Raw genomic sequence first — 56956 nt, forward strand, 5'->3', positions numbered from 1 at the left:
TGCCCTGCGCACCGGCGTTCCGGGCGGCCTGCACGTCGGCACCGATGTCGCCGACGACGACGATCGACTCCGGCGGGATGCCGAGCCGGTCGGCGGCGTCGAGGACCATCCCCGGCCGGGGCTTCCGGCAGGCGCAGTCGTCGCCGGCGTCGTGCGGGCAGACGCACCAGACGTCGAACGGGCCGACGAGCTCGTCGACCCGGGCGTTGGTGGCGTCGACCTGCTCGCGGGTGGCCATGCCCTTGGCGATCACCGACTGGTTCGTGACGACCCCGAGCAGCATCCCGGCGGCACGTGCCCGTTCGACGGCGCGACGGGCGCCGGGGACGGGGACGACCAGGTGCGGGTCGGCGTTGTACGGGACGTCCACCACGAGGGTGTCGTCGCGGTCGAGGAGCAGGCCGCGGATGACGCGGTCCGGTGCGAGGGGCATGCCCCGTGACTACCGGTCGACGGCCGGGCACCGCCCCAGGAAGCGCCACGGAGCGCGGTCCCGGTAGCCCCGTCAGCGTGGCGGGTCTACCGTCGCGGCGGTGACCGCACTCGAACGACTGCCCGACTCCGACGGACGCCCGGAACTGCTCGTCCTCCGTGCCATCAAGCTCGGCGACCTGCTCGTCGCCGTCCCCGCACTGCACGCGCTCCGCCGGGCCTTCCCCGACCACCGCATCACCCTGGCCACCACGGCGTGGCTGGCGCCGGTCGTCGAACTCGTCCCGGCGGTGGACGTGCACCTGGCCCAGCACGGTCTCGACCACCCGATCGGGGTGCCGCACGGAGCCGTCGACGTCGCCGTCAACCTGCACGGCGCCGGCCCGGAGTCCTCGGACCTCGTCGCCGCGCTCGGCCCGCGCCGGGTGATCGGACACGCCGACCGCACCCACGACTACGAGGGCCCGGAGTGGCCCGACGGCGTGCACGAGCGCGACCGCTGGGCGGACCTGCTCACGTGGCACGGCATCCCCGCGGACGCGACCGAGGTGCACATCGACCGCCCCGCCGCGCCCCCGGTGGTCGCCGGCGCGGCCGTCGTGCACGTGGGGGCCTTCCACGGTGCGCGGCACTGGCCGACGGACCGCTTCGCCGACGTGGTGCGCGGGCTCCGGGCGCGCGGTGCCGACGTGGTCCTGACGGGAGGCTCGGACGACGTCGTGCGCGCCCGTGCCGTCGCCGACGCGGCCGGCCTGGCGCCGGAGGCGGTCCTGGCCGGCACGCTGGACCTGCAGGCGTTCGCCGCGGTGATCGCCGCGGCGCGGCTCGTCGTCACGGTCGACACCGGTGCTGCGCACCTGGCGACCGCGTACGGGGTGCCCTCGGTGGTGCTGTTCGGACCGGCACCGCCCGAGGCGTGGGGTCCGCCCGCGACCGGCCCGCACATCGTGCTCACCGACGCATCGGTGCGCCGCGGCGACGTCTTCGCCGAGGACCCGGACCCGGCCATCCTCGCCGTCACCGCGGACGACGTGCTCGGCGCAGTCGACCGGCTCCGGGTGACCGCTCAGGCGACCGAGCGGTAGCGTCGACCGAGAGCCACCCGGACCTGCCGGTTGCTCGGAGGGAGTCCTTCGTGTTCGAAGCCGCGAACATCCGTGACTGGATCGGTCTGCCCGTCGTCGACGAGGCCGACGACAAGGTCGGCACGCTCGAGAGCATCTACTACGACACCGCCACGTCCGAGCCGGCGTTCGGAGCACTCACGACCGGCATGGTCGGGTTCCACAAGCTCGTCTTCGTCCCGCTGTTCGGCGCGACCGTCGCCCCGAAGCACCTGCGCGTGACGTTCCCGAAGAAGCTCGTCAAGGACGCACCGTCGATCCCGACCGACGGGGAGCTCGACGCCGCCACCGAGCCGGTGCTGTTCCAGCACTACGGGCTGGAGTACCGCACCGGCAGCGGTGGCGAACGCCGACTCGGACGCCGCTGACACCGTCCCGCGCCACCGCCCGACCCGACCGACCGATCCGCCGCACCCGCCCGGAGGCCGCAACTGCTCCGCACCGCCCGTACGACGCTGCTCGCCGCCCTGGCAGCGGTGGCCGTCGTCGGGCTGGTGGTGGCGGGGGTCGCGGCTCCGGGCTCGGTGCAGCCCGCCTCGGCTGCCCCGATGTGGCCCGTCCCGCAGCCCTACCCGGTGCCGGACGACCCCGCCGAATCGCTCGCCGACCTGCCGCCCGGCAGCGAGTACGTCGCGCTCGGTGACTCGTACTCCGCCGGGTACGGGCTCGGCGATCGCACCCGGCTGCCCACGAGCGCGTGCGTGCAGTCGGCCCGCGACTACCCGCACCGGCTCGCGGCACGGTTCGGCCTCGACCTGACCGACGTCACGTGCGCCGGCGCCACGAGCGAGGACGTCACGACCGGGCACCAGTTCAACGGCGTCCCACCGCAGATCGAGTCACTGTCGTCGCGAACCCGGCTCGTGACCCTGACGATCGGCGGCAACGACGCGGACCTGTTCGGCACCGCCGCATCGTGCCTGGCGATCTCGGCCGACGGCCCGGTGTTCTCCGGACGTGACGCGCCGTCGTGTGAGAGCACGCTCGTGCAGGACGGTGAGGACCAACTCAGCGCCAAGATCCAGTCCCGGGTCGCGCTCGGGATCGCCGACACCCTGGCAGCAGTGAAACGGGCCGCACCGAACGCCGTCGTGGTGTTCCTCGGGTACCCGGCGATCTTCCCCGACACCGAGCACACCCCGGCGAAGGGCTGCTTCCGCTCGGCGCTCGACCTCGGCACGCTCGCCGGGTCCTTCCCGTCGGACACCTTCCCCTTCACCGACGACGACGTCGCGTACCTGCACGGCGTGCAGGAGGAGCTCGACACCGTTTCCGCTTCCGCCGCGGACGCCGCCGGAGTCCGGTTCGTCGACGTCCTCGACCGCACCGAGGCCCACTCGGCCTGCGCCCCGACGGACGAGCGGTACGTCGCGGGCGTCAGCCTGACCGGCTCGAGCGACCTGCGACGCATCGACCTGCAGGCCGGCGCCCTGCACCCGAACGGCCGCGGTGTCGCCTACCTCACCGACCAGATGGCCGACGCGATCCGGGAACTCGCCGGCTGACCCCTTCCGGCACCGCGCTGTCCGGGTGCGCGGCCGGCGGGACGACGCAGACCGGTGCAGCCGTCTCACGCACCACGTCGTGCAGCAGTGCGCCGGACAGCACCCGCACGTGCCCCCGTCCGAGCACCACGAGCGACGCCCGCCGGGTGCGCGATGCGATGGCGTGCCCCGGGTGTCCCTCGACGAGCAGCGGCCGGATCCGCACCGCCGGGAACCGCGCGGTCAGGTCCTCGGTGACCCGCTGCAGCAGTTCGGCGTTCCGGGCGCGCCACCGCTGGGGGTCCTCGGCGAAGTCGGTGAGCCCGGTCCTGGTCAGCACGGGCATCTCCCACGCCCGCAGCAGCGTCAGTCGGCGGTGCAGCCGGACGGCCTCGCCGACGGCGATCGAGACGGCGCGTTCGTCGATCGGTTCCTCGACCGCCAGCACCGCGTCGCCGTCGATCGGGTGCGGCCCCTCGGGGACGATCACCGTCGGCACGGCGGCCCGGACCGCCACGCGTGCCGGGTCGCCACCGGCGGTCGAACCCCGCCGGCTCCGGAACGTGCCGATGACCAGGAGGTCGCCCCCGTCCGACTCCTCGACCAGGGCGGTGGCGAACGGCCCCGCGTGCCGGTGCACCTCGACGGTGACCCCGGGCAGGGCGGCGCGGGCGGCCTCGGCCAGACGGTCGGCGACCGGTCGGGGTCCCTCGATCGCCGGGTCCGCACCGATGATCCGGATCCGCTCGATGCCGTTGCCCGCACGCGACACGATCCACCGCAGGGCCTCGTCGTGCGGCATCGCGGCGTCCGCGGCCAGCGTCACCGTCGTCCATCGTTCGTCCATCCCGATCGGCCTCCTCCATCGCAGGTCCTCCGGGGGCGTCACACGGCGCTCCGTGCGCCACACGGTACTCCCGGCGCGGGCCGGGGAACCGGCGGTGGGCCCGGCCACGTCGGGTGGTGCGCGGCGCGGCGGCGGTGACCCGGGCCTCCCGGCAGGTCCTTGCGTAGTCTCGGGCCGTGGTCGTGAGCGCCGGACTGTTGCTGCACCGGACCGGTCCGTCCGGGCCCGAGGTCTTCCTCGCCCACATGGGCGGGCCGTTCTGGCGGAACCGGCCGCGTGCCTGGTCGATCCCGAAGGGCCTGGTCGAGGCCGGTGAGCAGCCCGACGTGACCGCGTTGCGCGAGTTCGCCGAGGAGATCGGCGTGCCCGCACCGGTGGGCGCCGCAGACCTGACCGACCTGGGGGAGTTCCGGCAGGCATCCGGCAAGCGCGTGCGCGTCTTCGCGGCCGCGGCGTCGGGGTTCTCGGTCGACACCGTGCGGAGCAACACCGTGCGGCTCGAACTGCCGCGCGGGTCGGGGCGGTTCGTCGAGGTGCCCGAGGTGGATGACGCCCGATGGGTCGGTGTCGACCAGGCGCGGGAGCTCGTGGTGGCCGGGCAGGTGCCGGCGCTCGACGCCCTGGTGGCGCTGGGCTCTTGACGCACCGTTCGTGTTCGTCGAGGGGTCACGAACCGTCGTCCGGCGGGCCTCCAGCCGACACTTCTCGGCCACTCGACGATCGGCGCGCGGCATGTCGTGACCACTCGGCGGGACCTTCTTGCTTGTGTCGTGCCCCGGACACGAGCCGCGCCCGCTGGATAGTCTGAGGGGGTGTCGGGTTCTCCGGCGCCACAGCGGGGGAGCACACATGCGGCGCTGGCGCGCGGTCACGGCAGGGCTGACGGCCCTCGCACTCGGAGCAGGACTCGCGATCGGCGGCGCGACCAGTGCGTCGGCGGAGCCGGTCGGCAACTGGGGGACCTTCACCCTCAGCGGAGCGAGCCGGGCCTACACCGGCACGATGACGCTCGATGGGTTCCCGGAGACGACCTTCACGTCGGACTCCCGGCAGTCGACCGTCGTCAGCGGGGCATCGACCTGGCAGTCGGCGTCGACCCCGTCGGGCGCGGTCTACGGGACGAGCCGCGGCACGACCTACATGAACCAGCGGCCGAACGTCGACTCGCCCACGACCGGGGCATCGACGACCACCTACACGTTCGCCGAGCCGACGCCGGGTGCCCAGAGCTGGTCGTTCGTGCTCGGCGACGTCGACGCCGACCGGGCGACCATCTCGGCCACCGTCTCCGGGGGTGGCGCCGCGACCGCGGAGCAGCTCGGCTACGTGAGCTCCTACAACTCGTGCTCGGCCGCCGTCGCCGGAGGGCCGTCGTGCACCGCCGACCCCGACGACACGACCGGCCAGGACCGGCCCACCTGGGACCCGGCCACCCGGACCCTGAGGGGCAACACCGGCGCGGTCGACACCGCCGGTGCCACGGCCTGGTTCACGCCGACCGTGTCACTCACCAGCCTGACGATCACGTACCAGCAGCGCAGCGGGTTCCCCGTGTACCAGACCTGGTTCGCCAACCGCACCGCCGCGATCACCGGCACGGCGACCCTCGACGGTGCCCCCATCCCCGGGGCGATCGTCCGCGTCACCGCTCCGCGCGGCACCGTCTCCACGACGACCACCGACCCCGACGGCACCTACGCGTTCCCGCAGCTGCCGGTCATCGCGAACTACCGCGTCGAGATCACCCCGCCGGACGGCGCCGAGGGCCCGGACCAGCCGACCAGGGTCTCCCTCGCCCAGGCAGGCTCGCCGGGCGGCGTGGACCAGCGGGCCGACTTCGCGTTCACGTCGCTGGAGGACACCGTGTCGGTCATCGGCACCGTGGTCGACGAGGACGGCCGACCGGTCTCGAACCTCGAGGTCGTCATCACCGACCCGGACTCCGGGGACGTCCTCGTCGACACCACGACGAACAGCGACGGCGTCTACACCGGCTCGGACCTGCCGGCGGACACCGACCTCGACGTGTCCGTCGCCGACGAGCCGCCCGTGACCATCACGACCGGCGACGTCGACGCGGCACCGGCAGTCCCCGACGAGATCGATGTGCCGGCCGCCGTCGTCGCGACGGTAGCGGGTGTGGTCTCGCTCGACGGTGCATCCGTGCCCGCCGGCGCGGTGGTCGAGCTCGTCGACGGCACGGGCGCCGTGGTCGCATCGACGGAGACCGATGCCGACGGTCGCTACGTCTTCGCCACCGCGGCGGGCACGTACACCGTCCGGACCGAACGTCCCGAGCCGGGGGCGACCGGGGCGACCTCGAACACCGGTGTGACGGCCGTCGCCGGCGAGCGTGCTTCGTCCGACCTGCCGTTCGCCTCCGCAGCAACCGCAGCCGAGGTCACGACCGACCAACCCGGCACGGTCGTCGACACGAACGGCGAGCCCGTTCCGGACGTCGAGGTCGTCGCGGCTCCGACGGACACGCAGTCCGGCGATCCCGTGTCGGTCGTCACGGACGACGACGGTGCGTTCGACCTGACCGGCCTGGAGCCCACGACCGAGTACGTCGTCTCGGTCGACGTCGAGGGGGCCGAGGCGGCGACCGTCGTCACCCCGGAGTCCGGGGCCGCGACGCCGCTGGCGTTCGTGGTGCGGGCCGCGGTGGGTCCGGCTCCCGCTCCGTCGCCGTCACCGTCGCCGAGTGGCGCTCCTTCAGCGGCTCCGACCGGCCCCGCTGCAGGCTCGGGCTCGGGCTCCGCGCCGGTGTCGGGCCAGGGCGACGCGGGGGACGGTGGACCGTTGGCGTACACGGGGGCCGACCTCGGTCCGGGACTCATCGCCGCCGGGGTGCTGGTGCTGCTCGGTGCGGCGCTGCTGACCTACCGCGCGGTGCGCAACCGCCGCCGCACGGACCACCTGCAGGACTGACCGCGCGGCGGGCGCAGTGGCGGTGGCGGTGGCGGTGGCCGCACAACACGCCGCCGGCGTCCACCGAGTGGTCGCAAACCGTGGCCCGCCGACCCGCCAGCCGACACTTCTCGACCACTCGACGATCGGCGCGCGGCATGTCGTGACCACTCTGCCACCGACCACCCCGCCGACCCACCGGCCGGACGACCCGCCAGCGCTACCGGGTCCGCGTCCGCTGCCGCTGCACCGACCCGGTGACGACGCCGATCGACCCCGTCACCGTCTGGATCGCCCGCCCGACGACCGGCACCGACGTGGTGACGACCGCGAGCGACGACGTGATGGCCTCGATGGACGAGGTCGACAGGTGCTCCTGCGCGTGCGAGTGCACCGGGAACCCGCGGCGCGCCAGCACGACGACCCCGAGCGCCCCGACCAGGACCGCGGCGCCGGCGAACGGCAGGTACTGCAGCCCGACGATCCCGAGCGCCTGCCCGCCGAACGCCGCACCACCGGCGATGCCGATGTTCGACGCGCCGTTGACCAGTGCGCCGGCGATGTCGGGGGAGACGCCTCCGGCGCGGATCGCCGCGGCCATGAAGAGCGTGCCCGTGGTGCCGTTCGCGGCCATCCAGACGCCCGCGACGACCATCGTCCCGATCAGGGAGCCGTGCACGAACGGCATCGTCGCGAAGGCCACGGCCATCACGGCGACCGAGGCGATCAGGGTCTGCCGGGGCGCACGGTCCACGAACATGCCGGCGAGCCAGAGCCCGACGACACCGGTGCCACCGAGCACGAGCAGCGCCCCGCTCACCATGCCGGCATCGAGCCCGGCGTCGATCGCGTACGGCCCGATGTAGGTGTAGACGACGTAGTGCCCGGCGAAGAGCAGCATGTCGGCGATCACGACGGACAGCAGCCCGGTGCGTGCCCAGGCCTTCGGCGATCCGATGTGCGGCGACGAGGCGCCGCGGACGGCGGGCAGGAACAGCAGGGCGACGATCGCGAGTGCCGCTGCGGCGACCCCGACGGAGAACACGGCCTGGCGCCAGCCGATGTGCTGCGCGACCCAGGTCGCGAGGGGCACGCCGAGCACGAACCCGAGCGAGCTACCGGAGTACACGAACGCGATCGCGCGACCGGCCAGCCGCGGCGGCACGATCCGGGTGGCGTACGCCGAGGCGACCGAGAAGAACAGCGCGTGCGCGATGCCGCCGACGACGCGTCCGGCGCAGACCACGGCGAACGACGGTGCGAGCGCGACCATCAGGTTCGACACGGTGTAGCCGACGAGCGTGGCGACGAGCACGGTCTTGCGGGGCAGCTTCGCGGTGAACGCGGTGAGCGGCAGCGCGAGGAGCGCGACGGCCGCGGCGTACACGGTGATGACGATGCCCATGGTGGCCTCGGTCACGCCGAGGTCCGCGCTCATCGTGCCGAGCAGCCCGACGGGCATGAGCTCGGTGGTGATGGCGAAGAACGTGGCCAGTCCGAGGACGGCGATGCCGACGATCGACTGGCTGGTGACGGTGATCGGCCGCGTGTGGGTCGACACGGCCGAGGTGGTGGTGTTGGTGGACACGCTGCTGACCTCCTCCGAGGCACGGTGGAGCGCGCGACGGTGCCGATCGTTCTGACGGCGGTGACCTGGAGGGTCTGCGGGGCGCGCTCGCTGGCGGATGTGGATGATGTGGGTACGACTCCACGACGAGTGCGCTCATCCAGTGTTGCACGATGGAACGTCTCTCGCGAGGGCATCCAGCACATTTGTCGGAGCGCTCCAACGAAACACTCAGCTCCCGACCGCTCGCTCAGTACTCGTTCGTCACCCGACCCTGGACCCCGCCCCCGCGCAGCTCGATCGTCAGCGTGCCGCTCCTGGACTGCGCCGACATCGACACCGATCCGTGCAACGCCGCCTGCCGTGGGAAGCACGCCGTCGACGACTCGATGCGGTCCGCCGTCGCCACCAGGCAGATCGTCGACCGGTCGGTCCCGATGCCGGCCCAGACGTTCCATGGGGTCTCGGCGGTCCCGCCGTCGAGCGCCCGGTTCGTGAAGACCAGTCGCGTCGTGTGCAGGCTCACGGGCGCCGCGACCGGCCCCGGCAGCTGGTCGGCGTACGTCTGCGGCACGTCGAGCAGCTGCTCGAGCGTCACCGTCCCCGCCGTCGGCGTGACGCTCGGCGCGGCCGCGACGTCGGGCTGCGCGGTCCCGACGAGCGTCCCGGCCGCGAACGCCACGCCCACCGCCGCCGCCGCGCCGCCCGCGATCCAGGCGCGTGGTCGCTCCGTCCACAGCCACCGACGCCACCGGGTGCGAGCGGTCGGCACGGCCTGGAGGCCCGGCTCGACTCCGCCGTCGCCCCGCGCCTCGTCGACGTGGTCGCCCCCACCGCCGTCGGTCGGCTCCGACACGTCGGCTGCAGCGGGCACTGCCGCCGCGCCGGCGGGCGCGGGCACGGCCGCCGCGCCGGCGGGCGCGGGCACGGCCGCCGGCACTGGCCCGGCCACGGGCCCTGGACCCGACCTCGCTGCGGACGGGGCCGACGTGCGGGCCGGTCCCGGGCCTCCCGGCAGTGGATCCCGTGCCGTCGCGACCGGGCGCCTGCGCGGTCGCTGTCCGCGCTCCAGGTCCTGCAGCGCGATCCGGGCGCGCGCCGCCTCCGCCGGGCTCGACCCTGCTCCCCAGGCGACGGCTTCGAGCCGTGCCCGTTCCGCTGCCACGTCGTCGTGGGCCATGCGCACTCCCGCTCTGCCGGTCGCGTGGACAGGTCCATCGTGGCACCGGCCGGCCGTGCGCGCGCACCCAGAACGAGGGAGTAGGCGTGGTGCATGAGCACCGACCCCACGCCGCAGCACGACGCCGACGCCGAGACCCTCGAGCCGCTGAGCCACGACACCCAGTCCGGCGAGGCCGACTACATCGCGACCAGCCCCGGCGGGACCGGCACGGAACGCCACGTGCCGACCGCCGACGAGGAACAGGGTCGCGGCACCGAGTACGACCCGGTCGACCAGGGTCCGCAGCAGGAGGGCCAGGGCGGCTAGCGGACCACCCGGCGCAGCACGGCGCGTTCCCCGTACGTCCAGGCCGCACTCGTCACGACGTAGAGCGCGGCGGCGAGCGGTGCGATCGCCGCGAACACGACCGTGACGAACGGCACGTACCGGCCGACGGCGACCGTCGCGGCGGCCCCGGGCGTGCCGGGCTCCGGCGCCGCCACCGGGTTCCAGTGCAGGTTCGACCGGCGGCTCAGCTCGACGACGACCGCGAGCACCGCCAACAACACCAGCAAAACCCAGGCGTGCACCCACAGCGGCGACGTGAGCGTGACGATCAGGGAGTGCCCGAGCGGGACCCCGACGAACGTGGCGTCCAGCAGGGTGTTCGCGGTGCCGCCGATCGATGCATGCGTGAACAAGGCGTAGACGAGCGACACCACGGGTGCCTGCGCGAGGACGGGCAGGCAGCCGGCCAGCGGCGAGACCTTCTCGTCCGTGTAGAGCTGCTGCATCGCGCGCTGCAGGCGCTGGGTGTCGCGGCCGTACCGCTCCCGGAGCGCCGCGAGCTGGGGTGCGAGACGCCGGCGGTCCCGTTCGGCCCGCACCTGCAGCACGGACAGCGGCACGAGCACCAGGCGGACGGCCAGGGTGAGGAGCACGACGGCGATCGCCGCGGCGAACGAGCCGGCGACGGGGGACAGCGCCGCGGTGAGCGCGGCGACGAGGTCCGCGCCGCCGTGCAGCAGCGGGCCGACGAGGGGCAGGGTGGACAGGTCCATGACGGTTCCGATCGGTGGTGGGTCAGCGGGGTGCGCGTGCGGCCCGGCCACCGGTCGGTGGTCAGGCCGGGGTCGCGACCCCCGGTGCCCGCGAGCGGACGTGTCCGTCGGCGTCGGGGTGGCTCCACCCGATGCGGGTGACCAGGTCGGGCACGGCGGTCCGATCGGACATCGACGTCGATCCGACGCCGATGACGGCCGCCAGCACCGCGACGAGCAGGCGCGCGACCACCACGGTCACGGCGACCGCGGTCAGTCCGAGCGCCGCCACCGCCAGCAGGGGCAGGACCCCCGCGGCGGGGTCACCGAGCACCAGCGCGGCGGTGGCGCGGAGCACGAGCAGGACGGCGGTCATGGTCCGTTCAGCGTAACGCCCGCGTGCCGTCGAGGACCGGAAGGTGCGGCGGGGGAGGATCACGGCATGACCGCAGGTTCGCCGAGCACCCCAGCGACCGTCGCGCTCGAGGCGGCCGGGGTCCCGTACACGCCGCACGTGTACGAGCACCACGAGAGCGCCACCAACTTCGGCGAAGAGGCGGCCGCCGCCCTCGGCCTCCGCGAGGAGCAGGTCTTCAAGACCCTGGTCGTCTCGGTCGACGGCGCACTGGCGGTGGCGATCGTGCCGGTGGCGAACCGGCTCGACCTCAAGGCCATCGCCGCGGCGGTCGGGGGCAAGAAGGCGACGTTGGCCGATCCCGCCCTCGCCGAGAAGCGCACGGGCTACGTGGTCGGCGGCATCAGTCCGGTCGGCCAGAAGACCCGGCTCCGCACCGTGCTCGACGAGTCAGCACTGTCGTACGCGAGCATCTTCGTGTCCGGCGGACGTCGCGGCTTCGACGTCGAGGTGGCGCCGACGGACCTCGCGCGGATCACCGAGGCGGTCTCCGCACCCATCGCGCGGACCTGAGTCGAGTCGCCGCAAGTTCATTCCGGAACCGGGAATGAGCCGGGCCCTCCTGCGTTGCATTGAGTCGAAGGCACTCAAGTTCCCAGGAGGTCCCTTTGCCAGAGACGTTCGGCCCGACCGGCGGCAACGACTCGTTCGACGAGTTCCTCGCCCGCCTGCTTGCGGCACAACGCACCGGTGACCAGCAGCGCGTCCGCGCGTTCGGTCGACCGGTCGACATCACCCGGCTGCTCAGCCGCCGGACCCACGAGCTGCTCCAGCACACCGCCGAGTTCGCGCTCGCGCAGGGGCAGCGCGAGATCGACGCACTGCACATCCTGCACGTGCTCGTCCGCACCGAACCGTTCGACGCCGTCGTGCGTTCTGCCGGGGTCGACCCCCAGCGCCTCGCCGACGAGATCGAGCAGCGCCTGCCGATGGCGCACGAACCGCTCGCCGAGCAGCCCGGCCGCCCGGCACTGACCGGCACCGCCCAGCGCATCCTCGTCGAGGCGACGCAGGCCGCGCGGGGCTTCGGCAGCACCTACACCGACCCCGAGCACGTCTTCTTCGCGCTCGTGACGGACCAGGAAACCGTGACCGGCCAGCTGCTCGCCAGCGCCGGGATCACCCCGCAGGTCATGCAGGACTACGCCCAGCAGGCCGCGGCAGCAGCACGAGCGGGGCGCTCCATGCCAGGAACCGCTGCGACGACCGGAACGGCCGAGTCCGGTTCCGACAGCGACACCCCGACGCTCGACCAATTCGGCACCGACCTGACCGAGCGCGCCCGTGACGGGCACGTCGACCCGGTGATCGGCCGCGCCGACGAGATCGAGCAGACCGTCGAGATCCTGCTCCGCCGCACCAAGAACAACCCGGTGCTGATCGGTGCGCCCGGCGTCGGCAAGACCGCGATCGTCGAGGGCCTCGCCCAGCGCATCGTCGACGGCGACGTCCCCGCCCTGCTGCAGGGCAAGCGGGTCGTCGCGCTCGACCTGCCCGGCATGCTCTCCGGCACCCGGTACCGCGGCGACTTCGAGGAGCGCCTCACCACGGCGATGGACGAGATCGCGGCGCACGCCGACGAGCTCATCGTCTTCGTCGACGAACTCCACACCGTCGTCGGCGCCGGTGGCGGCGGCGAGGGCGGCTCGATGGACGCCGGCAACATCCTCAAGCCCCGGCTCGCCCGCGGCGACCTGCACCTGGTCGGCGCGACGACGCTCGACGAGTACCGCCGGATCGAGAAGGACGCCGCGCTCGAGCGCCGGTTCCAGCCCGTCACGGTGGGGGAGCCGAACGTCGAGGACGCCGTCGCGATCCTGACCGGCCTCGCCCCGCGCTACGAGGAGCACCACGGCGTCGCCTACACGCCCGAGGCACTCCGCGCCGCGGTCGAGCTCTCGCACCGCTACGTGACCGACCGGCACCTGCCGGACAAGGCCATCGACCTCGTCGACCAGGCCGGTGCACGCCGCCGCCTCGCCCTGTCGGGCGACGTCGACGTCGAGGCACTGCGGGCCCAGGTCGCCGACCTGACCGCCCGCAAGGACAGCGCGGTCGCCGAGGAGCACTACGAGGAAGCGTCCGACCTGCGTGACGAGATCGTCGGACTGGAGGCCCGGATCACCGCCGCCTCGTCGGCGGACGCCAGCCAGACCTCCCGTCCGGAATCCGCGGACACGTCGATCGCGGAAGCCGACATCGCCGCCGTGGTGTCCCGTGCCACCGGGATCCCGGTGACCCGACTCGGCTCGGCCGACAAGACGCGGCTCGCCGCGCTCGAGTCCGAGCTGCACGACCGCGTCGTCGGCCAGGACGACGCCGTGCGGGCGATCGCCAAGGCGGTTCGGCGCAGCCGGACCGGCATGGGCGACCCGCGTCGTCCGGTGGGCAGCTTCCTGTTCCTCGGACCGACCGGCGTCGGCAAGACCGAACTCGCGAAGGCCCTGGCGTCGTCGCTGTTCGGTGACGAGTCCGCCATGCTCCGCTTCGACATGAGCGAGTTCGGCGAACGCCACACCGTGTCGCGCCTGGTCGGTGCCCCTCCCGGGTACGTCGGCCACGACGAGGCCGGCCAGCTCACCGAGCGTGTCCGTCGCAACCCGTACTCGGTGATCCTGCTCGACGAGGTCGAGAAGGCCCACCCGGACGTCTTCAACCTGCTGCTGCAGGTGCTCGACGACGGCCGGCTCACCGACGGTCAGGGGCGGACGGTCGACTTCCGGAACACCGTCGTCATCATGACGTCGAACATCGGCTCGGAGTTCCTGGCCTCCCGCTCGGGAGCGCTCGGGTTCTCCCCGGTCGGTGCCACGGACGGCTTCGCCGAGGACGACCTGCGGGCCCGCGTCATGGGCAAGCTGCGCGAGGCGATGCGGCCCGAGTTCATCAACCGCATCGACGAGATCGTGCTGTTCCGCAAGCTCGACCGGTCCCAGATCGCGTCGATCGTGTCCCTGCTGCTGCAGGACACGGCGCTCCGGCTGGTCGCACAGGACATGTTCCTGTCGGTGTCCGACGCCGCGGTCGCCTGGCTCGCCGAGCACGGGTACGAGCCGGAGTACGGCGCCCGTCCGCTCCGTCGGCTCATCCAGCGCGAGGTCGACGACCGCATCGCGACACTCGTGGTCGAGGGCGGGGTGACCGCGGGTGACACCGTGCGGATCGACGTCGAGGGTGACTCCCTGACGGCGAGCGTCGCGGAGCACGCCGCGGTCTAGTCCGCTCGCACGCACCGGAGGCCCGGTATCGATTCGGTACCGGGCCTCCGGCGTGCACCGTGCGTGTTCCGTACGTGCTCCGTCACCCGGTGCGAGGTTGCCCGCACCGTGCAGGCCTGCGATCCCGCACCGAGCGCGCAGGCTGCCACCGGTCCGCCGAAAGCGCACGGTGCAGCCGGCAGGCCCGTCTCCGGTGCACGACGGGAACTCTGCACGCAGCTGGCGAGTCGGCGCGAGAACACGAACCTCGCACCGTGATCGGCCTGTTCGGGAATGCAATTCCAGACGTTTTCCGAAAAAGGGGTTGCGCTCCGATTTGCGGTGCCGATAGTGTTCACTCGTCGCGAACGGTCGAACATTCGACCCGGACGACTCCACCAGCTCGAGACCGAAAGGGGGCCGACCATGATGATCGCAACGACCACTCCGTTCCGTGGAATCCGTGGACGCGTCGGTTCCCCGTCTCGCGTCCGCTGACCCGGAGCGTCCCACTCTCCTGACATCTGTGCTTCCGGGCACCCTGCGCTGAGCCGATCTGGCTCGTGCAGCACCGGTTCGTTCGTCCACCGAACGGCTCGACGGCACGTTGATGCGTCCCGTCCGATCTGTGCGGACGACGCCGGAAGAATGTCGGTGGGCAGTGCGACGCTCTCGGTGTCGACGCGCATTCCGCGATCGTTGTCCGTACATTTCCGGACCATCCCGGAGTGCATTCCCACGCATTCAATTCTCGCTGCCCGCGATCCGGGCGGTTTCGTCATGCCCGACACCCGGGCAGCTCTGCCATGCCCTGAAGGGGATCACCGTGCCCACGAAGACCACCACCCGTCCACCCGATACCCGCGCGGTGCGCCGCCGGGTCTCACTCGCCGACCGCATCGCACTCCGCGTCGGGATGTCGCTCATCATCTGGAGCCGACGCACCCGCAAGGAGCGGCCCGAGGTCGACCTCGCCACGCTGGCCCGCCTCGAGCGGGAACGCCGACAGCGCGAGACCGACTGGATCACCCAGGGCGCCGCGATGCGGATGTGGCGCTGACCGCAGGCGCTGTCGCCAGCACTGTCGTCGGCACTGTCGTCGGCGTCACGCACGCACGGTGCGTCCTTCCGGAGCCCGTGCGGCCTGGACGGCTCGGTGCGAGGAAACAACCTCGCACCGAGCCACCTTCGGTGAACCGTCCGACGGAACCCGCACCGTGCAGCGCACGGTGGGGCCCACACGAGGCGACCAGCCTCGCACCATGCGCCGACGTGTCGGACGCACCCCGGGCCTCCCGTACCGTTGGCGGGTGACCGAAACCGCAGCTGCACTCGTCGAACGCCTCACCGCCCTCGTGCCGGACTTCCCGAAGCCGGGGGTGCTGTTCCGCGACGTGACGCCGGTGTTCTCGGACGCCGTCGCCTTCGGTCGCGTGTGCGAAGCACTCGCGGCACCGTTCGCGGTCGGGGCCGGCTTCGACGCCGTCGCCGGCATCGAGGCCCGTGGCTTCGCACTGGCCGGGGGCATCGCCGCCCAGCACCAGGTCGGTGTGCTCACGGTGCGCAAGGCGGGCAAGCTCCCCGGCGAGGTCCTGAGCGAGCAGTACGCGCTCGAGTACGGCGAGGCCGAACTCGAACTGCGACCGGGTCAGCTGCCCGCCGGCACGCGGGTGCTCGTCGTCGACGACGTCCTGGCCACCGGGGGGACCGGAGCCGCGACCATCACGCTGCTCGAGCGCGCCGGCTACCAGGCGATCGGCTTCGCAGCGCTGCTCGAGCTCGACGGCCTGAACGGACGCGAGCGCCTCGAGCCGCGGCTGCCCGTCGCGACGCTCGGCGCCGTCCCAGCCTGAGCGCCGACGGCCGAGCAGCGCCCGCGGCCGTCCGCACGCGAGCACGTCTCGCACTAGTCTTGACGCACCATTTCGATCGAGGAGTCCCATCATCGTGACCGAGTCAGTCGCACCCGCGCCCGCCGAGCTTCCCCAGGCACCCGAGCCCCGGACCGCGACGACGACCACGACCGGCACCGAGCTCTTCGACGGTGAGCGCGGCATCGTCGCCATCCGCGTCGACGGAGTCCTGAAGGACCTCGCGGCGGACGTGCAGGCCGGTGAGACGGCCGAGCCCGTCACCCTGCAGGAGCAGGACGGGCTCGACATCCTCCGCCACTCGGCCGCCCACGTGCTGGCGCAGGCCGTGCAGCAGATCAACCCGGACGCCAAGCTCGGCATCGGTCCGCCCGTCACCGACGGCTTCTACTACGACTTCGACGTCGCCGAGCCGTTCACCCCCGAAGACCTCAAGGCGATCGAGAAGGGCATGGACCGCATCGTCAAGCAGGCTCAGCGCTTCCGTCGCGTCGTCGTCACCGACGAGCAGGCACGCGAGCTGATGGCGGGGGAGCCGTACAAGCAGGAGCTCATCGGCCTCAAGGGCGCAGCGAGCGACGGCGACTCCGGCGAGAGCGTCGAGGTCGGTGCCGGCGAGCTGACGGTGTACGAGAACGTCGACCCGAAGTCGGGCGAGGTGCTGTGGCAGGACCTCTGCCGCGGCCCGCACGTCCCGCACACCCGTTGGATCGGCAACGCCGCGAAGCTCATGCGCGTCGCCGCTGCCTACTGGCGTGGCTCCGAGAAGAACCCGCAGCTGCAGCGCATCTACGGCACCGCCTGGCCCGACAAGGACCAGCTCAAGGCGTACCTGGTGCGCCTCGAAGAAGCCGCCAAGCGTGACCACCGCAAGCTCGGCGCCGAACTCGACCTGTTCTCGTTCCCCGACGAGATCGGTTCCGGCCTGGCGATCTTCCACCCGAAGGGCGGCATCATCCGCCGCGAGATGGAGGACTACTCGCGCCGTCGGCACGAGGAGAACGGCTACTCGTTCGTCTACACGCCCCACATCACCAAGGGCGACCTGTTCGAGACCTCCGGGCACCTCGGCTGGTACAAGGACGGCATGTTCCCGGCCATGCACATGGACGAGGCACGCGACGAGGACGGCAACGTCACCCGCCAGGGCGCCGACTACTACCTCAAGCCGATGAACTGCCCGATGCACATCCTGGCGTACCGGTCGCAGCCCCGCTCCTACCGCGACCTGCCGCTCCGGATGTTCGAGTTCGGCACGGTGTACCGCAACGAGAAGTCCGGCGTCATCCACGGCCTCACCCGCGTGCGCGGCCTGACCCAGGACGACGCGCACATCTTCACCACGCAGGAGAAGATGAAGGAGGAGCTGACCACGACCCTCGCGTTCGTGCTCTCGCTCCTGCGCGACTACGGCCTCGACGACTTCTACCTCGAGCTCTCCACGAAGGACCCGGAGAAGTACGTCGGTGACGACGAGGTCTGGGACGTCGCGACGGAGACCCTGCGCCAGGTCGCCGAGGAGTCCGGGCTCGAGCTCGTGCCGGACCCGGCGGGTGCGGCGTTCTACGGCCCGAAGATCTCCGTGCAGGCGCGTGACGCCATCGGTCGCACCTGGCAGATGTCGACCGTGCAGCTGGACTTCAACCTGCCCGAGCGGTTCGGCATCGACTACACCGCCGCCGACGGCTCGCGCCAGCGTCCGGTGATGATCCACCGCGCGCTGTTCGGTTCGATCGAGCGCTTCTTCGGTGTCCTCACCGAGCACTACGCGGGTGCGTTCCCGGCGTGGTTGTCGCCCGTCCAGGTCGTCGGCATCCCGGTCGCGGCCGAGTACGGCGACTACCTCGACGAGGTCATCGCGAAGCTCCGCACGCACGGCGTCCGCGCCGAGGTCGACCACTCGGACGACCGCATGCAGAAGAAGATCCGCACGCACACCAAGGCGAAGGTGCCGTTCCAGCTCATCGCAGGTGGCGACGACCGCGACGCCGGCGCCGTCAGCTTCCGCTTCCGCGACGGTCGCCAGGACAACGCGGTGCCCGTCGACGAGGCCGTGGACCGCATCCTCACCGCGATCCGCGAGCGCTCGCAGGTCTGATGACGGACCAGCGGGACCAGTCGGATCTGCCGGGAGGCCCGGATCGCCTCGCGGGGACCGGTCACGTCGACGACGTGGCCGGCTCCTCGGGCCCGCTCGGGTCCGGTGCCGCGGGTTCCGGTGCCGCGGGTTCCGGGTCCGACGACGATCCGCTCGTCATCCGGGACGCCGCGACCGGCGCGGCCGTCCCGGACGCCTTCCAGCGGCTGTGGAACCCGCACCGGATGGCGTACATCGACGCCGGCCGCGAGGGCCGGGGTCGCGGGCACGACGACGACTGCCCGTTCTGCGAAGCACCACGGAAGTCCGACGAGGACGCCCTGATCGTCGCCCGGGGTGAGCACGCCTACGTGCTGCTCAACCTGTTCCCGTACAACAACGGGCACCTGCTGGTCTGCCCGTACCGGCACGTCCCGCTCTACGACAAGGCGACGCCGGACGAACTGCGCGAGATCGGCGAGCTGACCCAGACCGCGATGCGGGTCCTGCGCGAGGTCTCGCACTGCGACGGCTTCAACATCGGCATGAACCAGGGCGAGGTCGCCGGCGCCGGGGTGGCCGCACACCTGCACCAGCACATCGTTCCGCGGTGGCAGTCCGACGCGAACTTCTTCCCGATCATCGCCCGGACGAAGTCGATGTCGCAGATGCTCGGCGAGACCCGTCGACTCGTCGCCGACGGGTGGCCCGGGGCGCACTAGACTGGTCGGCATCATGAGCGACAGCACCAGCACCTCCGGCACCCCTGGCACCTCGATCACCGGCTCCGACCGCGTCAAGCGCGGCCTGGCCGAGATGCTCAAGGGCGGCGTGATCATGGACGTCGTCGACGCCGAGCAGGCCCGCATCGCGGAAGAAGCCGGTGCGACCGCCGTCATGGCCCTCGAGCGCGTCCCCGCGGACATCCGCGCGCAGGGCGGCGTCGCCCGCATGTCCGACCCCTCGATGATCGAGGAGATCATCGCCGCGGTGTCGATCCCCGTCATGGCGAAGGCCCGCATCGGCCACTTCGTCGAGGCGCAGGTGCTGCAGGAGCTCGGCGTCGACTACATCGACGAGTCCGAGGTGCTGTCCCCGGCCGACTACGTCAACCACATCGACAAGTGGAAGTTCACCACCCCCTTCGTCTGTGGTGCCACCAACCTGGGCGAAGCGCTCCGCCGCATCACCGAGGGCGCAGCCATGATCCGCTCCAAGGGCGAGGCCGGCACGGGTGACGTGTCCGAGGCCACCAAGCACATCCGCACCATCACCAAGGAGATCGCGGCGCTCCGCAACCTGCGCGACGACGAGCTCTACGTCGCCGCCAAGGAGCTCCAGGCCCCGATCGACGTCGTGCAGGAAGTCGCCCGCACCGGCAAGCTCCCCGTCGTCCTGTTCACCGCCGGTGGTGTCGCCACCCCGGCCGACGCCGCGATGATGATGCAGCTCGGCGCCGACGGCGTGTTCGTCGGTTCCGGCATCTTCAAGTCCGGCGACCCGGCGGCCCGTGCCGCTGCGATCGTCAAGGCCACGACCTTCCACGACGACCCGAAGGTCATCGCCGAGGTCTCCCGTGGTCTGGGCGAGGCGATGGTCGGCATCAACGTCGCCGACGTCCCCGCACCGCACCGCCTCGCCGAGCGTGGCTGGTAGTCCGACGAGCGGTGCTCGGCCCCGCGTCGGGGTCCTGGCGCTGCAGGGTGACTTCCGCGAGCACATCGCCTCGCTGACCGATCTCGGCGCCGACGTGGTGCCACTTCGTCGTCCGGAGGAGATCGAGACCCTCGACGGTGTCGTGATCCCCGGCGGGGAGTCGAGCGTGATGGACAAGCTGTCCCGCGCGTTCGGGGTCGCCGAGCCCCTCGCCGACGCGATCCGTGCCGGGCTTCCCACCTACGGCACCTGCGCCGGGATGATCATGCTGTCGTCGCGGATCACCGACGGCATCAGCGGGCAGCAGACCCTCGACGTGCTCGACACCACGGTGCGGCGCAACGCGTTCGGTGCGCAGAACGACTCGTTCGAGATCGACATCCCGATGCCCGACCTGGGCGAGGCACCGGTGCACGCGGTGTTCATCCGCGCCCCGGTGGTCGAGCAGCGCGGTGGCGACGTCCACGTCCTCGGCGCCCTGCCGGACGGCCAGGTCGTCGCAGTGCAGCAGGGCAACGTCATCGCGAGTGCGTTCCACCCCGAGGTCGCTGGCGAGGACCGCTTCCACCGCCGGTTCCTGGACCTGGTCCGCACCGCCTGACCGCGGGGCACGGCGACGTCGGAGCACGGCGACGCCGAGCACCGACCACGGAGCACCGAGCGAAGAACCCTGCCCGTCGGTCAGACGACGCCGAGTGCCGTCGCGACCTGCAGGCCGACGGCGCCCACCGCCCCGGTGGCGAACACGCCCGCGAGCACGGCATCCACCACGGCCCGCGGTCGGCGTCGTCCGTCGTCCGCGCGCAGGAGCTCCGCCGAGTACCGGAACACGAACACCCGCGCGGCGAGCAGGAGCGGTACCGACCAGGCTGCCCAGGTGGCGACGGACGGCGCCGACAGTGCGACGTGGAGCCAGGCGGCGAGGGCAGCCAGGCCCCCGAGGAGCGCTCCGGTCCGGTCGCTGTCGTCTTCTCTGCGGCGTCCCCGATCGGCGACCGGTCCGGCCCACAGCCCCGATCGCACCTGCGTCCGCCGCAGGGCGATCGTGATCGCGCTCCGCGCGGCCGACTCGAGCAGGAGGGCGACGGCGAGGACCGCGACGAGCGCGGCGGCAGCGTCGCCGTCCGGTGGCACGGTGCCGGTGAGCAGCACCACCGCGACGACGGTGCCGACGATCCAGGTGACGGCCGTCAGCACGAGGACGACCGGGACGAGCGGGATGCGGCGCACGGTCCGGCGGAGGAGGCCGCGGGGGAACGCCACGAACGAGCCCACCTCGACCACCAGCACCCAGAGGGCCCCGACTCCGGTCACGCCCCAGCCGAGCGTCTTCGTCACGACGTTCGCGCCGCCGCCCGCCGCGACGTGGGCGCCGAGGACCGAGGCGAGCAGCAGCCAGGTGACGACCGCCACCGGGATGGACACGAGGTTCCAGACCCCGTGGTCCACGCGGCGGAGGGCCTCCCACGACCTCGGGTGCTGCGCGAGCACCTGCGCCGCGTTGGCGACCCGCCCCGGCGCAGACAGCACCGATCCCGCCGCGAGCATCACCCACTCGTCGTTCGGATCGAGTTCGAGGGCGCGATCCAGTGCGGCGGTCGCCCGCGCCCGGTAGGTCTCGTCCGTCCAGGCCAGGGCACGGTAACAACCGGCGGCGTCAGCGAGGAGAACGGCGTCGTGCGGGGCCAGTTCGAGTGCCCGGTCGAGGGCGGCCGCGGCCCGCGGCACGTCGGCGAGGGGCCAGATCTGCTCCTCGGTGATGGTGCGTTTGGCCCGGGACCACCGGGTGTACGCGAAGGCCCAGAGCAGGTGCGCCTGCGCCCAGTCGGGGCTGCGTTCGAGCAGGCGGTCGGCGGCGCGCTTGGCCTCGACCCGCTCCTTGGTCTCGAGGAGTGCGTTGATCCGGGTCCACATCGCGCCGGCGTGCTCGGGGTCGATCGCCAGCGCGCGTTCCGCCGCGACCCGGCTGGACGCATGGTCGTGCCGCGCCCGTTCGGCTCGGGCGAGGCTCGCCCAGAGCCGCACGTCGTCCGGTGCGTCGGCGACCGCCGCCGTGAGCACCGTCCTGGCCTCGTCGGGACGCCCGAACCCGAGCAGGGCGTCCGCGCGTTCGACGACGACGTCGACGGCGTCCACCATCAGAGCTCGCGCTCCTCGCGCAACCACTCGGCCATGTCGTCGTACTCGCCGCTGCTGTTCGAGTACTCGGCCACGTTCCGGGCGGCCTGCACCCAGGGGCCGATGGAGGGCTTGACCTCCTTGAGGGCGTCGCGCAGGTCGGGCATCCGCACCGGCCGCACGGCACCGGACCGGATCGAGTCGGTCATCGCCTTCTCGGCAGCGGTCGTGACGAGGTGCTCGAGGTCGGCGCCGGAGAACCCACGGGTCCGTCGGACGAGGTCCTGGAGGTCGATGCCCTCGATCGGGCGCTTCTGCAGGTGTCCACGGAGGATCGCCTCGCGGGCGTCCTCGTCCGGTGGGCGGACCAGGACCATCCGGTCGAACCGGCCGGGGCGCTTCAGCGCGGCGTCGACGTCCCACGGGTGGTTCGTCGCGGCGAGCACGTAGACGCCGTCGTTCTGCGAGTCGACGCCGTCCATCTCGACGAGGAGCTGGTTCACCACGTTCCGGAACGACGACGACGTGTTGCCGCTGCGCTTCCCGCCGATCGCGTCCATCTCGTCGAAGAACAGCACCGCGGGGGCGTGGCGCCGTGCCTCACGGAAGACGCGGTGGACGTTCTTCTCGCTCTCGCCGATGAACTTGTCGAGCACGTCCGTCAGCGTCACGGACAGGAAGTGCGCACCGAGCTCGCCGGCGATCGCGCGGGCCAGGAACGTCTTGCCGCACCCGGGCGGCCCGTACAGGAGCAGGCCCCCGCGGAGCTGCTTGCCGAACGCGGCCGCGATCTCCGGGTGCGCCATCGGCTGCAGGAAGGACTCGTCGATCCGGCGCTTCACGGCCTCGAGGCCACCGACGTCGGCGAGTCGGACGGTCTCGCGCCGGACCTCGACCACGGGGTCGGCGTCCTCGGGCACGGCTGCGACCGTCTCGCCGTCCTCGGTCACCGCCCGCTCGAGGAACGGCGCTTCGGTCGGGTCGGCGATCGACCGCTCCAGCGCCGACCAGTCGATCCCGTCGCCGTGCGTCGGCGTCGCCGGGGCCGCCGTCGGCTCGCCGCTGCCGTCCTCGCCCCCGCCGTCCTCGCCGCTCCCGTCCTCGCCGGGGCTCTGCGGACCGACAGCTGGTGAGGCCGCGGCGGCGAGGGCGGACGCCCGCACGATCCCGGCGGCCTGCTCGTCGTCCGGTGCCTGCTGCAGCACGGTGCTCGCCTGCTCGATCGCCTCGCCGTGCCGCCCGGCGTCGGCGAGCAGTTCGGCGTACCGCAGGCGCAGCGCGCGGTCCTCGGGCAGCGCGGTGACGGCCGCGGCGAGTGCGGACAACGGATCGGTCATGCGTCCCCCCTGGTGGTTCGTTCCCTGCCGGACCATCGTAGGGCGGTGGACGCGACCGCCCACCGGATCCGCGCCGGCATGACGGAGCCGCGCCGTGCCTCCAGGCCGGTGGACGGCCCGTGGGCCGCTAAACTGAGCGGGACTTTCCGCAATACGCAAGGAGAACCGTGTCCGGGCATTCCAAGTGGGCAACGACCAAGCACAAGAAGGCCGTCATCGACCAGCGCCGTGCCAAGTCGTTCGCCAAGCTGATCAAGAACATCGAGGTCGCCGCGAAGATGGGCGGTGCCGACATGTCCGGCAACCCGACCCTGGTCGACGCCGTGCAGAAGGCGAAGAAGACCTCGGTCCCCAACGACAACATCGACCGCGCCGTCAAGCGCGGTGCGGGTCTCACGGGCGAGACCATCGAGTACACGACGATCATGTACGAGGGCTACGGCCCGAACGGCGTCGCGATGCTGATCGAGTGCCTCACGGACAACAAGAACCGTGCGGCGGCCGAGGTCCGGACCGCGATGTCGCGCAATGGCGGCACCATGGCCGACCCGGGCAGCGTCGCCTACAACTTCTCGCGCAAGGGCGTCATCTCGGTCACGAAGACCGACGGCCTGGACGAGGACACCGTGATGACCGCGGTGCTGGACGCCGGCGTCGAGGACGTCATCGACCAGGGCGGTGGTTTCGAGATCATCACCGAGGCGAGCGACCTGGTCGCAGCCCGCACGGCACTGCAGGACGCCGGCATCGACTACGACTCCGCCGACGCCGAGTTCGTGCCCGGCCTGAAGGTCCCGGTCGACGCCGAGACCGCCCGCAAGGTGTTCCGTCTGATCGACGCGCTCGAGGACTCGGACGACGTGCAGAACGTCTACTCGAACTTCGACATCCCCGCGGACGTCCAGGCCGAGCTCGACGAGGACGAGGGCGAGTAGCCGTGCTCCGTGTGCTCGGGGTGGACCCCGGGCTCACCCGGTGCGGCGTCGGCGTCGTCGAGGTCGCACCGAACCGGCGCGCACGACTCGTCCACGTGACGGTCGTGCGCACCCCGCCGGACATGCCGCTCGAGCAGCGGCTGCTCCGGATCGCCGACGGCATCGCCGCCGAGATCGACGAGCACCACCCCGACGCGGTCGCGGTCGAGCGGGTGTTCGCGCAGGCGAACGTCCGCACGGTGATGGGCACCGCGCAGGCGGCCGGCCTGGCGCTGCACGCCGCGGCGGCCCGCGGCCTGCCCGTCGGGCTGCACACCCCGTCCGAGGTCAAGGCCGCCGTCACCGGCTACGGCAACGCCGACAAGCGGCAGGTCCAGACGATGATCGCGCGCGTGCTCGGACTCGACGAGGCCCCGAAGCCGGCCGACGCCGCCGATGCGCTCGCGTTGGCCGTGTGCCATGCCTGGAGGCTCGGATCACCCGACGCCGCCGGCTCGCGTGCCACGAACCTCACCCCGGCGCAGCGTGCCTGGCGGGACGCCCAGGGCGGCACCACCGACTCGCCGCTCGCCCGCGCGGCCGCAGCCGCGGCCCGCCCGCAGCGTGGCAGGTCCGCGTCGTCGGTGGGCGGCCCTAGGCTCGGAGCATGATCGCGAGTCTCCGGGGCACCTGCATCGACATCGCCGGCTCGGCCGTGGTGGTCGAGGTCGGGGGAGTCGGGTACGCCGTCACCGTGGCCCCTGCGCACGCACTGACCATGCGCCACGGGTCCGAGGTGTTCGTGCGGACCGCGATGATCGTGCGCGAAGACGAGCACCTGCTCTTCGGCTTCGAGTCGACCGACGCGTTGCAGGTGTTCGACCTGCTCCGCGGGGTGTCCGGCGTCGGCCCGAAGTCCGCGATGGGCGTCCTGGCCCACATGGACCCGGCGCAGATCGCGAACGCCGTCGCGAACGAGGACGACGGCGCGTTCCGCAAGGTCTCCGGCATCGGCCCGAAGACCGCCAAGCTCATCATCGTCGCGCTCTCCGGCAAGCTCGTGGCCTTCGAACAGGCCGCCGTCGTCGCCGCGGCGCGAGGGACCGCAGTGCACCCCGCAGCGGTCGACGTCGTCTCGGCGCTCATCGGCCTCGGCTGGCGTGAAGACGCTGCACAGGCCGCCGTCGACGACGCCGTCGCCAACGAGCCAGGCGCCGCCGCGATGGGCACCCAGGCGCTGCTCCGCGCCGCACTCGGCGCCCTGCGACCCGCGGCAGCCGGCCGATGAGCGGCATCACGTCCGCCGGTGCCGAGTCGCAGGAGGAACTCGCGTTCGAAGGCGCGCTCCGTCCGCGCTCGCTCGACGAGTTCGTCGGGCAGCGCAAGGTCCGCGGGCAACTCGACCTGCTCCTCAAGGCCGCCGGCATGCAGGAGCGCACGCCCGACCACATCCTGATGGCGGGTCCTCCCGGCCTCGGCAAGACCACGCTCGCGATGATCGTCGCGCACGAGACGGGGCGCCCGCTGCGGATGTCGAGCGGCCCGGCGATCCAGCACGCCGGTGACCTGGCGGCCGTGCTCTCGTCGCTCGTCCCCGGCGAGGTCCTGTTCATCGACGAGATCCACCGGATGGCCCGCTCGGCAGAAGAGATGCTCTACCTGGCGATGGAGGACTTCCGCATCGACGTGATGGTGGGCAAGGGCGCGGGTGCCACGAGCATCCCGCTCGACCTCGCGCCCTTCACGCTCGTCGGGGCCACCACCCGGGCCGGCCTGCTGCCGAACCCGCTGCGGGACCGCTTCGGGTTCACCGCCCACCTGGAGTTCTACGAGAAGGACGAGCTCGAACAGGTCCTGATCCGCGCGGCGCACCTGCTCGAGCTCGACATCGACCGGACCGCCCTGCGCGAGATCGCCGGGCGTTCCCGCGGCACCCCGCGCATCGCGAACCGCCTGCTCCGTCGGGTGCGCGACTACGCGCTCGTGCACCGCACCACCGACGGCATGGCGGCGGTCCAGGGCGCCCTCGACCTGTACGACGTCGACGAACTCGGGCTCGACCGGCTCGACCGCGCCGTGGTCGAGACCATGCTGACCCGGTTCGACGGCGGACCGGTCGGTCTGAACACCCTCGCCGTCTCCGTCGGCGAGGAGTCCGAGACGATCGAGTCGGTCGTCGAACCGTTCCTGGTCCGGGTCGGTCTCGTGACCCGCACGCCCCGTGGGCGCATCGCCACACCACGTGCCTGGCGGCACCTCGGCCTCACCCCGGGGCAGGCCGACGGCGGGCAGCCGGGGCTCTTCGACGACCCGGACACCGACGACTGAACGCCGATCAGTCGAGTGACATGCCACGGACACCGGCGTGCCCTAGACTGCTACGGCCCGAAACCGAGCAACCAGAGAAGGCAACGCATCATGGGTCAAGAAGTCATCCTCATCGTCATCGTCGTGGCGTTCGCAGCCTTCATGTTCTACAACAGCCGCAAGCGCAAGAAGCAGCAGGCCGAGCTCGTGGACAAGATGGTCCCCGGCGCCAAGGTCATGCTGTCCTTCGGCCTGTACGGCACGCTCCTCTCCGTGAACGAGGAGAAGGTCACCGCTGACGTCGAGATCGCACCGGGGACCATCGTCACCGTGCACCGTCAGACCCTGTCGCGCGTCGTCGACGACAACGCCTCCGACGTCGAGACCACCACGACCACCGAGGACGAGCCGAAGCCCGTGGCGGAACTCAACGGTGAGCCGGTCTACGGCGAGCGTGCCGACGAGACCGACGCCACGAAGCGCAAGTCCGACGACTGACGCCCTCGGCCGCCGGGTCGTCTGATCCGGCGGCTTCCTCTTGCCGTCGCACGGTGTGCCGACGGTCCTGAACAGAAAGACGAGACGACCGGTGGCACGATCGACACCCGTCAAGAAGGCGCTGCGCTCGCTCACCTGGTTGGTGATCCTGATGGCGATCCTCGCCGGCCTGAACACCGCCGCGTCGATCCTCGCCGGCTCTTCGAAGGACGACACCGACAAGTGGTACCAGGGCGCGAGCTGGGTACCCGAGCTGGCTCTGGACCTGCAGGGCGGCACGCAGCTGACCCTCGCGGCGCAGAACACCGAGGGCGACTCCGTCACCTCGCAGCAGCTGCAGCAGGCGGTGAACATCATCCGCCAGCGCATCGACGCCACCGGTGTCTCCGAGTCGGAGATCAACACGCAGGGCGCGAACAACATCGTCGTCTCGATCCCGGGTCGCCCCGACAAGGCCACCATCGACCGCATCGAGGCCGCGGCCAAGCTGACGTTCCGGCCCGTCCTGTACACCGAGGCTGCGACCAACTCCGCTGTCGGTGACGACGGCAAGGGCACCGCATCGCCGACGCCGTACTCGCCGCCCGCCTCGCTCGCCGCGACGCCCAGCGCGAAGCCCACGAACGCGAGCGACCTGAACTGGGTCACGCCGAAGCTGCAGGACCTGTACACCAACTACAACTGCGCAGCACCGGGCGACGTCACCACCGCGCCCGACGACGAGCCCCTGGTCACCTGCGACCAGGACGGCGCTGGCAAGTACATCCTCGGCCCGGTCGAGGTGTCCGGCGCCGACATCAGCAACGCCACCTCGGGGCTCGCCACCGACTCACAGGGCACGTCGACCGGCCAGTGGGCCGTCAACCTGACCTTCAACGGCGAGGGCTCGAAGGACTTCCGCACGGTCACCAACCGTCTCGTCTCGCTCCAGCAGCCGCAGAACCAGTTCGCGATCGTGCTCGACGGTTCGGTCATCACCGCACCGACGACGAACTCCGCGATCACGAACGGCAAGGCGCAGATCAGCGGCAACTTCACCGCCGAGTCTGCCAAGACCCTCGCCGACCAGCTCAAGTACGGTGCGCTGCCGATCAACTTCCAGGTGCAGTCGAACGAGAACATCTCGGCGACACTCGGTACCGCGCAGCTCATCGGTGGCCTCGTCGCCGGTCTGATCGGCCTGATCCTCGTGATCATCTACTCCGTGATCCAGTACCGCGCCCTGGCGTTCGTCACCGTGCTGTCGCTCGGGATCGCCGCCGTGATCACGTACCTCGTGATCGCGATCATGTCGTGGCGCGTCGACTACCGTCTGTCGTTGGCAGGTGTGGCGGGCTTGATCGTCGCGATCGGCATCACGGCGGACTCGTTCATCGTCTACTTCGAGCGCATCCGTGACGAACTCCGTGACGGCCGTGCCCTCGAGAGCGCGGTCGAGTCCGGCTGGAAGCGCGCGCTGCGTACGATCCTGGCGTCCGACGCGGTGAACTTCCTCGCCGCCGTCACGCTGTACGTGCTCGCGGTCGCCGACGTGAAGGGCTTCGCGTTCACGCTGCTCCTCACGACCCTCATCGACATCGTGGTGGTCGCACTCTTCACCCACCCGATGATGCAGCTCATCGCCCGGACCCGGTTCTTCGGGGACGGCCACCGGTTCAGCGGGCTCGACCCGGCAGCACTCGGTGCCGTCTACCGGGGGCGTGCGCAGTTCCGCGCACCCGTCGTGGACGGCAAGCGCCAGCGCAGTGCCGGTGAGGCGCAGCGCCGACAGACGATCGCGGAGCGGAAGGCCCAGCAGGCCTCCGGCGACAACGGCTCGACGCCGGACGGGAAGGACGACTGATGGCCAGCTTCAGCCAGTTCGGCAGCGACCTCTACACGGGGAAGCGGTCGTACGACATCATCGGGCGCCGGAAGACCTGGTACCTCATCGCCCTGGCGATGATCGTGATCTCGCTCGTCACGCCGTGGCTGCGTGGCGGGTACCAGCTCGGCATCGAGTTCACCGGCGGCTCGGAGTTCACGATCTCCGACGTCAAGTCGCTCGACCAGAGCATCGCAACCGACACGGTCGAGAGCGTCGTCGCCGACACCATCCCTCGTGTCTCGCAGCTCGGCACGCACGGCATCCGCGTGCAGACCGGGCAGCTCACCGACGCCCAGACGACCGACGTGCAGGACGCCCTGGCCAAGGCCTACGACGTCCCGGAGCGCCAGGTCGCCGCGACCTTCATCGGCGCGACGTGGGGTGCCGACGTCCTCGCGCAGGCCATCCGTGGTCTGGTGATCTTCCTGGCCCTCGCCGCGGTCTTCATGACGCTGTACTTCCGCACCTGGAAGATGTCACTCTCTGCGATGGCGGCGCTGCTGCACGACCTGCTCATCACGGCGGGCGTGTACGGCATCGTCGGGCTCGAGGTGACGCCCGCGGCGGTGATCGGCTTCCTGACGATCCTCGGGTACTCGCTCTACGACACCGTGGTGGTCTTCGACAAGGTGCGCGAGAACACCGCGCAGGAGTCGATCCGCACCTTCAAGCAGTCGGTCAACCTCGCGGTCAACCAGACGCTCGTCCGATCGATCAACACCTCGGTCGTGGCACTGCTGCCGGTGGCGGCGATCCTCTTCATCGGGTCGTACGTGCTCGGCGCCGGCACCCTGCGTGACATCTCGCTCGCACTGTTCATCGGCATCATCGTCGGCACCTACTCGACGATCTTCATCGCGTCGCCGATGTACGCGCAGCTGCGCGAGAACGAGCCGAAGATCAAGGAGTCCGACGCCAAGAAGACCGCGGCGGCCGAGAAGCGCCGGCGCGAGGTCGACGCGGCAGAGGCGAGCGTCTGATGCCCATCGAGATCCAGGAGATCGACGTCGCCGAGGCCCAGCGCCGCATCGACGCCGGGGCCCGGCTCTACGACGTGCGTGAGCAGGGGGAGTGGGACGAGGTCCACGCTCCGCACGCCACGCTCGTGCCGATGTCCGAGTTCGTGGACCGCTGGCAGGAGATCGACGGCGGCGACCAGCCGGCCATCATCGTCTGCCACTCCGGCGGCCGGTCCTCGCGCATCGTCGCGGCGCTCGAGCAGTCGGGTGTCCCTGCCGTCAACCTGTCCGGCGGCATGCTCGCCTGGGAGCAGGCGGGGGCACCGGTGGAGCGCGACGCCCAGGGCGAACCGCGTCACGGGCACTGACCGGGGACGCGTAGTCTTGTCGGATCGAGCTCGGATCGAGCTCTCGGACCGAGTCCTGGGAGGCGCATCATGACGGACACCCGCGAAGAGCCGTCCGCGCCGAGCCGCCCGGGCTCCGCCCCGCAGCCGTCGAGCCCGATCGGTCCGAACACCACCGGCAACCTCGGTTCCCTCCGCTCGTTGCTGCCGCGCCTGTTCTCGCGTGCGCAGCCGGCCGGTGCGGTGGACACCCTGATCCGCACGGTCCGCTCGCACCACCCCAAGGCCGACGTGACCCTCATCGAGCGCGCCTACTCGGTCGCCGAGCGCGCGCACGACGGGCAGAAGCGCAAGTCCGGTGAGCCGTACATCACGCACCCCGTCGCGGTCGCGCAGATCCTGGCCGACCTCGGCATCGGGACGATCACCATCGCTGCAGCGCTCCTGCACGACACCGTCGAGGACACCGACTACCAGCTCGACCAGCTGCGGGTGGACTTCGGCGACGAGATCGCGATGCTCGTCGACGGCGTCACCAAGCTCGACAAGGTCAAGTACGGCGACAGCGCACAGGCCGAGACCGTCCGCAAGATGGTCATCGCGATGTCGAAGGACATCCGAGTCCTCGTCATCAAGCTCGCCGACCGCCTGCACAACGCCCGCACCTGGGGCTTCGTCGAGTCCGCGTCTGCCACGCGCAAGGCGAAGGAGACGCTCGAGATCTACGCGCCCCTCGCGCACCGGCTCGGCATCCAGATGATCAAGCTCGAGCTCGAGGACCTGTCGTTCGCGGTCCTGCACCCGAAGCTCTACGTCGAGATCGACAGTCTGGTCAAGGAACGCCAACCGAAGCGTGAGCAGTTCGTCCAGAACGTCATCGGCACCCTCAAGAAGGACCTGAAGGCCGCCAAGGTCCGCGGTGACGTGATGGGTCGGCCGAAGCAGTACTACTCGATCTACCAGAAGATGATCGTGCGGGGTCGTGAGTTCGACGAGATCTACGACCTCGTCGGCATCCGCGTGCTCGTGCCGACCGTCCGCGACTGCTACGCCATGCTCGGCTCGGTGCACGCGCGGTGGACCCCGCTGCCCGGTCGCTTCAAGGACTACATCGCGACCCCCAAGTTCAACCTGTACCAGTCGCTGCACACCACGGTGCTCGGACCACAGGGCCGTGCGGTCGAGATCCAGATCCGCACGCACGAGATGCACCAGCGTGCCGAGTTCGGTGTCGCCGCCCACTGGAAGTACAAGCAGCGCACTGCCGGCCGTGACGCCGGCACCTCGTCCACGACGGACGACCAGGACATGGCGTGGCTCGCCCACATCACCGACTGGCAGGCAGAGACCAGCGATCCGGGCGAGTTCCTCGATTCGCTCCGGTACGAGATCGGCGCCAAGGAGACGTACGTCTTCACGCCGCAGGGCAAGGTCATCGGTCTGCCCGCCGGAGCCACCCCGGTCGACTTCGCCTACGCCGTCCACACCGAGATCGGCCACCGCACGATGGGTGCGAAGGTCAACGGTCGCCTGGTCCCGCTCGAGAGCCAGCTCTCCAGCGGTGACGTGGTCGAGATCTTCACGTCGAAGAACCCCGACTCCGGCCCCTCGCAGGACTGGCTGCAGTTCGTCCGCAGCCCCCGCGCGCGCAACAAGATCAAGCAGTGGTTCACCAAGGAGCGCCGCGAAGAGGCGATCGAGCAGGGCCGCGACGCCATCGCGCGTGCGATGCGCAAGCAGAATCTGCCGCTCCAGCGCATCATGAGCCAGGACAGCATCGCCGAGGTCGCCTCGTCGATGCGCTACGAGGACGTCTCCGCACTGTACGCCGCCATCGGCGAGGGCCACGTCTCGACCCAGTCGGTGATCGAGAAGGTCCTCGGGAACGTCCAGACCGAGACCGAGGCCGACGAACCCGAACTCGCGTTCCCCCGCCAGGTCACCAGTCGCCAGCTGCGCACCAGCGACAGCGGCGTGCTGGTCCGCGGGGCGCCCGACATCCTCGTCAAGCTCGCGAAGTGCTGCACCCCGGTGCCGGGCGACCAGATCGTGGGCTTCATCACTCGTGGCCAGGGCGTCTCCGTGCACCAGTCGTCGTGCACCAACGTGAAGTCGCTCATGAACGAGCCCGACCGGATGATCGAGGTCGAGTGGGCCCCGTCGTCGAAGTCGGTGTTCCTGGTGCAGATCCAGATCGAGGCGCTCGATCGGTCTGGCCTGCTCAGCGACGTCACCCGAGTGCTGACGGATCACCACGTGAACATACTGTCCGCGACGGTGTCGACCTCGTCCGACCGCCTGGCGCTCAGCCGGTTCGTGTTCGAGATGGGTGACACCATCCACCTCGACCGCGTGCTCAACGCGGTGCGTCGCATCGACGCCGTCTACGACGTCTACCGCGTCAGCGCCGGCTAGTACCGGAGCAGGGCCCAGCGCCTCCCGGTCCGTTTCTCGGTCGGTCACGGCTCGTCGACTGCGGCCCCGCCGACCGACAGTCCGTGACCACTCGGCGGACGTGAGCGGGGTGTCCTGACCGCCCGCACGCGCCGGACCGGAGGCCCGCGGCAGCCCCGACCAGCGCCTCCCGCCCGTCGCTGGTCACGACGCGTCGCGCGGGCACCGTCGACAGGTCACGAACCGTCGATTGCGGCCCTGCCAACCGACGGCTCGAGACCACTCGGCGGACGTGAGCGGGGTGTCCTGACCGTGCGCGCGCGCCGGACCGGAGGCCCGCGGCGGCTCCGACCCGCTCCTTCCGCCCGTCGCCGGTCACGACTCGTCGCGCGGGCACCGTCGACCGGTCACGAACCGTCGAATGCGGCCCCGCCAACCGACAGTCCTTGTCCACTCGGCGGACGTGAGCGGAGTGTCCTGACCACCTGCACCCGCCACCGACGACCCCACCCACAAGCACTACCGGACAGCACCCCCAGCACCCCCGGCACCGTCCTGCACCGCACGCAACCGCCGCTCGGCCTGTCGCACCATGGGGATCGTGCCAAGAGCCGTCAGGCGTGTCCGCAGCTCGGCGGCGCTGACCGCTCCGATCGCGAGCAACCCGTGGACGGCCGACGCTTCAGCGGCGCCGAACGCACCCGCAGTCGGCCCCGGCATCCGCAGCAGGTCGATCGCGGTCCGAGCCGGCAGTGCGACCCGGAGCCGCGCCAGGACGGCGGTGTCGTCGACGTCGATCCGGACCTCGCGCAGGCGCACGTCCGGGCCGACGTGCACGCGGACCTGCGGCGGGATGCACGCCTCGAGCGGCGCCGGCGGACGGGACACCGCACCCCAGATCCACGCGGCGGTCAGCGTGCAGGCGATCAAGCGTGCGTCGCGCAGCACCCAGCCAGCCGCGGCGGCACGCAACGACGGCGTCTGCGGTTCGGCAGGGGAGGCCCAGCACGGCCCGACCGCGACCAGTTCGCCGGCCAGGACCGCCGCCCGCAGTTCGGGTTCCGGCCAGTCGTCACTGGTCAGCAGTCGCGGGCGGGGCACCCGCACATCCTGCCCGACCTGCGGTCGCGACCGACAGGCCTGTGGACAAGCCCCGGACCGGCCGGGAGGCCCGTGGCGGGCCCGCACCGCGCCTCCAGGCGGTCACCGGTCACGTCGAGAGCGCGAAGCGCGTCGATGACGCTGCCACCTGACGGCAGCCTGCCGGGAGGCCGCGACGCGGCGCGTGCGCGCTCAGCGCAGGACGTCGGCGCGGTGGACGAGCGCCGCGGCGCCGATGAGCGGGCCGTCCTGCGACAGTCCCGTCGGCACGATCCGCACCTTCGTGACGAAGCCGAACTCGACACGCTCCGCCACGGCCTGCCGGGCGTACTCGAACAGGTCGGGCGTGACGTGCGAGAACCCGCCACCGATCGCGACGACCTCGAGGTCGACCAGGCTGGTGGCGGCGGCGATGGCCTGGCCCAGGGCACGGCCGCTGCGCTTGACCGCGGCGACCGCGATGTCGTCGCCGGCGGCGTACGCGGCCGAGAGCTCTTCGCCGGTGGTGCCCGCGAAGCCCTGCCGACGAGCCCAGGCCACGGTCTTGGGGCCGCTGGCGATCGCCTCGAGGCAGCCGGTCCCGCCGCAGGCGCAGGGGTCGTCGTAGCCGCCGCACTCGACGTGGCCGATGTGCCCGGCGTTCCCCGTCGGGCCGCTGACCGTGCGGCCGTGCAGGATGAGCCCGCCGCCGACACCGGTGGAGACGATCATGCCCATCACGTGGTCGGAGCCCTGGGCAGCCCCGACCCAGTGCTCGGCGAGCGTGATCGCCAGGCCGTCCATGCGGAGCGTCACCGGCACGTTCTCCGGCACGAGGGCCGCGATCCGGTCGCGCAGCGGGTGGCCCCGCCACACGGGCATGTTGAGCGGCGAGACCAGACCGTGTTCCTCGTCGACCGGGCCGGCGGAGCCGACGCCGACGCCGACGAGCGTCGTGTCCGCGGGCAGTGCGCCGAGCGCGGCCGTGACGACCTCGTCGACGGCGGCCTGCAGCTCGTCCGAGGTGCGCTGCGGCCCCGTGGGGCTGCGGAACCGCGTCGCGGGCAGCACGACCCCCTGGTCGGTGACGAGCGCGGCCTCGACCTTCGTGCCGCCGAGGTCGACGGCCAGGGCGAGGGCGGGGGACTGGGGTGCGGTGCTGGACATGCGCGCTCCGATGCGGCGGTCTGGAGGCCCGGTGCGCGTCACCGACGCGTCGTCGCGTCCGGTGGGCGCCGGCCTGGTCGTGGTGGGTCGGGCTGGGTGGGATGGACTCAGCCGGGTGGGCTCAGCCGTGTCCGCTCAGTAGGACGTCGTGTCGTCGCCGAGCGCCGACGCGGCGCCCGTCTCGGCGCGGTGCGCGACCTCGTCGAGGATGCGGGCCGAGGCGCTCGTGCCGATGCGATTCGCGCCCGCCTCGACCATCTCGAGCAGGGTGTCGAGGCCGCGGACGCCGCCGGAGGCCTTCACGCCGGTGTCGGCACCGACCGTGCGGCGCATCAGGGCGATGTGCTCGGCCGTCGCGCCGCCGCCGGCGAACCCGGTCGAGGTCTTCACGAACGCGGCACCGGCGGTCTGCGCCGCACGCGAGGCAGCGACGATCTCGTCGTCGGTCAGGAAGGCGGTCTCGAGGATCACCTTGACGACGGTGTCCCCGGCGGCGTCGACGACCGCGCGGACGTCCTGCTCGACGCGCTGCCAGTCGCCCGACTTCGCGGCGCCGATGTTCTGCACCATGTCCAGCTCGAAGGCGCCGTCGGCCAGGGCCTGCAGCGACTCGGCGACCTTCGCCGCGGTCGACGTGGTGCCGTGCGGGAACCCGATCACGGTGCCGACACCGACGCCGGTGCCCGTCAGGCGCTCGACGGCGTGCGCAACGTCGCTCGGACGGACACAGACGCTGAAGACGCGGTGGGCGGCGGCTTCGTCGAGCTGGGCGTCGACGTCCGCGCGGGTGAGTTCGGGCTTCAGGATCGCGTGGTCGATGAGGCCGCGGACGGCATCGGCGGTGACGGGGAAGGCTGCGTTGTCCACCCGGCAAGCCTACCCGTCAGGCGTGCCGCGTAGCGTGCAGGGCATGCAGGTCCTCGTCACCGGCGCCACCGGGTACATCGGTGGTCGTCTCGTCCCTCGTCTCCTCGAAGCCGGCCACTCCGTCCGGGTGTTCGTGCGCAACCCCCGGAAGCTCCAGGACGTCCCGTGGAGCAGCGACGTGGACGTCGCGGAAGGCGACCTCCAGGACGCCGACGCGGTCCGCGCCGCCGTCGACGGGGTCGAGGCGGTCTACTACCTGGCCCACGCGATGGGCGCCGACGGCGACTTCGAGTCGGCCGAACACGAGGCCGCCGAGACCATGGCGCACGAGGCGAAGACGGCGGGGGTCAGCCGATTCGTCTACCTGGGCGGGCTGCACCCCGACGGCGAGCTGTCCAAGCACCTCCGCAGCCGCAAGGAGGTGGGGGAGATCCTCCTCGGCTCCGGTGTGCCCACCGTGGCGTACCAGGCCGGCGTCGTGATCGGCTCGGGCAGCACCTCGTTCGAGATGATCCGGCACCTCACCGACGTCCTGCCGTGGATGCCTGCGCCGCGCTGGGTCCGCAACCGCATCCAGCCGATCGCGGTGCGCGACGTCCTCTACTACCTGGTGGCCGCCCTGGACGTCCCCGCCGACGTCAACCGCACCTTCGACATCGGTGGCCCCGACGTCCTGCGGTACGGCCAGATGCTGAACGGCTACGCGGTCGAGGCGAAGCTGCCGCAGCGCCCGATAACCGTGCTGCCGGTGCTCACCCCGCGGCTCGCCGCGCACTGGTTCAACGTCGTCACCCCGATCCCGCGCAAGCTCGCGACGCCCATCATCGAGTCGCTGCAGTTCGAGTGCGTCCAGCGCGAGCACGACATCGACGACGTCGTACCGAAGCCCGAGGGCGGGCTCACCTCGTACCGTCGGGCCGTCCGCCTCGCGCTCAACAAGATGCGCACCGGCCAGGTGCAGACCAGCTGGCGGAGCGCGACGCTCTCCAGCGCCTCCGCCGACCCGATGCCGAACGACCCCGACTGGGCCGGGCACACCGTCTACGTCGACGACCGGAAGCGGCACTCGAGTGCCTCCGCCGCGGACGTCTGGCGTGTCGTCGAGTCGATCGGTGGCGACAACGGCTGGTACTCGTTCCCGCTCGCCTGGGTCGCCCGCGGCTGGATGGACAAGATCGCCGGTGGCGTCGGACTGAACCGTGGCCGTCGCGACCAACAGCGCCTCGAGCAGGGCGACGCGCTCGACTGGTGGCGCGTCGAACGGCTCGAGCGCGGCCGGTACCTGCGGCTCCGTGCCGAGTTCAAGTCGCCGGGCCGCGCGTGGCTCGAGATGACCGTCACGCCGAACCCCGAAGGCGGCAGCGACTACCGCCAGCGGGCGATCTACTTCCCGCAGGGACTCGCCGGACGCCTGTACTGGTACGGCATCCTGCCGTTCCACGGCATCATCTTCCCCGGTATGGTCGAGCGCATCACCGCCGCCGCCGAGCGGGAGTCCGACCAGACCGAGTCCACGCAGCGCAACCGGACGCAGCAGACCGGGACCCCCGAGCCGGCGCACGAGGAGGCAGCATGACCGACGACCGCAGCCCCGTCCTCTTCCTGGGGGACAGCATCACCGAACAGGGCGACTGGGACACCTGGCTCCCCGACGAGCACACGCTGAACCAGGGCATCGGTGGCGACACGACCGACGGCGTGCTGACGCGCCTCGACGCCGTCGTCGCCGAGCAGCCCGAGGTGATCGTGCTGCTCATCGGCACGAACGACTTCGGCGGCCACCGCGCCAGCGCCGAGCACGTGGTCCGCAACGTCGAGACCGCGCTCGTCACGCTCCGCCGTGAACTGCCGGGTGTCCGCCTGCTGCTCGTCTCGATCCTGCCGCGGCAGTCCGAGTACGCCGCGAAGATCGAGCAGGCGAACCGGCACCTGCGCCAGTTCGTCGCCACCTGCCACGCCCAGTACCTCGACGCCTGGCCCGCCCTGGCCGAGGGCGACCACCTGGACGCCCGATTCACCGAGGACGGCCTGCACCTGACCGAGGACGGCTACCGCGCGTTCGTCGGTGAACTCGTGCCGGCCCTCGAGCGGGTCCGTGAGCTGCCGCCGATGTCGCGGTCGATCCAGGCGATCACCATCGACGGCGACTCGGACTGATGGCCGCACGCAAGGGGCGGCCCCCGGTGGGGTCGTCGCAACACGGCGTGCCCGCGGGATCCTCGCGACCCGCGGCCGCCGCACCGGCCGCCCGCGCACGCGAGACGCCGCCGTTCACCCGGCCGGCGCTGGCGCCCGGGTTGATCGCTGCGATCGTGCTCCTGGCGTGCGTCGCCATCGTGGACTCGTCGGGGTTCGTCTTCGCCCGCTGGGGCGTCACCGTCCTCGCGTTGATCGTGCTCGTCTTCACGGTGCGGGGGAAGGTCTGGTGGGCCGCGCTGCTCATGGTCGCCGTCGCGGTCTGCTGGAACCCGCTCGTCACGGTGCCGATCCCGGGGCAGGTGTGGGCGGGCCTGCAGCTGGTGGCCGCCGCGCTGTTCATCGTGGTGGGCATCGTGGTCAAGGTGCCCCGCGAGACCGACGGACGGTAGGATCGGCAGGTCGGGTACAGGACCCGGCCGCACGACCCGAAGGGCATGGATGAACGACGAGACCGAGCCGGTGACCGAGAGTCCTCTGCTGAACCCTCGACCGTCCTCCGGCGGTCTCGACCGATCCGACGTCGTCGTCCGCAAGGGACGACTGACCCTGATCAACGGACACCTCACGCCGCAGCAGTCGATGATCGAGGACCTGCTGTTCCTCGACGACGCGCTCACCGCGGCTGACGTCGACCACCTGCTCATCCGCGGGAACGACCAGCGTCCGGTGATCGCGCTGGACGAGCGTGACCGCCAGCGAGCCGAGAGCGCCGTGATGTCGGCCGCCGTCAACGAGCCGTTCTACGCGAAGCCCCCGGGCAAGCCGGCAGTGCTCGTGCAGGACGACGGACTCGGCTCCGTCGAGGAACCCGTGCTCCGTGTGTTCCGCCCGCGCCTCGAGCCCCTCGGACGCCTGCGCTACGGCGCCGAGACCAGCGTCCAGCTCGAGTTCTGGCGCGTCACCGACACCGAGGTCCTCGCACCCGTCGAGAACGCCCTGATGCGTCGCAGCCTGCCGATCGACGAGTTCGTCCTCGTCGACATCGAGCGCTACGGCCGCACCTGGCGCACCGTCGAGCACATGTTCGACGACCACGTCTCGGACATCCGGTTCCCGATCGACATCGTCTTCTCGTGGGTCGACGGCAACGCCATCGAGTACCAGCGCGCCCGCCAGGCCGCACAGTCGAACGCCGTCCTGGGCGAGGGCGACGACGCTCCGGCCCGCTTCCGCCAGATCGACGAACTGAAGTACGCGCTGCGCTCGGTCCACACCTTCGCGCCGTGGATCCGCCAGATCTACATCGCCACGGACTCGCCTGCGCCGCACTGGCTCGCCGACCACCCGAAGGTCCGGATCGTCCGCAGCGAGGAGTTCTTCGCCGACCCGTCCGTGCTGCCGACGCACAACTCGCAGGCCGTCGAGTCGCAGCTGCACCACATCCCGGGCATCAGCGAGCACTTCATCTACTCGAACGACGACATGTTCTTCGGCCGGCTGGTCGACCCCTCGGTGTTCTACAGCCCGGGGTCGGTCACGAAGTTCATCCTCGCGTCGACCCGGATCGGCCTCGGTTCCAACAACCCGGCACGCAGCGGTTTCGAGAACTCCGCCCGGGTCAACCGCGGGCTCCTGCAGCAACGCTTCGGCGCGGTGACGACCCGGCACCTCGAGCACGCGCCGACGCCCCTGCGTGCGTCGATCATGACCGAGATGGAGCACGAGTTCGCAGACGAGTTCGCGGCCACTGCAGCGTCGCGCTTCCGCGCCGCCGACAACATCTCGGTGACGAACTCGCTCTACCACTACTACTCGCTGCTCACCGGCCGGGCGATCATCCAGGAGAACTCCTCCGTCGGGTACATCGACACGACCATGGTCTCCGGACTCAAGGCCCTCGACGACCTGCTGAAGAAGCGGAACGTGGACTTCTTCTGCCTCAACGACGGCAGCTTCCCGGAGGTCAGCGACGAGGAGCGCACGCAGCGCGTGACGGACTTCCTGGAGCGGTACTTCCCGTTCCCCGCGCCGTGGGAGCGCCCCAGCGCGTAGGACGCGCCAGCGGCCTGCTGGGGCGCTCCGGGCGAGCCCGCGAGCCCGGAGCCGGAACCCGGCCACGCGTGTCGGCCGCAGCCGCACGCCGACCGGTCACGACAACCCGCGACCTGCGCGCCGACTGGTCACTAGCCGTCGGCCTCGCCGTTGGCAGCCGACGGAACGGGACCACGCGACGCACCACGTGCGGTGGGTCGCGACCATCCCGCGAGCCTGGAGGCGCGTGGCGCGCCCGCCTCGGGCCTCCAGTCCGTCCGTGGCGCCGGTCAGGACACCCCGTCGGCCGCCCACGCAGCGGCCACGACCCGTCGCTTGCGAGACCACCACGCGACGGAACGTGACCCCGCGACGCACCATGTGCGGTGTGTCGCGACCATCCCGCGAGCCTGGAGGCCCGTGGCGCGCCCGCCACGGGCCTCCAGTCCGTCCGGCGTGCCGTCCGGACGTGCGTGCCCGCGCGCGGTCAGGAGACCCCGTCGGCCGCCCGCCCAACGGTCACGAACCGTCGCTTGCCGGGCCGCCAGACGACGGAACGTGACCACAGGACGCACCACCCGCGGGGAGTCGTGACCGCCCATGCGCGCCCATGCGCGCCCACGCTTGGTGAGCAGAAGAGGTCGGGTCCGCGTGACGGACCCGACCTCTTCTGCACGCGAAGTGCGGAGTGCTACCGGTGCACGGGGGAGACGGGCACCGAGTCGAGCGTGAAGACCGGGATGCTCGAGGTGACCGGTGCGGGCTCCACGGCTGCGGGGATCGTCACGCCGTGTGCCGCGAGCTTCGCCTCGGTCTCGAGAGCGGAGACGGGCTGCCCGACGGTGGCGTAGTGCCCGATCGGCACGACGGAGTGGACGACGTTGTGGCCGTACACGTGCACGAGGTTGAACGACTGCGCGCCGTCCCGGCCGCGGGTGCCGCCCTGGTACTCCGTGAGGTCCTGCGTGTAGCAGGTCGCACTGGCGACGGACACCGGGATGCCGGCGAACACGGCGCTGGTCGAGTAGTGCAGGTGCCCGGCGATGATGGCGAGGACATCACTGCCCTCGACGACCTCGGCCAGGGCCTGCTGGTTGCGCAGTTCGACGAGGACGGTGAGGTCCTGCACGCTCGGCACGGGCGGGTGGTGCATCGCCAGGATGGTGCCGTGCGGTGCCGCCTCGGACAGGACCTCGGCGAGCCAGTCGAGCTGCTCGGGGGAGACCTCGCCGTGGTGGTGACCGGGCACACTCGTGTCGAGGGTGATCACACGGAGACCGTTGACGTCGTACACGAAGTCGACCGGGCGGTCGGTGGGCTGCAGGCCGAAGAGCTCCCGGCGGAAGGCGCCGCGCTCGTCGTGGTTGCCCATCGCCCAGATCACCTGCGCACCGATGCGCTCGGCCGCCGGCTCCAGTATCGCGCGGACGCGGGCGTACGCACCCGGCTCGCCCTTGTCGGCCACGTCGCCGGTGACGACGATCGCTTCGGGACGCGTGCCCGACGCTTCGATGTCCGCGACGATCTGCGTGAGCCGCGCGGCGGAGTCGACATCGCCGTAGAGATCACGATCCCCGGATACGAGGTGCGTGTCGCTGAGGTGGAGGAGGAAGTGGTTCGGCCTGGGGTGTTCGGCCGTCCGGCTGTCCATCGGGGTCTCATTCCGTTGGCGGATGCGTGGTGCAACACGTTGCCACACCGTCCTGGACGAGTCCAGCACGTGACGGTGAACCAGCCGTGAACTGGGGGCGGCGTGTTGCCCTGTGCACGAAGAAACCCCCGCCACTTGGTGACGGGGGTTGCTTCGTGTGCCTCGGATCAGTGATCCCCGGCGCCGATCTGAGGAGCCTGGTGGCCACCCTCGAGGTTCGGGCCGTGGTGCGCGGCATGCGCTGCCTCGAGCTCGGCCTTCGAGACCGGCTCGATGCGGTCCTCGAAGAAGAAGCGGGAGACGCCGGCGCGGACCTTCTGCAGACCCGTGATCTTGCCCTTGGCGTTCGGGCGGATCATCAGCGGCTTGTACTCGTTGAACTGCAGGAGCTTCCACCGCTCGTACTCGTCGAGCTGCTCGTGCACCTCGATGTACTCACCGTGGGGGAGTCGGACGATGCGGCCCGACTCGTACCCGTGCAGGACGATCTCGCGGTCCTTCTTCTGGAGGGCGAGGCAGACACGCTTGGTGATCCAGAAGGCGATGAACGGACCGAGGACCGTCGTCGCCTGGATGACATGGATCACGTGTTCGATCGACACCAGGAAGTGCGTCGCGATGATGTCCGACGAGGCTGCTGCCCAGAGGCTCGCGTAGAGCGTGATGCCAGCGGCACCGAACGCGGTGCGCGTCGGGGCGTTGCGCGGACGATCGAGGATGTGGTGCTCACGCTTGTCGCCCGTGACCCACGCCTCGATGAAGGGGTAGAGCAGGATCGCCAGGATGAGCAGCACCAGGACCGCGATCGGCGCCAGGATGTTGAACGACACCGTGTAGCCGAACCACACGACCTCCCAGTGCGGCGGCACCAGACGCAGCGCGCCGTCGGCGAAGCCGATGTACCAGTCGGGCTGGGTACCGGCGGACACCGGGGAGGGGTCGTACGGGCCGTAGTTCCAGATCGGGTTGATCGTGAACAGCGACGCGATGAGGGCCAGGATGCCCGCGACGATGAAGAAGAAGCCACCGGCCTTCGCGGCGAACGCCGGGAGGATCGGGACGCCGACGACGTTCTCGTTGGTCTTGCCCGGACCGGCGAACTGGGTGTGCTTGTTGATCACGACGAGCACGAGGTGGACACCGAGCACCGCGACGAGGATCGCCGGCAGCAGCAGGATGTGCAGCGTGTACAGGCGGCCGACGATGTCGGTACCCGGGAACTCGCCACCGAAGAGCAGGTAGGCGATCCACACGCCGATGACCGGGACACCCTCGATCATGCCGACGATGATCCGCAGGCCGTTTCCGGAGAGCAGGTCGTCGGGGAGCGAGTATCCGGTGAAGCCCTCGGCCATGGCGAGGACCCAGAGCAGGAAGCCGAAGACCCAGTTGAGCTCACGCGGCTTGCGGAAGGCACCGGTGAAGAACACGCGGGCCATGTGCAGCATGATCGACGCCACGAACAGCAGGGCTGCCCAGTGGTGGACCTGACGGACGAAGAGCCCGCCACGGATGTCGAACGAGATGTCGAGCGTGGACTGCAGCGCCGTCGACATCGCAACACCCTTGAGCGGGACGTACGAGCCGTTGTAGATGACCTCGGTCATGGACGCCTGGAAGAAGAACGTCAGGAAGGTCCCGGAGAGCAGCACGACGACGAAGCTGTACAGCGCCACCTCGCCGAGCATGAAGCTCCAGTGGTCCGGGAAGATCTTCCGGCCGACTTCCTTGACGAGGCCCGAGATGCTGGTGCGCTCGTCGATGTAGTTCGAGACCCCGCCGATGATGCGGGATCCGCGCTCCGGTGCCGGCTTGTTCGTCGACGTGTTCGGTGCGGTGGTGGTGGTGCTGGTCATCAGCGTTCACGCTCCCAGAAGGACGGTCCGACCGGCTCGTGGAAGTCGCTCTGGGCAACCAGGTAGCCGTCGTCGTCGATCGCGATAGGAAGTTGGGGGAGGGGGCGTGCTGCCGGACCGAAGATGACCTCGCAGTTGTTCGAGACATCGAAGGTGGACTGGTGGCACGGGCACAGCAGGTGGTGCGTCTGCTGTTCGTAGAGCGCGACAGGGCACCCGACGTGGGTGCAGATCTTGGAGTACGCGACGATGCCGTCGTAGCCCCAGTTCTCGTGGCCCTTGGACGGGTTGAGGTCCTTCGGGTCGAGACGCATCAGGAGGACGGAGGCCTTCGCCTTCTCCTCGAGCATGTGCTCGGACTCGAGCATGCCCTCGGGGATGACGTGGAACACCGAACCGATGGTGACGTCGGAGGCCTTGATCGGAAGACCCGTCGGGTCCTTCGTCAGGCGCAGGCCCTGCTTCCAGAAGGTGTGACGGAGCAGCTCGTTCGGGTCCTCGGCCGGAGCGAGGTCACGGACCAGGACGATGCCGGGGAGCGGGAACGCGGCCAGAGCACCGATCATCGAGTTGCGGATCAGCTTGCGACGGCTGAAGCCCGACTCCTTGTCGGCGAGCTGGAACGCCTCGACCGCCTTGGCGCGGGTTTCGTCGGTGCCGCGGGTGCCGTGGCGGAGCTCCGTGATCTCACGGTCGACGACGAGCGACTTCGACCAGTAGACGGCACCGAGACCGAGGGCGAGGAGCGCGAGGGCGATCGACAGGCCAAGGAAGAGGTTCGCGGTGCGGACCGTCCCGAAGTCGCTCGGGTCGATCGGGAAGGCGATGTACGCGGCGATCGACAGGACGCTGCCGACGATCGACAGGTAGAAGTAGGCGGCGACCTGGCGCTCGGCCAGACGCTGCTTCTTCGGGTCGACGTCGGTGCGACGCGGACGGTGCGGCGGCTCGCCCGGGTTCTCGAACGGGTCGACGGGGAGGACCGCGATCCCGGGGGAGGTGGTCGTGCCGTGCTTCTCGACAGCCGAGGACGAGTTCAGCGTCTCGTCGTCGTGCTCTGCCATGGTGTTCCCTTCAGTGTCGTTCGACACGGACGATCAGTTGGACTTCGCGGTCAGCCAGACGGTCATCGCGACGACCGCCCCGAGTCCGAAGATCCAGATGAACAGACCCTCGGCGACCGGCCCCAGGGAGCCGAGTGCGAAGCCACCGGGGGACTTGTTGTCCTGCACGTACTTGAGGTACGTGATGATGTCGGCCTTCTGCTCCGGCGTCAGGTTCAGGTCGTTGAAGACCGGCATGTTCTGCGGGCCGGTGAGCATGGCCTCGTAGATGTGCTTGCCGGAGACCGTCTCGAGGTTCGGTGCGTACTTGCCCTCGGTCAGGGCACCGCCGGCGCCGGCCACGTTGTGGCACATGGCGCAGTTGATGCGGAACAGCTCGGCACCTTCGGCGGCGTCGCCGTCCTCACCGTTGGTGAGTTCGGTGGACGGGACCGACGGGCCGGGGCCGAGGGAAGCGACGTACTGCGCGAGCGCGTCGACCTGCTCGTCCGTGAACTGCGCGGGCTTCTCTTCTGCCTGCGGACCCTGTGCGGCCATCGGCATGCGGCCGGTGCCGACCTGGAAGTCGACCGACGCGGCGCCGACACCGATGAGGGACGGACCCTCGCTCGTGCCCTGCGCGGAGAGACCGTGGCAGGTGGCGCAGTTCGACGCGAAGAGCTTCTCGCCCTCGTTCACCTGCGACTGGCTCGAGGTGGCGAGGGTGCTCGTGCTGTCGTCGGCGTTCGCCGTGGAGCTGAACAGTGCGTACGCGCCACCGGTGGTCATGAGACCAACGACGATGAGCGACACGGTCGCCATCGGTGAACGGCGGCCCTTCTTGGACTTGGTTCTGTTGAACATGTGCTGGGGGGTGTCCAGTTCCTACTTGAGAAGGTAGATGACGGCGAAGAGGAAGATCCACACGACGTCGACGAAGTGCCAGTAGTACGACACGACGATGGCGGTGGTCGCTTCCTTGTGGCCGAAGTTCTTGGCGGCGAAGCCGCGGCCGAGCGTCAGCAGGAAGGCGATGAGGCCACCGGTCACGTGGAGGCCGTGGAACCCGGTGGTCATGTAGAACGCCGAGCCGTACGCGCTGGAGGAGAGCGTGACGCCCTCGTGCCACAGGTTGGCGTACTCGAAGATCTGGCCGCAGACGAAGATCGCACCCATCGCGTAGGTGACGAAGAACCACTCCGTCATGCCCCAGTGGCGCGGGTTCCAGCTCGTCCGGTGCACCTGGAAGCGCTCCGCGGCGAACACTGCGAACTGGCAGGCGAAGCTGGACAGCACCAGGATGATCGTGTTCACGGAGGCGAAGGGCACCTCGAGCTTCGTGGTCTCGGTCGCCCAGAGCTCAGGGGACGTGCTGCGGAGCGTGAAGTAGATCGCGAACAGGCCGGCGAAGAACATGACCTCGCTGCCCAGCCACACGATCGTCCCCACGGCCACGGCGTTCGGCCTGTTGAGGGCCGGACCGCTGGCTGATCTGGAGAGAGAGGTGCTAGTCACGTCCTCCATTATGGCCGAAACCCCCGACAGTGTTTTCGCAGGAGACTGGCGGGTCTCTCGAATTCACTACGATCGATCCATGCCCGACGCACTTTCTTGGCCAGCGGTGATCAGCGCGCTCATGGCGCGCGAGGACCTGACGATCAGGCAATCCACATGGGCCATGGAGGAGATCGTCCACGGGCGTGCCACCCAGGCCCAGATCGCGGCCTTCGCCGTGACGCTCCGCGCGAAGGGCGAGACCGTCGACGAGGTCGTCGGTTTCCGTGACGCGATCCTCGACGCCGCGGTTCCGCTCGACGTCGACCCGATGGCGCTCGACATCGTCGGTACGGGCGGCGACGTGGTCGGCACCGTGAACGTCTCGACGATGGCGGCGATCGTGATCGCCGCTGCCGGGGTCCCCGTCGTCAAGCACGGCAACAAGGCCAGCTCGTCGAAGTCCGGGTCGAGCGACGTGCTCGCCGCCCTCGGACTCGATCTCACGATGGACGCCGCGCGTGTCGCGGACACGTTCCGGCGTGTCGGGCTGACCTTCGCCTTCGCCAACGCGTTCCACCCCGGTTTCGCCCACGCAGGCCCCGTCCGGCGGGAGATCGGCGTCCCGACGGTGTTCAACTTCCTCGGTCCGCTCGTCAACCCCGCACGGTGCGAGGCCAACGCCGTCGGCGTCGCCCAGCTCGAACTCGTGCCGATCATCACGGGCGTGTTCCAGACGCGCGGGGCGACCGCACTCGTGTTCCGAGGCGACGACGGACTCGACGAGCTGACCACCACCGGGCACAGCCACATCTGGGAGGTCACCGGCGGCCGTGTGACCGAACACGACCTCGACCCACGGGACCTCGGCATCGCCCGCGCCCGGACGGAGGACCTGCTCGGTGGCGACCCCGAGCACAACGCCGCCGTCGTCCACCGACTGCTGGCGGGGGAGACCGGACCCGTCCGCGACATCGTCCTGCTGAACGCCGCGGCCGGGCTCGTCTCGTTCCGACTGGCACAGGACCCGAACGAGGCCGACCGCCCGATCCTGCAGCGCTTCCGCGAGCAGCTCGTCGTCGCCGCCGAGGCGATCGACTCCGGCGCCGGTGCGCGCAAACTGGCTGATTGGGTCGGCGCAGCTCCCGCCGCGTAGTCCACGCCGCCCCGCGCACCGTGCGCGGTGCGTCACCCGGTGCGAGCCTGGCGGCTCGGTGCTGCGCCACGAGCGCGCACCTGACGGTCACCGCTGCACCCGGTGAGCAAACCCGCACCGTGCCGTACCGGCGACCCCACGCCGGACCGGAGGGCCGTGGTGTGCCCGCCCCGCGCCTCCAGTCCGCACCGTGCGCGGTCCGCGATCCCGTCCCGCTTCCGCGAGAGCCGCACCGTGCGCGGTGCGCCAGCCGGTGCGAGCCTGGCGGCTCGGTGCTGCGCCACGAGCGCGCACCCGGCGGTCACCGCTGCACCCGGTGGACAAACCCGCACCGTGCCGTACCGGCGACCCCACGCCGGACCGGAGGGCCGTGGTGTGCCCGCCCCGCGCCTCCAGTCCGCACCGTGCGCGGTCCGCGATCCCGTGCCGCTTCCGCGAGAGCCGCACCGTGCGCGGTGCGCCAGCCGGTGCGAACCTGGCGGCTCGGTGCTGCGCCACGAGCGCGCACCCGGCGGTCACCGCTGCACCCGGAGAACAAACCCGCACCGTGCCGTACCGGCAACCACCCGACGACGCGCCGACGGGCCGACGGGCCGGCAGGCCGACCGCGACCGACCCGCAGGAGACGCAACGCACAGGAGGCCCGGTGCCGGTTCCTGGAACCGGCACCGGGCCTCCCGTCGGTGCGATCAGTGCACGCGGTCAGCGTGCGCGTGCGGTGTTACTGCACGTCCTCGTCGACCCAGTCGAAGGTCTTCGTGACGGCCTTCTTCCACAGGCGGAGCGTCCGCTCGCGCTCGGCGGCGTCGAGCTGCGGCTCCCAGCGCTTGTCCTCCTGCCAGTTGGCACGGAGCTCGTCGAGGTTGGCCCAGAAGCCGACCGCGAGACCGGCGGCGTAGGCCGCACCGAGCGCCGTCGTCTCCGCGACGACCGGGCGGACGACCGGCACGTTGAGCATGTCGGCCTGGAACTGCATGAGCTCGCTGTTCGCGGTCATGCCGCCGTCGACCTTGAGCTCGGTCAGGTCCACACCGGAGTCGGCGTTGACCGCGTCGAGCACCTCGCGGGTCTGCAGCGCCGTCGCCTCGAGGGCGGCACGCGCGATGTGGCCCTTGTTGACGAAGCGGGTCAGGCCGACGATCGCGCCGCGGGCATCGGGACGCCAGTACGGCGCGAAGAGCCCGGAGAACGCGGGCACGAAGTACACGCCGCCGTTGTCCTCGACGGTCTTGGCCAGGGCCTCGACCTCCGGGGCGCTGCCGATCAGGCCGAGGTTGTCGCGGAGCCACTGGATGAGCGACCCCGTGACGGCGATCGAACCCTCGAGGGCGTAGTGCGTCTCCTGGTCGCCGAGCTTGTACCCGACGGTGGTGAGCAGACCGTTCTCGGAGCGGACGATCTCGGTACCGGTGTTGAAGATCAGGAAGTTGCCGGTGCCGTAGGTGTTCTTCGACTCGCCCTGGTCGAACGCGGCCTGGCCGAAGGTCGCGGCCTGCTGGTCGCCGAGGATGCCGGCGATCGGGACCTCGCGCAGCAGGCTCGAGGACTCGACGTGACCGTAGACCTCGGAGGAGCTGACGATCTCGGGGAGCATCGACTTCGGCACACCGAAGTCGGCGAGGATGTCGTCGCGCCACTGCAGCGTCTCGAGGTCCATGAACAGCGTGCGGGACGCGTTCGTGACGTCGGTCTTGTGCACGCCGCCGTCGACGCCACCGGTCAGGTTCCAGAGGACCCAGGTGTCGGTGGTGCCGAAGAGCAGGTCGCCCGCTTCGGCCTTCTCACGCGCACCCTCGACGTTCTCGAGGATCCACATGATCTTGGTGCCGGCGAAGTAGGTCGCGAGCGGCAGGCCGACGATGGCCTTGTACTTGTCCGTGTCGCCGTCGGCGAGCTTGTCGACGAGGGCCTGCGTGCGGGTGTCCTGCCAGACGATCGCGTTGTAGATCGGCTTGCCGGTGGTCTTGTCCCAGACGACGGCGGTCTCGCGCTGGTTGGTGATGCCGACGGCTGCGACGTCGTGGCGCGTGATGTCGGCACGCGACAGTGCCTGACCGATCACCTCGCGGGTGTTGTCCCAGATCTCGGCGGGGTCGTGCTCGACCCACCCGGCGCGCGGGAAGATCTGCTCGTGTTCCTTCTGCCCGGTCGAGATGATCGAACCGGAGTGGTCGAACACGATTGCTCGGGTCGAGGTCGTGCCCTGGTCGATGGCGACGATGTAGTCGGCCATTGGTGCTCCTTACGGGTGTGTTCGGTGCGGGTGCGTGGTCGGTCGTGCGGAACGGCCGCCCACGCCTTCGGGGTGGGGGTGGGTCAGCTGACGACGGGCAGCAGGGCGACGGACAGGCCGGCAGCGAGGGCGCCACCGATCAGGGGTCCGACGACCGGCACCCAGGCGTAGGCCCAGTCGCTCGAGCCCTTGCCCTTGATGGGCAGGAAGGCGTGCGCGATGCGCGGGCCGAGGTCACGGGCCGGGTTGATGGCGTAGCCGGTGGGACCACCGAGGCTGACACCGATCGCGATCACGAGGAAGGCGACGGGGATGGCGCCGAGGTCCGTGGGGGTCCCGCCGTTGGTGAAGGCGAGGACGACGAAGACCAGGACGAAGGTGCCGATGATCTCGGTGACGAGGTTCCAGCCGTACGAGCGGATCGCGGGGCCGGTCGAGAAGACTCCGAGCTTGGCGGCCGCGTCGGGCTCCTCGTCGAAGTGCTGCTTGTACGCGAGCCAGACGATGACGGCACCGATGACCGCACCGATCACCTGGGCGATCCAGAAGAGGAACATCTCGCCGACGGTGATCTTGCCGAGGATCGCCTGCGCGAGGCTGACGGCCGGGTTGAGCTGGCCACCGGACTTGTAGGCCACGGTGGCACCGGCGAAGACCGCGAAGCCCCAGCCGATCGTGACCATGAGGAAGCCGGCTCCGAAGCCCTTGGACTTCGCCAGCGAGACGGCGGCGACGACGCCGCCACCCAGGATGATGAGCATCGCCGTACCGACGAGCTCGGACAGGAACTTGACGCCGATGTCGTCCATCGGTGACCTCCAGTGCGTGAGGTGGGGGTCCGGCCGTGGTGCGCCGCACTCCCCGTTGAGTGATTGAGGCCAACCATAGTGACGACGCTCACGGCCGGGTGGTGAATTCGTGAGCGGAGAGCGGGATCGTGCACGAACGTGCAGGACGAGTGTCCCCAGCACGATCCCGAGCCGGTGACGCGTCCTCGGCGTGCTGCACGAACGTGCATCCCCGCCGGACGGCTGGCCGTGCCGCCGATGTAGATTGGGCGCACTCCGGTCGACGACGCGCGGTGTGACCGCCACGGCTCGACCCCGTACCCGTGGAGGCACCGCATGAAGAAGCTCATCAACGACCCGCAGAACGTGGTCGAGGAGACCGTCCGGGGGTTCGCCCGGGCACACGCCGGACACGTCGTGCTGGTCGAGGACCCGATCCACCTGCACCGCGCCGACGCCCCCGTGGCCGGCAAGGTCGGCATCGTCAGTGGTGGTGGCAGCGGGCACGAGCCACTGCACGCCGGCTTCGTCGGGTACGGCATGCTCGACGCCGCCGTCCCCGGTCCGGTGTTCACGAGCCCGACCCCCGACCCGATCGTCGCCGCGACCAAGGCCGTCGACGGCGGTGCCGGCGTGCTGCACATCGTGAAGAACTACACCGGCGACGTGCTGAACTTCGAGACCGCCGCAGAGTTGGCCGCGATGGACGACGTCCGGGTCGAGTCCGTGGTGGTGGACGACGACGTCGCCGTGCAGGACTCCCTGTTCACCGCCGGTCGTCGCGGTGTCGCCGGGACCGTCGTGGTGGAGAAGTGCGCCGGTGCCGCCGCGGAACGCGGGGACGATCTGGACGCGGTCGCCGCCGTGGCCCGGCACGTCAACGACGTCACGCGCTCGATGGGGCTCGCGCTCGCCTCTGGCACCGTCCCGCACGCGGGGGAGCCGTCCTTCGTACTCGCTGACGACGAGGTCGAGCTCGGCATCGGCATCCACGGCGAGCCGGGCCGCGAGCGGATCGCGATGGCGCCGGCGGACCAGCTGGTCGACCGCGTGCTCGAACCGATCCTGACGGACCTGGACGCCCCGGCCGGATCGGCACTGCTGCTGCTGGTCAACGGCATGGGCGGCACACCGCTCTCCGAGCTGTACATCGCCTACCGACGCGCCGCCGAGGTGCTCTCCGACCGCGGCTACCGGGTCACGCGTAGTTTGGTCGGCGACTACGTCACGTCCCTCGAGATGCAGGGGTTCTCGCTCACCGTCACGGTGCTCGACGACGAACTCACGGCCCTCTGGGACGCCCCGGTGGAGACCCCGGCCCTGCGCTGGGGACGCTGAGCGACCGCGCCTGCGACCGCAACCGCAACCGCAACCGCAACCGCAACGGACGCTCGACCACCGGACCACGACACCGGACCCCACCGGGCCGGACACACGAAGGGAACCGCATTGGCGCTCGACACCGCATGGGCCATCGACTGGGTCCGTCGCACCGCCGCGACGATCGACGAACACCGTGCCGAGCTGGTCACGCTCGACCGCGAGATCGGGGACGGTGACCACGGCGAGAACCTCGACCGAGGCTTCCGCGCCGTGCTCGAATCCGTCGACGCCGGCTCCTTCGACACCCCGGGCGCCGTCCTCAAGGCCGTCGCGACGAAGCTCATCTCGACGGTGGGCGGCGCGGCCGGTCCGCTGTTCGGCACCGCCTACCTGAAGGCCGCGCAGGCTGCAGGGGACGCGTCCGAGCTCGACGCGGACACGCTGGTCGCGGTCCTGACCGCCGCGCGTGACGGTGTGGTGTCCCGCGGCAAGGCCGCCGTCGGCGACAAGACGATGGTCGACGCGTGGAGCCCCGCGGTCGACGCCGCCGCAGCGGCTGCCGGCGCCGGCGCCGACCCGGAGGCCGTGCTCGCCGCCGCAGCCGACGCCGCAGCGCAGGGGGCCGCCGACACCGAGCCGCTCGTGGCGCACAAGGGCCGCGCGAGCTACCTCGGCGACCGCGCGATCGGGTACCGAGACCCCGGTGCGCAGTCGACCGCGTACATCCTGCGCGCAGCTGTGGACGCCGCGTGACCGTCGGCATCCTCGTCGTCTCGCACAGCGCTGCGATCGCGACGGGCACCGTCGAGCTCGCCCGGCAGATGGCCGCGGACGTGCCACTCGTCGCCGCGGGCGGCACCGACGACGGCGGCATCGGCACCTCGTTCGAGGCGATCACCGCCGGCATCGAGGAACTCGCCGGGGCCGACGGCGTCGTGGTGCTGTGCGACCTCGGCTCCGCCTACCTGACGACCGACACCGCGCTCGACTTCCTCGACGACGACGTCCGCGCACGGGTGCACGTGTCGCCGGCCCCGCTGGTCGAGGGCACGGTCGCCGCGGCGGTCGCCGCCCAGACGGGCGGGGACGCCGACGCGGTCCTGGCCGCTGCGGCGTCAGCCGCGGGTTCCGAGGCGGACGCGAGCACCGCCTCCCGTCCGTCCGGTGACCAGCCTGGAGGCACGGGGCCGGCCGACGGGGCAGGTCCCGTCGACGACGCGGCCGGCGCAGACCGCGTCAGCGCGTCGGTCGAGCTGGTGAACGAGACCGGGCTGCACGCCCGGCCCGCCGCGGAGTTCGTCAAGACGGCGGCGAAGTACGACGCGAGCGTGCACGTCAACGGTGTGGACGCGAAGAGCCTGCTCGCGATCATGGCCCTGGCGCTGCCGAAGGGCGCGACGGTGTCGATCGACGCGACCGGTCGGGACGCGCAGGCCGCGGTCGACGCCCTGGTCGAACTGGTCCGGTCCGGCTTCGGCGAGTGACACCGCCGCCGGGGGAGTCCCCGGCGGCGGTGCGCGCCCCGGTCACCGGATCGAGACCGTGCCTGCCAGGTCGAGGTCCGAGGGGCCGCCGGTGACCCCGGCGTCGGCGAGCAGGGTGGCACCGAACACGGCGCTCCAGAACGTGCGGGCGTCACGGGCGACGCCGCCGGGGCTCGTCCATCCCTGGTCGCCGACGACGCGCTCCAGGTAGCGTTCGGACTGCCGGAACAGCACCGCGAGCAGCAGTCGGACGCGCTCCCGCTGGGCGGTGTCGTCACCCGCAGCCGCCAGCGCGCGGACCACGAGGGGTGTCGACGGCATCGCGAGGGCGGTCCGGGCGAGGACCTGGCGGAACGACTCCGACGACCGCGCGCGACGACCGGCCGCCTGCAGCCGAGTCGTGTCGCGGAGGAACAGCGCGAACGCGGCGTCGAGCACCAGGCGGTCCTTCGAGCCGTAGTGGTGCGTGATCTGGTTCGGGTACACGCCCGCGGCCCGCGCGACCTCGCTGACGGTGACGGTGCGTGCGCCCGCGCTGAGCAGTCCGGCCGTCGCCGCGAGGATCCTCGCCCGCGTCGCCGCGCCGCGTGCCGTGCCGGAGCCGTCCACCGTGGTTGCCATGTCCGAATTGTACGTGGTACAACTCAACTTGTTCAACGTACAAGAGGAGTTCCCGTGGACATCGTCATCACCGGCTACGGCACGGTCTCACCCTTCGGCCACGGCGTCGCACCGCTCTGGGACGCCCTGGTGGCCGGTCGCTCCGGCGTCCGCTCCCTGCACCGCGACGGAGCGCTCTGGGGACAGGTGCCGATCCGGGTCGGTGCCGAGGCGGCACTCGACGCCGACGGGGCACTGGGCCGGGTCCGCGCGAACCGCCTCGACCGCAGTCAGCAGCTCGCGCTCGTCGCCGCGGAGGAAGCATGGACGGACGCGGGTGCCCCCGCGGTCGAGGGCGACCGCCTCGCCGTGGTGATCGGCACCGGGATCGGGGGCGTGGAGACGCTCCTCGACGCGCACGACGTGCTCGGAGCATCCGGTGCCCGACGGGTCTCCCCGCGCACGGTGCCGATGCTCATGGCGAACGGCGCCGCCGCGCAGATCAGCATCGCGTACGGGGCGCGGGGCGGCGCCTACACGACGGTGTCGGCGTGCGCCTCCGGTGCCGAGGCCATCGCGACCGCCGCGCGACTCATCGTGACCGGTGAGGCCGACGTCGTCATCACGGGCGGCACCGAGGCCGCCGTGACCCCGGTGACCATGGCGTCGTTCGCGCAGTCGCAGGCGCTCGCGAAGCCCGACGGCGACGACCCGACGACCCTGTCCAGGCCGTTCGACGCCGACCGCCGCGGCTTCGTCCTCGGCGAGGGCGCCGGCATCGTCCTGCTCGAGCGTGCCGACCACGCCGCCGCACGCGGGCAGCGGTCGCACGGCACGCTCGCCGGGTGGGGGATCACCTCGGACGCGCACCACATCACCGCGCCGCGCACCGACGGCAGCGAGCAGGAACGGGCCATGCGGTCCGCGATCCGGATGGCGGGACTCACCCGTTGCGACATCGACCACGTGAACGCGCACGCGACCGGCACCCCGGTCGGCGACGTCGGCGAGGCGACCGCGATCAGCCGTGCGGTGGGCACCGGAGCGCTGGTCACCGCACCGAAGAGCGCGATCGGGCACATGTTCGGCGCGGCCGGGGCGGTCGAGGCGATCCTGACCCTGCGGGCACTCGAGACCGGGACCGTGCCGCCGACCCTGAACCTCGACCAGCTCGACCCCGCGGTGGACCTCGACGTCGTCTCCGGCACCGCGCGGACGGCTCCGCTCGGTGCGGCGTTGAACAACTCGTTCGGGTTCGGCGGTCAGAACGCGTCGCTGGTGTTCACCGCGGCGTGAGCTCCTGCAGGCCGGTGACCCGGAGCAGGTCGAGCTTCGCGGCCGACTCGGAGCCCGGTACGACCGTGTAGACGACGATGCGCAGGTCGCCACCCGGCACGGTCAGCACGTCGCAGTCGATCTCCACCGGACCGACCGGCGTGTGCACGACCTTGCGGCTCGCACGGTGCTCGGCGATCCGGCCGGTCTCCCACCGGCGGGCGAACTCCGGCGACTCCCGCAGCAGCCGGTCGACGAGTGCTGCCAGGTCACGGTCGCCGGGGTAGCGCCCGTACGCCTGCCGCAGATCGGCGGCGAGGTCACTCGAGAACTCCTCCTGGTGCTCCTCGTCCCAGTCCACCCCGTCGCGCGCCTTGGTGAAGTGCCGCCAGACCAGGTTGCGGTCGAGGCCGACGTACCGCGTCGGATCGCCGTTCACCGCGGCCCACAGGTCGTTCCAGAGCACGATGTCGTGCGTCGCCGTGAACACCGCGAGCGGCACGTCGCCGAGTCGGTCCACCAGACGCTGCACGCCGGGCGTGACGTGCCGCGGCACCACCTGACGGGACGGCGGGGCGACGCCGGCCACCCGGCACAGGTGGTCCCGCTCCTCGGACGACAGCCGGAGCGCCGTCGCGAGCGACGCGAGCAGCTGCGGCGACGGGTTCGTCGCCCGGCCTTGCTCGAGGCGGACGACGTAGTCCACGCTCACGCCCGCCAGGGCGGCGAGTTCCTCGCGGCGGAGGCCCGGGGTCCGTCTGCCGGGGCCGGCCGGCAGGCCGACCGCCTCGGGACGCACCCGGTCACGCCAGGAACGCAACACGTTCGCGAACTCGCTCATGTCCACCATCATCGCCCCGCGCCTCCAGTCCGTCCTGGTACTGCCGGTCCCACCGTCGCACCGTGCCTGGGGCGGCCGGGCCGGCTGGGGCAGGCTGGGCACATGACGACGACACTGATCACCGGGGCCAACCGCAGCCTCGGACTCGAGACCGCACGCCGACTGATCGAAGCCGGCCACACCGTCCACGCCGGCATGCGCGACCCGGCCAGCGGCGACGACGCCCGGGCGCTCGGCGCCCACGTCGTGCAGCTGGACGTGACCGACCAGGCCAGCATCGACGAGGCGATCGCCACGATCCCGTCCTTGGACGTGCTGGTGAACAACGCCGGGATCCTCGGCGACTCGTTCGGGGTCGACGACCTCGACGCGGACGCGATGGCGACCGTCCTCGACACCAACGTCACCGGCATCGTCCGGGTGACCCAGGCCGCGCTGCCCCTGCTGCGACGCTCGGCAGCACCCGTCATCGTGAACGTCGCGTCGGGGGTCGGCTTCCCACGCTGGCTCACCACGCCCGGGCACGACGAGTACGGGGTGCCGGCCGTGCCGTACGCGGCGTCGAAGGCGGCCGTGATCGCGTTGACCGTGCAGTACGCGAAGAACCTGCCCGGGTTCCGGGTGAACGCGAGCGACCCGGGCTACACCGCGACGGCGTTCAACGGGTTCGGCGGGCACCAGACGATCACCGAGGGCACCGACGCCACGGTCGCGCTCGCGACGATCGGCACCGAGGGGCCGACGGGGGAGTTCCACAACCGCGAGGGACGCATCGAGTACTGAGGGCGGCGCTCCGTCAGTCGTGCACGTCGTCGCCGAAGCCCGGGCCGGGCCGCATCATCCACCCCTCCGGATCGGGCAGCGGCCGGAACCCGAACCGCTCGTACAAGCCGTGGGCGTCCGCGGTGAACAGGGCGAAGCGCTTCAGTCCGAGGGCCTCGACCGCCTCGGTCACCCCGCGCACCAGGGCGACCCCGACACCCCGACCCCGGGCCCCTGGGGCGACGAACACGTCCGAGAGCCAGCCGAACGTGACACCGTCGGTGACCACCCGCGCGTAGCCGAGCTGCTCGCCGGTCACCGCGTCGTAGACGCCGAAGTTCCGGGAACCGGCGATGATCGCGTCCTGGGTCGCCCGGTCGCGCCCGCGCGCCCAGTACGACTCCTCGCTCAACCAGCGGTGCACGCGGTCCACGTCGAGGTCGGCGGGGTCGGTGGAGAAGCGCAGATCCGTCATCGTCCCAGTCAACCGGAGACGCGGCCGCGGGGCGACGTCCGATCGGGATCCGGTGGACCGGTCCTCGATGCCGACCGAGGCGGAAGCGTCAGAGCGAATACGAAATATTCATTGCAGCATTCCAGATGGATTCCTACACTCCTGGGCAGTGGGTGCACCCTGCACCCG

General features: G+C 71.1%; 54 protein-coding genes (1 of these 54 running past the window's edge). 33 read left to right on the forward strand and 21 right to left on the reverse strand.

Annotated features, from left to right (window positions below):
• A protein-coding gene (locus MXD64_RS09055; RefSeq protein WP_017887379.1) for a D-glycero-alpha-D-manno-heptose-1,7-bisphosphate 7-phosphatase crosses the window boundary here: on the reverse strand, positions 1-433 show its 5' portion. The gene continues 125 nt to the left of window position 1, outside the view; 433 of the gene's 558 nt are visible here — the first part of the coding sequence; the start codon lies at positions 431-433; its stop codon lies off the left edge, out of view.
• 100 nt (positions 434-533) lie between these two features.
• On the opposite strand from MXD64_RS09055, the gene MXD64_RS09060 reads away from it, so the two are divergent.
• The 3 genes from MXD64_RS09060 (at position 534) to MXD64_RS09070 (ending at position 3061) form a co-directional block, all read left to right on the forward strand.
• Positions 534-1517, forward strand: a complete 984-nt coding sequence (locus MXD64_RS09060) for a glycosyltransferase family 9 protein (protein ID WP_259495755.1) — start codon at positions 534-536, stop codon at positions 1515-1517.
• 50 nt (positions 1518-1567) lie between these two features.
• Positions 1568-1924, forward strand: coding sequence for a PRC-barrel domain-containing protein (locus MXD64_RS09065; protein WP_042537177.1), 357 nt, complete (start codon positions 1568-1570; stop codon positions 1922-1924).
• A gap of 108 nt (positions 1925-2032) precedes the next feature.
• Entirely contained in the window at positions 2033-3061 is a 1029-nt protein-coding gene (locus MXD64_RS09070; RefSeq protein WP_262117563.1) for an SGNH/GDSL hydrolase family protein, read from the forward strand.
• On the opposite strand, the gene MXD64_RS09075 is transcribed toward MXD64_RS09070, so the two are convergent.
• On the reverse strand, positions 3018-3887 hold the full coding sequence (locus MXD64_RS09075) for a universal stress protein (RefSeq protein WP_263136329.1): 870 nt from the start codon (positions 3885-3887) through the stop codon (positions 3018-3020). The genes MXD64_RS09070 and MXD64_RS09075 overlap by 44 nt on opposite strands.
• A gap of 176 nt (positions 3888-4063) precedes the next feature.
• Between MXD64_RS09075 and MXD64_RS09080 the strand changes: the two genes are divergently transcribed.
• Both MXD64_RS09080 and MXD64_RS09085 read left to right on the forward strand, forming a co-directional pair.
• A complete protein-coding gene (locus MXD64_RS09080; RefSeq protein WP_263136330.1) occupies positions 4064-4528 on the forward strand; it encodes an NUDIX domain-containing protein in 465 nt (154 codons plus the stop codon).
• 208 nt (positions 4529-4736) lie between these two features.
• Positions 4737-6818 carry a carboxypeptidase regulatory-like domain-containing protein gene (locus MXD64_RS09085; protein ID WP_263136331.1) on the forward strand — a complete coding sequence of 694 codons (2082 nt, stop codon included), beginning with the start codon at positions 4737-4739 and terminating at the stop codon, positions 6816-6818.
• Positions 6819-7017: 199 nt separating this feature from the next.
• Here MXD64_RS09085 and MXD64_RS09090 read toward each other — a convergent pair whose 3' ends face one another.
• Complete coding sequence (locus MXD64_RS09090; RefSeq protein ID WP_263136332.1) at positions 7018-8385, reverse strand: MFS transporter; 1368 nt, start codon at positions 8383-8385, stop codon at positions 7018-7020.
• A 229-nt stretch (positions 8386-8614) separates the two neighbouring features.
• Entirely contained in the window at positions 8615-9316 is a 702-nt protein-coding gene (locus MXD64_RS09095; RefSeq protein WP_262159805.1) for a hypothetical protein, read from the reverse strand.
• A 321-nt stretch (positions 9317-9637) separates the two neighbouring features.
• Here MXD64_RS09095 and MXD64_RS09100 point away from each other — a divergent pair, with 321 nt between their 5' ends.
• Positions 9638-9853, forward strand: coding sequence for a hypothetical protein (locus MXD64_RS09100; RefSeq protein ID WP_071250731.1), 216 nt, complete (start codon positions 9638-9640; stop codon positions 9851-9853).
• Here the strand turns inward: MXD64_RS09100 and MXD64_RS09105 are convergent.
• Together MXD64_RS09105 and MXD64_RS09110 are read right to left on the reverse strand one after the other, a co-directional pair.
• Positions 9850-10587, reverse strand: a complete 738-nt coding sequence (locus tag MXD64_RS09105) for a YidC/Oxa1 family membrane protein insertase (RefSeq protein ID WP_263136333.1) — start codon at positions 10585-10587, stop codon at positions 9850-9852. The two genes, MXD64_RS09100 and MXD64_RS09105, sit on opposite strands and share 4 nt — an antisense overlap.
• A 61-nt stretch (positions 10588-10648) precedes the next feature.
• Positions 10649-10942, reverse strand: a complete 294-nt coding sequence (locus MXD64_RS09110; protein ID WP_017887369.1) for a hypothetical protein — start codon at positions 10940-10942, stop codon at positions 10649-10651.
• A 66-nt stretch (positions 10943-11008) separates the two neighbouring features.
• Here MXD64_RS09110 and ybaK point away from each other — a divergent pair, with 66 nt between their 5' ends.
• The 8 genes from ybaK (at position 11009) to pdxT (ending at position 20383) form a co-directional block, all read left to right on the forward strand.
• The gene (ybaK, locus tag MXD64_RS09115; protein ID WP_042537191.1) at positions 11009-11494 is read left to right on the forward strand and encodes a Cys-tRNA(Pro) deacylase; all 486 of its coding nucleotides are present in this window, start codon (positions 11009-11011) and stop codon (positions 11492-11494) included.
• Positions 11495-11589: 95 nt separating this feature from the next.
• A complete protein-coding gene (locus tag MXD64_RS09120) occupies positions 11590-14199 on the forward strand; it encodes an ATP-dependent Clp protease ATP-binding subunit (protein ID WP_263136334.1) in 2610 nt (869 codons plus the stop codon).
• An 805-nt stretch (positions 14200-15004) separates the two neighbouring features.
• A complete protein-coding gene (locus MXD64_RS09125) occupies positions 15005-15238 on the forward strand; it encodes a hypothetical protein (RefSeq protein WP_263136335.1) in 234 nt (77 codons plus the stop codon).
• Between the two features lie 250 nt (positions 15239-15488).
• Positions 15489-16031 (forward strand): adenine phosphoribosyltransferase, encoded by a 543-nt coding sequence (locus tag MXD64_RS09130; RefSeq protein ID WP_017887364.1) that lies wholly within the window; start codon positions 15489-15491, stop codon positions 16029-16031.
• A 94-nt stretch (positions 16032-16125) separates the two neighbouring features.
• Positions 16126-18147, forward strand: a complete 2022-nt coding sequence (gene thrS / locus MXD64_RS09135; protein ID WP_411512244.1) for a threonine--tRNA ligase — start codon at positions 16126-16128, stop codon at positions 18145-18147.
• Positions 18147-18848: an HIT family protein gene (locus MXD64_RS09140; protein ID WP_263136336.1), complete on the forward strand. Its 702-nt coding sequence runs from the start codon at positions 18147-18149 to the stop codon at positions 18846-18848. The genes thrS and MXD64_RS09140 overlap by 1 nt, the downstream gene beginning before the upstream one ends.
• Before the next feature lie 13 nt (positions 18849-18861).
• Entirely contained in the window at positions 18862-19782 is a 921-nt protein-coding gene (gene pdxS / locus MXD64_RS09145) for a pyridoxal 5'-phosphate synthase lyase subunit PdxS (RefSeq protein WP_017887361.1), read from the forward strand.
• A complete protein-coding gene (gene pdxT / locus MXD64_RS09150; protein ID WP_263136337.1) occupies positions 19772-20383 on the forward strand; it encodes a pyridoxal 5'-phosphate synthase glutaminase subunit PdxT in 612 nt (203 codons plus the stop codon). The genes pdxS and pdxT overlap by 11 nt, the downstream gene beginning before the upstream one ends.
• A gap of 80 nt (positions 20384-20463) precedes the next feature.
• On the opposite strand, the gene MXD64_RS09155 is transcribed toward pdxT, so the two are convergent.
• The gene (locus MXD64_RS09155) at positions 20464-21921 is read right to left on the reverse strand and encodes a tetratricopeptide repeat protein (RefSeq protein ID WP_263136338.1); all 1458 of its coding nucleotides are present in this window, start codon (positions 21919-21921) and stop codon (positions 20464-20466) included.
• The gene (locus MXD64_RS09160; RefSeq protein WP_056068651.1) at positions 21921-23237 is read right to left on the reverse strand and encodes an AAA family ATPase; all 1317 of its coding nucleotides are present in this window, start codon (positions 23235-23237) and stop codon (positions 21921-21923) included. Before MXD64_RS09160 ends, MXD64_RS09155 begins: the two co-directional genes overlap by 1 nt.
• A 167-nt stretch (positions 23238-23404) precedes the next feature.
• Here MXD64_RS09160 and MXD64_RS09165 point away from each other — a divergent pair, with 167 nt between their 5' ends.
• The 9 genes from MXD64_RS09165 (at position 23405) to MXD64_RS09205 (ending at position 32544) form a co-directional block, all read left to right on the forward strand.
• Complete coding sequence (locus tag MXD64_RS09165) at positions 23405-24172, forward strand: YebC/PmpR family DNA-binding transcriptional regulator (protein WP_017887357.1); 768 nt, start codon at positions 23405-23407, stop codon at positions 24170-24172.
• 2 nt (positions 24173-24174) lie between these two features.
• Positions 24175-24822: a crossover junction endodeoxyribonuclease RuvC gene (gene ruvC, locus MXD64_RS09170; protein WP_017887356.1), complete on the forward strand. Its 648-nt coding sequence runs from the start codon at positions 24175-24177 to the stop codon at positions 24820-24822.
• The gene (gene ruvA, locus MXD64_RS09175) at positions 24819-25439 is read left to right on the forward strand and encodes a Holliday junction branch migration protein RuvA (RefSeq protein WP_263136339.1); all 621 of its coding nucleotides are present in this window, start codon (positions 24819-24821) and stop codon (positions 25437-25439) included. The genes ruvC and ruvA overlap by 4 nt, the downstream gene beginning before the upstream one ends.
• Positions 25436-26479, forward strand: a complete 1044-nt coding sequence (gene ruvB / locus MXD64_RS09180; RefSeq protein ID WP_017887354.1) for a Holliday junction branch migration DNA helicase RuvB — start codon at positions 25436-25438, stop codon at positions 26477-26479. Before ruvA ends, ruvB begins: the two co-directional genes overlap by 4 nt.
• Positions 26480-26569: 90 nt before the next feature.
• Complete coding sequence (locus MXD64_RS09185; protein ID WP_017887353.1) at positions 26570-26956, forward strand: preprotein translocase subunit YajC; 387 nt, start codon at positions 26570-26572, stop codon at positions 26954-26956.
• A 91-nt stretch (positions 26957-27047) separates the two neighbouring features.
• Positions 27048-28799 carry a protein translocase subunit SecD gene (gene secD / locus MXD64_RS09190; RefSeq protein ID WP_017887352.1) on the forward strand — a complete coding sequence of 584 codons (1752 nt, stop codon included), beginning with the start codon at positions 27048-27050 and terminating at the stop codon, positions 28797-28799.
• The gene (secF, locus tag MXD64_RS09195) at positions 28799-29803 is read left to right on the forward strand and encodes a protein translocase subunit SecF (RefSeq protein ID WP_056068655.1); all 1005 of its coding nucleotides are present in this window, start codon (positions 28799-28801) and stop codon (positions 29801-29803) included. Before secD ends, secF begins: the two co-directional genes overlap by 1 nt.
• The gene (locus MXD64_RS09200; RefSeq protein ID WP_262117573.1) at positions 29803-30150 is read left to right on the forward strand and encodes a rhodanese-like domain-containing protein; all 348 of its coding nucleotides are present in this window, start codon (positions 29803-29805) and stop codon (positions 30148-30150) included. The genes secF and MXD64_RS09200 overlap by 1 nt, the downstream gene beginning before the upstream one ends.
• 69 nt (positions 30151-30219) lie before the next feature.
• A complete protein-coding gene (locus MXD64_RS09205) occupies positions 30220-32544 on the forward strand; it encodes a RelA/SpoT family protein (RefSeq protein WP_263136340.1) in 2325 nt (774 codons plus the stop codon).
• A 498-nt stretch (positions 32545-33042) separates the two neighbouring features.
• Here the strand turns inward: MXD64_RS09205 and MXD64_RS09210 are convergent, their stop codons facing one another.
• The 3 genes from MXD64_RS09210 to deoC form a co-directional block, all read right to left on the reverse strand.
• The gene (locus MXD64_RS09210) at positions 33043-33624 is read right to left on the reverse strand and encodes a hypothetical protein (protein WP_259552552.1); all 582 of its coding nucleotides are present in this window, start codon (positions 33622-33624) and stop codon (positions 33043-33045) included.
• A 192-nt stretch (positions 33625-33816) separates the two neighbouring features.
• Positions 33817-34770 (reverse strand): ROK family protein, encoded by a 954-nt coding sequence (locus MXD64_RS09215; protein ID WP_017887346.1) that lies wholly within the window; start codon positions 34768-34770, stop codon positions 33817-33819.
• A gap of 135 nt (positions 34771-34905) precedes the next feature.
• Positions 34906-35637 (reverse strand): deoxyribose-phosphate aldolase, encoded by a 732-nt coding sequence (deoC, locus tag MXD64_RS09220; protein WP_082046801.1) that lies wholly within the window; start codon positions 35635-35637, stop codon positions 34906-34908.
• A 43-nt stretch (positions 35638-35680) separates the two neighbouring features.
• On the opposite strand from deoC, the gene MXD64_RS09225 reads away from it, so the two are divergent.
• The 4 genes from MXD64_RS09225 to MXD64_RS09240 are packed head-to-tail and all read left to right on the forward strand — an operon-like array spanning position 35681 to position 39828.
• Complete coding sequence (locus tag MXD64_RS09225; protein WP_031259825.1) at positions 35681-37213, forward strand: SDR family oxidoreductase; 1533 nt, start codon at positions 35681-35683, stop codon at positions 37211-37213.
• A complete protein-coding gene (locus MXD64_RS09230; RefSeq protein ID WP_056068658.1) occupies positions 37210-37794 on the forward strand; it encodes a GDSL-type esterase/lipase family protein in 585 nt (194 codons plus the stop codon). Before MXD64_RS09225 ends, MXD64_RS09230 begins: the two co-directional genes overlap by 4 nt.
• 47 nt (positions 37795-37841) lie before the next feature.
• Complete coding sequence (locus tag MXD64_RS09235) at positions 37842-38225, forward strand: DUF6804 family protein (protein WP_056069096.1); 384 nt, start codon at positions 37842-37844, stop codon at positions 38223-38225.
• 49 nt (positions 38226-38274) lie between these two features.
• Positions 38275-39828, forward strand: coding sequence for a stealth conserved region 3 domain-containing protein (locus tag MXD64_RS09240; RefSeq protein ID WP_017887341.1), 1554 nt, complete (start codon positions 38275-38277; stop codon positions 39826-39828).
• 670 nt (positions 39829-40498) lie between these two features.
• On the opposite strand, the gene MXD64_RS09245 is transcribed toward MXD64_RS09240, so the two are convergent.
• The 5 genes from MXD64_RS09245 to ctaE form a co-directional block, all read right to left on the reverse strand.
• A complete protein-coding gene (locus MXD64_RS09245; RefSeq protein ID WP_263136341.1) occupies positions 40499-41458 on the reverse strand; it encodes a phosphodiesterase in 960 nt (319 codons plus the stop codon).
• Positions 41459-41625: 167 nt separating this feature from the next.
• Positions 41626-43314: a cytochrome bc1 complex cytochrome b subunit gene (gene qcrB / locus MXD64_RS09250; RefSeq protein WP_017887339.1), complete on the reverse strand. Its 1689-nt coding sequence runs from the start codon at positions 43312-43314 to the stop codon at positions 41626-41628.
• A complete protein-coding gene (gene qcrA / locus MXD64_RS09255; protein ID WP_017887338.1) occupies positions 43314-44378 on the reverse strand; it encodes a cytochrome bc1 complex Rieske iron-sulfur subunit in 1065 nt (354 codons plus the stop codon). Before qcrA ends, qcrB begins: the two co-directional genes overlap by 1 nt.
• A 33-nt stretch (positions 44379-44411) precedes the next feature.
• Positions 44412-45221, reverse strand: a complete 810-nt coding sequence (gene qcrC / locus MXD64_RS09260) for a cytochrome bc1 complex diheme cytochrome c subunit (RefSeq protein WP_042537210.1) — start codon at positions 45219-45221, stop codon at positions 44412-44414.
• Positions 45222-45242: 21 nt separating this feature from the next.
• Entirely contained in the window at positions 45243-45881 is a 639-nt protein-coding gene (gene ctaE, locus MXD64_RS09265) for an aa3-type cytochrome oxidase subunit III (RefSeq protein ID WP_031259820.1), read from the reverse strand.
• Positions 45882-45951: 70 nt separating this feature from the next.
• On the opposite strand from ctaE, the gene trpD reads away from it, so the two are divergent.
• Positions 45952-47007: an anthranilate phosphoribosyltransferase gene (trpD, locus tag MXD64_RS09270; protein ID WP_031259819.1), complete on the forward strand. Its 1056-nt coding sequence runs from the start codon at positions 45952-45954 to the stop codon at positions 47005-47007.
• 721 nt (positions 47008-47728) lie between these two features.
• Here trpD and glpK read toward each other — a convergent pair.
• Positions 47729-49240, reverse strand: coding sequence for a glycerol kinase GlpK (gene glpK / locus MXD64_RS09275; RefSeq protein WP_017887334.1), 1512 nt, complete (start codon positions 49238-49240; stop codon positions 47729-47731).
• Between the two features lie 83 nt (positions 49241-49323).
• Positions 49324-50049 carry an MIP/aquaporin family protein gene (locus MXD64_RS09280; RefSeq protein ID WP_017887333.1) on the reverse strand — a complete coding sequence of 242 codons (726 nt, stop codon included), beginning with the start codon at positions 50047-50049 and terminating at the stop codon, positions 49324-49326.
• A gap of 315 nt (positions 50050-50364) precedes the next feature.
• On the opposite strand from MXD64_RS09280, the gene dhaK reads away from it, so the two are divergent.
• From dhaK to dhaM, 3 genes are all read left to right on the forward strand, one after another.
• Entirely contained in the window at positions 50365-51366 is a 1002-nt protein-coding gene (dhaK, locus tag MXD64_RS09285; protein WP_056068660.1) for a dihydroxyacetone kinase subunit DhaK, read from the forward strand.
• A gap of 111 nt (positions 51367-51477) precedes the next feature.
• Positions 51478-52104, forward strand: a complete 627-nt coding sequence (gene dhaL, locus MXD64_RS09290) for a dihydroxyacetone kinase subunit DhaL (RefSeq protein WP_017887331.1) — start codon at positions 51478-51480, stop codon at positions 52102-52104.
• Complete coding sequence (gene dhaM / locus MXD64_RS09295; protein WP_056068662.1) at positions 52101-52835, forward strand: dihydroxyacetone kinase phosphoryl donor subunit DhaM; 735 nt, start codon at positions 52101-52103, stop codon at positions 52833-52835. The genes dhaL and dhaM overlap by 4 nt, the downstream gene beginning before the upstream one ends.
• Before the next feature lie 42 nt (positions 52836-52877).
• Here the strand turns inward: dhaM and MXD64_RS09300 are convergent, their stop codons facing one another.
• Complete coding sequence (locus MXD64_RS09300) at positions 52878-53456, reverse strand: TetR/AcrR family transcriptional regulator C-terminal domain-containing protein (protein WP_214533026.1); 579 nt, start codon at positions 53454-53456, stop codon at positions 52878-52880.
• A gap of 54 nt (positions 53457-53510) precedes the next feature.
• On the opposite strand from MXD64_RS09300, the gene MXD64_RS09305 reads away from it, so the two are divergent.
• Positions 53511-54731 carry a beta-ketoacyl-[acyl-carrier-protein] synthase family protein gene (locus MXD64_RS09305; RefSeq protein WP_263136342.1) on the forward strand — a complete coding sequence of 407 codons (1221 nt, stop codon included), beginning with the start codon at positions 53511-53513 and terminating at the stop codon, positions 54729-54731.
• Here the strand turns inward: MXD64_RS09305 and MXD64_RS09310 are convergent.
• On the reverse strand, positions 54718-55551 hold the full coding sequence (locus MXD64_RS09310) for a helix-turn-helix domain-containing protein (RefSeq protein ID WP_197068614.1): 834 nt from the start codon (positions 55549-55551) through the stop codon (positions 54718-54720). The genes MXD64_RS09305 and MXD64_RS09310 overlap by 14 nt on opposite strands.
• Before the next feature lie 102 nt (positions 55552-55653).
• Between MXD64_RS09310 and MXD64_RS09315 the strand changes: the two genes are divergently transcribed.
• Entirely contained in the window at positions 55654-56334 is a 681-nt protein-coding gene (locus MXD64_RS09315; RefSeq protein WP_017887326.1) for an SDR family NAD(P)-dependent oxidoreductase, read from the forward strand.
• Positions 56335-56347: 13 nt separating this feature from the next.
• Here the strand turns inward: MXD64_RS09315 and MXD64_RS09320 are convergent, their stop codons facing one another.
• Positions 56348-56788, reverse strand: a complete 441-nt coding sequence (locus MXD64_RS09320; protein WP_017887325.1) for a GNAT family N-acetyltransferase — start codon at positions 56786-56788, stop codon at positions 56348-56350.
• Positions 56789-56956 lie beyond the last annotated feature (168 nt).

The sequence above is a fragment of the Curtobacterium sp. Arg-1 genome (assembly GCF_025643395.1).
Taxonomy (GTDB): Bacteria; Actinomycetota; Actinomycetes; order Actinomycetales; family Microbacteriaceae; genus Curtobacterium; species Curtobacterium poinsettiae.

Excerpts from the sequence above, each read along its gene's own strand:
- MXD64_RS09075 (WP_263136329.1), bottom strand. The coding sequence starts at position 3,887 with ATGGACGAACGATGGACGACGGTGACGCTGGCCGCGGACGCCGCGATG.
- MXD64_RS09085 (WP_263136331.1), top strand. The coding sequence starts at position 4,737 with ATGCGGCGCTGGCGCGCGGTCACGGCAGGGCTGACGGCCCTCGCACTC.
- MXD64_RS09100 (WP_071250731.1), top strand. The coding sequence starts at position 9,638 with ATGAGCACCGACCCCACGCCGCAGCACGACGCCGACGCCGAGACCCTC.
- MXD64_RS09105 (WP_263136333.1), bottom strand. The coding sequence starts at position 10,587 with ATGGACCTGTCCACCCTGCCCCTCGTCGGCCCGCTGCTGCACGGCGGC.
- MXD64_RS09110 (WP_017887369.1), bottom strand. The coding sequence starts at position 10,942 with ATGACCGCCGTCCTGCTCGTGCTCCGCGCCACCGCCGCGCTGGTGCTC.
- ybaK (WP_042537191.1), top strand. The coding sequence starts at position 11,009 with ATGACCGCAGGTTCGCCGAGCACCCCAGCGACCGTCGCGCTCGAGGCG.
- MXD64_RS09140 (WP_263136336.1), top strand. The coding sequence starts at position 18,147 with ATGACGGACCAGCGGGACCAGTCGGATCTGCCGGGAGGCCCGGATCGC.
- pdxS (WP_017887361.1), top strand. The coding sequence starts at position 18,862 with ATGAGCGACAGCACCAGCACCTCCGGCACCCCTGGCACCTCGATCACC.
- MXD64_RS09155 (WP_263136338.1), bottom strand. The coding sequence starts at position 21,921 with ATGGTGGACGCCGTCGACGTCGTCGTCGAACGCGCGGACGCCCTGCTC.
- MXD64_RS09160 (WP_056068651.1), bottom strand. The coding sequence starts at position 23,237 with ATGACCGATCCGTTGTCCGCACTCGCCGCGGCCGTCACCGCGCTGCCC.
- ruvA (WP_263136339.1), top strand. The coding sequence starts at position 24,819 with ATGATCGCGAGTCTCCGGGGCACCTGCATCGACATCGCCGGCTCGGCC.
- ruvB (WP_017887354.1), top strand. The coding sequence starts at position 25,436 with ATGAGCGGCATCACGTCCGCCGGTGCCGAGTCGCAGGAGGAACTCGCG.
- MXD64_RS09185 (WP_017887353.1), top strand. The coding sequence starts at position 26,570 with ATGGGTCAAGAAGTCATCCTCATCGTCATCGTCGTGGCGTTCGCAGCC.
- secF (WP_056068655.1), top strand. The coding sequence starts at position 28,799 with ATGGCCAGCTTCAGCCAGTTCGGCAGCGACCTCTACACGGGGAAGCGG.
- MXD64_RS09200 (WP_262117573.1), top strand. The coding sequence starts at position 29,803 with ATGCCCATCGAGATCCAGGAGATCGACGTCGCCGAGGCCCAGCGCCGC.
- MXD64_RS09205 (WP_263136340.1), top strand. The coding sequence starts at position 30,220 with ATGACGGACACCCGCGAAGAGCCGTCCGCGCCGAGCCGCCCGGGCTCC.
- MXD64_RS09215 (WP_017887346.1), bottom strand. The coding sequence starts at position 34,770 with ATGTCCAGCACCGCACCCCAGTCCCCCGCCCTCGCCCTGGCCGTCGAC.
- MXD64_RS09225 (WP_031259825.1), top strand. The coding sequence starts at position 35,681 with ATGCAGGTCCTCGTCACCGGCGCCACCGGGTACATCGGTGGTCGTCTC.
- MXD64_RS09230 (WP_056068658.1), top strand. The coding sequence starts at position 37,210 with ATGACCGACGACCGCAGCCCCGTCCTCTTCCTGGGGGACAGCATCACC.
- MXD64_RS09240 (WP_017887341.1), top strand. The coding sequence starts at position 38,275 with ATGAACGACGAGACCGAGCCGGTGACCGAGAGTCCTCTGCTGAACCCT.
- MXD64_RS09245 (WP_263136341.1), bottom strand. The coding sequence starts at position 41,458 with ATGGACAGCCGGACGGCCGAACACCCCAGGCCGAACCACTTCCTCCTC.
- qcrB (WP_017887339.1), bottom strand. The coding sequence starts at position 43,314 with ATGACCAGCACCACCACCACCGCACCGAACACGTCGACGAACAAGCCG.
- qcrA (WP_017887338.1), bottom strand. The coding sequence starts at position 44,378 with ATGGCAGAGCACGACGACGAGACGCTGAACTCGTCCTCGGCTGTCGAG.
- qcrC (WP_042537210.1), bottom strand. The coding sequence starts at position 45,221 with ATGTTCAACAGAACCAAGTCCAAGAAGGGCCGCCGTTCACCGATGGCG.
- ctaE (WP_031259820.1), bottom strand. The coding sequence starts at position 45,881 with ATGGAGGACGTGACTAGCACCTCTCTCTCCAGATCAGCCAGCGGTCCG.
- trpD (WP_031259819.1), top strand. The coding sequence starts at position 45,952 with ATGCCCGACGCACTTTCTTGGCCAGCGGTGATCAGCGCGCTCATGGCG.
- glpK (WP_017887334.1), bottom strand. The coding sequence starts at position 49,240 with ATGGCCGACTACATCGTCGCCATCGACCAGGGCACGACCTCGACCCGA.
- MXD64_RS09280 (WP_017887333.1), bottom strand. The coding sequence starts at position 50,049 with ATGGACGACATCGGCGTCAAGTTCCTGTCCGAGCTCGTCGGTACGGCG.
- dhaK (WP_056068660.1), top strand. The coding sequence starts at position 50,365 with ATGAAGAAGCTCATCAACGACCCGCAGAACGTGGTCGAGGAGACCGTC.
- MXD64_RS09300 (WP_214533026.1), bottom strand. The coding sequence starts at position 53,456 with ATGGCAACCACGGTGGACGGCTCCGGCACGGCACGCGGCGCGGCGACG.
- MXD64_RS09310 (WP_197068614.1), bottom strand. The coding sequence starts at position 55,551 with ATGAGCGAGTTCGCGAACGTGTTGCGTTCCTGGCGTGACCGGGTGCGT.
- MXD64_RS09315 (WP_017887326.1), top strand. The coding sequence starts at position 55,654 with ATGACGACGACACTGATCACCGGGGCCAACCGCAGCCTCGGACTCGAG.
- MXD64_RS09320 (WP_017887325.1), bottom strand. The coding sequence starts at position 56,788 with ATGACGGATCTGCGCTTCTCCACCGACCCCGCCGACCTCGACGTGGAC.